We start from the raw sequence: 57,671 nt of genomic DNA, 5'->3' as shown, positions 1-57,671 counted from the left end.
TCAGGGCATTGACGCTTGATCAAACTACCGCACAAACTTAACGACGCCCAGCCATTATCCTCTTCCGAACATTCTTTGGCTGCATTCCTCAACATGTGAATCAATTTGGCATCCATACAAAGTTGCTGCTTGCTATAGGGGGCTGGCTGAGTTTGGTCATTTTCTTTGGCTTGTCGTGTTTGCGAGGCTGCCTTGTCTTCTTCTCCGTTACTCAAAGTTTTTAGAACATCGATATAAAGGAAATCGTCACAGGCATTTCTAAAGGCAATAGGTGTTTTTCGTTGACCAATGCCGTATACATGGACTTGTGATTCTTTAAGACGAGTTGCCAGTTTGGTGAAATCGCTATCGCTGGAAACTAGAGCAAAGGCATTGAATTTATTGGAATACAACAAATCCATCGTATCTATTATCATTGCCGCGTCGGAAGAGTTTTTTCCCTGCGTGTAAGAGAACTGTTGTACAGGCTGAATCGCCAGTTCATTCATGCTGTTCTTCCAGTTTTTTAAGGCTGGGGCTGCCCAGTCTCCATAGGCTCTTTTGACAATGATATAGCCGTATTTTGATAACTCGGTCATGATGGCTTCTAACGCCGATAATTGCGTATTTTCGGCGTCGATCAGAACAGCCAGCTTTTTTTCCATTCGCAACATCTCCTGTGTCCTCCTTATTGGAGCTTTTCCGCCGCCAGTTCTGTCGCCGCCCGATAGTCGGTTTTGCCGGTCGCCAGCGCCGGCAGTGCATCGACGACGAAGATTTTTCGCGGCAGGTTGATCGTGGCGACGCCTTCGGCGGCGCTCGCCAGTTGTTTAACGGTGGCCTCTTTCTGCGTGGTCAGCAAAACCAATTGTTCGCCTTTTCTCGGATCGGGCAGCGAGACGACGGCATGGTGGGCTTCCGGCCAGGCTTGAATAGCCAGCTGTTCGACCGCGGTCAACGACACCATTTCGCCGCTGATTTTGGCGAAGCGTTTACTGCGCCCCTTGATCATGATGTAGCCGTCTTCATCGACCTCGACGATGTCGCCAGTGTCATACCAGCCTTTGCCGTAAATGGATTCAGGCGGAACCAGCTTGCCGGGATTCGCCGGCAACAGATAACCTTTCATGATGTTAGGTCCGGCGACATGCAGTTTGCCGCCGTTGTCGATGCCGGGAACCGGTTCCAGTTTATAGTGCATGTCCGGCATGATGCGACCGACCGTGCCGGCCTTGTAATCCATCGGCGTATTGACCGAGGTGACGGGGGCGGTTTCGGTGGCGCCGTAACCCTCCAGGATGCGGATGCCGAATTTATCCATCCAGACCTGACGGGTGTTTTCCTGCAGCTTTTCTGCGCCGGCGACGACATAGCGCATGTTATAGAAATCGTAGGCATGGGCTTTTTTCGCGTAGGCGGAGAAGAAGGTGTTAGTGCCGAACATGATTGTCGCTCCGGTCTCGTAGGCGATTTCCGGTATCACGCTGTAATGCAGCGGCGATGGATAGAAGAAGGTGGTCATGCCGTTCAATACCGGCAGCATCGTACCCACCGTGAAGCCGAAGGAGTGGAACATCGGCAGAAAATTCAGCACGACGTCCTGGGCGTTGAAATTGATGCGGGCTTTCAATTGTTTGTGATTGCCGAGGATGTTTGCGTGCGAGAGCACCACGCCTTTCGGTTCGCCTTCCGAACCGGAGGTGAACAGCACGACGGCTGCGCTTTCAGGACTGAACTGTTGATGTTTGTACCAGTAGTTCGCAGTTTTGCCTTGCAGTGCCGCCTTCAGTTTGTCGATGACCGACAGGGATTCGGCCAAGTCTTCCAAATACAGCAAGTTGACCTGGGCGGCGAGGGCGTCGGCAGTCTCGGTTAACTTCGCTTTGTCGATGAAGAGGCGCGATGTTAGCACCGTTTTAATCTCGGCGGTTCTGCAAGCGGAAGCCATGCCGGCGACGCCGGTGGAATAGTTCAGCATCGCCGGTATCCGTCCATGCAATTGCAGACCTAGCACAACATTCAGCGTTTTGGTGGAATTGGGTAGAAAAACGCCGACATGTTCGTCTTGCTCGGTGGAGTTTTTCAACAGGTTGCCAATCGCGATGCTGCGGGCAATCAGGGAGTCATAACAAAGCGGCTTGCGTTCCAGATCCTCGGCGACGTTATGTTTGCCGCCATGTATCGTGCGCGCCTCCAGCAGCGCCGAAAAAATGGTTTGATGGTAATGGCTGGTCGCGAACATCATGTCGGTCATGATGTCGGCCAGCACATGACCGCTATGTTTGCGGCGCGACTTGCCGGTCAGCGATTCATCGGAATGTATCTGCGTCGGCGGCAGTATTTGTATCGTGATTTTAGGAAACAGCCGCAGACGGACGATGTTGCGCAGTTTGGAAAAATGGGTGTATTGGGCGCCGTCTATGCGCACCGGCAGGATCGTCGCGCCGGATTTATCGGCCACCATGCCGGTGCCGTCGTAGATTTTCATCAACGAGCCGGTCACGGTGATGCGCCCCTCGGGGAAGATGACGGTTTTGGTGTCCTGCTGCATATGATGGATCAAGGCTTTCAACGACAGCGGGTGGGTCGGGTCCATAGGGAAGACGTGCGACAACGCTAGAAAAGGCCTGAGCCACCAGATTTGGGAAATATGCGTGTTGATCGCGAAGGTGATCTTGTCCGGCAGGAAAACGCCCAGTAATAGGGGGTCCAGAAAAGACGTATGGTTGGAAATAATCAATACCCGCTTGCCAGCTTTGGCGTAATTATCCAGGCCTTTGACCTCGACTTTATAAATCAAGGTCAATAGCCAGTGTAAAGATTTTTTTAATAAATTAAACATGGTGTGTCATCCTCCGGATGTCATCATAGCAGATAGAGCGGAAAGCGATGGATGCACTATAAACAATAATTAAACATTGTTCAATTATTTGTTGCTATTTGTTAAGCATTGTTGTTTTCCAAAGTGTGAAAAAAATGGGGCGGCGTTATAATGAATCTATTTTCTTGGCGTTTGGCAAACACAGCGCTACGCTTGCTGAGACCATGTATGCATTCTCGGGGATTTAATCCGTCCTCAATCGGGGCCGTTAACAGATGAAAATACTTAATATTTATTTCAAGAATATCAATTCATTGGAAGGGGAAAACCGGATAGATTTTGACCGGGCGCCGATTTCCGATGCCGGTGTTTTCGCGATAACGGGGCCTAATGGTTCCGGTAAAACCAGTATTCTTGACGCCATTACGCTGGGCTTGTATGGGGAAACTTATCGTTTCGACAAGCCGGCGGAACACGTGATGACCAAGCAAACCACGGAGTGTTTCGCTCAAATTGAATTTGCCATAGGCGAGCAGAAATATCGTTCCAGTTGGCGGGTTAAACGCGCCGATGATACCCCCCAAGGCGAACTGCTGCCGGCGGAAATGTCGCTGAGTCGGCTGAACGACGAAGAGGAAATTTTGGCGCAAGACCCGTTGCAGGTGCGTAACAGCATCGCCGAGATGACCGGCATGGACTTTCATAAATTCAGTAAATCGATGGTGTTGGCGCAGGGTGATTTCGCCGCTTTTCTGAATGCGTTGGACAGTGAGCGCATGGATATCTTGGAAAAAATTATCGGTGGCGATATTTATCAGCAGTACCGGGAACGGATCGAGCAGAAACATCAACAGGCCAAGACCCGCTTGGCGGAAATCGAACAGGATTTGGCGGCAACCCCGGTCATGGAGGAGGCGGCCGTCGAAGCCGCGCAACATGACTTGGAAGACTTCAGAGAACAAGTCGGCCAGTTTCAAGGCGAGCAGGCGGAACTGGATAAACTGCTGAGTTGGGTTAAAGATGTCGCGACGCTGGAGCAACAGCTAAATTCTCTGGACGACAAACAGCAGACGGTGGTCGGCGCCCGAGATGAAAATCAGCAACTGCTGGCGCGAATAGCGCAAGCGCAGCCGGCCGCGGTATTCAAGGACGATGTTGCGGTCTTGGATAATAAGGCCGAGCAAGTCAGGCAAGGGGAGCAAACGCTGGAGGCTTATCGCAAGGAAGTCTCGATGTTGCAACAGCAGTTGGAAGGCCGGCAGTTGGACCAACAAGCGCTGGACAGCGTCAAGTCGGTAAGCGAACAAAAACAGATCGTCGATGACCTGAAGCTGAAAATTAGCGAAATAAAACAGGAACTGCCTCAGGAAAACGCGTTGTTGCGCTCTACTCGACAACAGTTGGAAGAGAAAAGCTCGAACCTGGCCTTTGTCGAACAGTGGCTGCAAGAGCATGATGCCGACAAGATGCTGCTGGAGAGTTTTCCGGAAACCGGCAAACTGAGAAGTCTGCGGGTGGAATTGGCCGAGCTGAAAGATAAACAGAAGGCGCACGCAAAATGGACTAAAAACACCACCTCGGCGCTAAAAAAGAATAAGGCGGCGATCAAGAATGTCAGCAAAGACATCAAGTTATTGCAGAAAAAACTGAAGACCGATCGGCAAGCCATTAAAGACCGGACCCATGGCAAGAGTTTTGAAGAACTGGAAGAGTTGAAGGTCGAGCAACAGGAGCGAGTCAACGATTTTCAGGAATTATATGAGTTGGCTAAGGTCAACGCCAAGATCGGTAGAAAGGGGCTGTTAGGTTTTTTCAGACGCGGTCGATATGAGATGGCGCTGGAAGAACATGAGTTGGTCGATCGTCAAAACACCTTGCAATTGGAGTTGGCGAAGGAGGAAAACATTCGCAAAACCCTGGAAAAAGCGGTCGCGAACGAGGCCTTGTTGAGAAAAATGGAAATCGATCGGGGGAAGCTGGAAGAAGGGAAACCCTGCCCGTTGTGCGGTTCGTTAAAACATCCCTATGTGACAAGGCCGCCTGTGGTTGGCGACTCCCAAAAAGCGCTGGCCGACCAACGAGGCAAGATTCAGGAGTTGCGTTCCCGTTTGCGGGGTCTGGACTTGGAAATCAAGGAGGTGCAAAAACAGGAGGAGGAGCAGAGCGACAAGGAGAAACGCTTGCAACGAGTGCGCTCGCAATGGCGAACGCTGACTAATCGCTTGAATGTTGCCAGCGATCGCTTGGATATCGACAACCTGTCCTTGATGAAGAAATTTTTCAAGTCGGAACAGCAGCAGCTGAAAGAAATCAATGGCTTGATTAAGCGTTGCTTCAAATTGCATGTCCGTATCGAGAAGGGCGAAAAGGAACTGGAGAAAAACGAGGCGTTATTGGAGCAACTGAAAAAAACCAATGAAGAGCTGGATGCGGAATGGGATAACCGTCCACGAGAATTGGTGGAAATGGAAAAAGCCTATGAAAAGTGCAAGGATGATGAAAAGGCCTTGAGCGCAGTGGTGGAAAAACAGCTGCAGGCGTTGGGCGAGTCGATGCCGGCCAAAGGTCAAGAAGACACGCTATTCGACCGCCTGAACATGCGCAGACAAGAGTATCAGACCCGTCAGATGCGGCGGAAAGTACTGCGCGAAGAGATAGCGTCTCTGAAGGAAAAGGTAGGGTTTTGCCAAGAGGATGTTGACGAGCTCAACCAGAAATTGCAGGAACAGTCCAAGCTGTTGCAGGCCGAAGAAGGGGCGGGACTGCATCTGGCTTTGATCGAAAAGCAGAAAATGATCGTGGAAAAGGAAAAACTACTGGCTGAACAGCAAGAGGAGTTGAGTGCCGTCAGAAAGGCGCTGCAAGAAAGATTGGCCGGCAGCCCATACGCCAGTATCGAGGCGCTGAAGGAAAGCTTGGCTTTGATCGCCAGACAAGAGGATATCGAACAGCAGTTGCAGGCGCAAAACGCCCAGCTCGACAGCTTAGCCAAGGAAATTAGCCAGCTTGAACAGCAGTTGCAAGAGCTGCGCAGTCTCGCGTTAACCGATATGAGCGAGCAAGACCTGCTCGCGGAGCAGAGACAATTGCAGGAGAAGCGGCAAATTGCCGAGCAGGAAGTCAAATCCTTGCAAGATAAGTTGGACAAGCAGCAAAGTATGCAGGAGAAGCTTGTCAGCCTAAAGCAACAATTGGCTAGTCAGCAGGCGTTGATGGACGAATGCGAGGCCGATATGCGCCTGATTAGCGATGAAAATGCCGTGCCTTTTCGGCGTAAGGTTCAACAGGAGATGATCGATCGTCTGCTCGCACAGGCCAATCAAGTGTTGGAGAAGATCAGCGGACGCTATTATGTGCGCAACGAACCGAGTGAGCACGGTTTGGCGTTGAGGATTGAAGATACCAAGCAGAATAACAGTCGTCGTTTGCCGAAGACGCTTTCCGGCGGTGAAAGCTTCGTCGTCAGCCTGGCTTTGGCGCTGGGCTTGGCGGAATGCGCCAGTAACGGCCATGCGCTGGATTCGTTGTTCCTCGATGAGGGCTTCGGTAATCTGGATGCGGAGTCGCTATATCTGGTGATGACGACGCTGGAAGGATTGAAGACCCATGGCAAGATCATCGGCATTATTTCCCATGTCGAGGGCGTGAAAAAACGGGTCAAAACCCAAGTCGAGATGGTCAAGAAGCCGAATGGTTATAGCGGCTTGAAGCTTGCGGCCTAGCTTGTCGCCGACCGCAATGAGAAACAGGGTACGCAGTGCATACCCAACTGAGCGGGCCGATTATTGCATTTGATAGTTAGGAGCTTCTGAGGGTGGAGCGCTGTCGTCTCCCTCTAAACGGAAGACCTCGCCATAGGTGGTGTCGGCATCAAAATCATCCCACACATAGGCCGGATGAATAAATTGTTTGGTCGGTAGCGGGGCCGTGATCAGGTCGGTCAAACCCACCATCATGCGGCCGACGGTGTTCAATATGCCTTTGGCCGTTCCGCCTACAAATCCATAAGCAACATTACTTTGATTCGTGGTGTTGATGATGTTTTTGGGAATTTCCAGCGTAGAAGTGGTCAGATTGGCGAAACCGTTCAGCGCTTTGCGTCCGACTTTATCAGCATAGCTGTCTTGGTCGTCTGCGACGACCGTCGATGACAGCGCCATCAGCGCGGCAAAAATAATAGAGAGATGAGGATGAGTGTTTAGTTTCATGGGGTATCCTGTTGCTGTATTATGCTGGTTGGGTTGACACCGACGCAACCCAACTTTTTCACAGCTCAGTATAGCAGAGCATTCAGATTTTACTTTTTTAGTGCTTGAGCAAAGGCGTTGGCCATAGCCCCTTGGGCGGTGGGTTGGCGTTTCGCTTTTGGGACGGGGCCGCCGGGTTTCCGTTTGTCACTTTTGACCGATGTTGCGGCCGTATCGGCATTTTTTTTCATCGACAAGGAAATGCGCTGTCTGGCGACGTCGATTTCCAGCACCTTGACTTTGACCATATCGCCGGTTTTGACGATTTCGCGAGGGTCTTTGACAAAGGTATCGGCCAGATGGGAAATATGCACCAGGCCGTCCTGGTGGACGCCGATGTCGACGAAAGCGCCGAAGTTGGCGACGTTGGTCACCACGCCGTCTAGGGTCATGCCTTCCTTTAAATCGGTGATTTTTTCCACGCCTTCCTTGAATTGCACGCTTTTAAACTCAGGGCGCGGGTCGCGGCCCGGTTTTTCCAATTCCTGCAGAATATCGGTCACCGTCGGCAAACCAAAGGTTTCATTAGTGTAGTTCGCGGCATCGAGTCCACGCAAGAAACCGCTTTGTCCGATCAGGTCACGGATTGATTTTCCGGTGCTATCGATGATTGCGTTGACGATGGGGTAGGCTTCCGGATGTACCGCCGAAGCATCGAGCGGGTTATCGCCATTCATGATGCGCAGGAATCCGGCCGCCTGCTCGTAGGCTTTTTCACCGAGACGCGGCACTTTCTTCAGTTGTTCACGGTTATGAAATGGTCCGTTTTCGTTGCGGTAGGCGACGATGTTTTCACTGACGCTGGCCGACAGGCCCGACACCTGTTTCAGCAACGCCACCGAAGCGGTGTTGACGTCGACGCCGACCGCGTTGACGCAGTCTTCGACGACGCTGTCCAGACCGCGAGCCAGTTGCACTTGATTGACGTCGTGCTGATATTGGCCGACGCCGATCGACTTGGGCTCGATTTTAACCAATTCGGCCAGCGGGTCCTGTAGGCGGCGTGCGATCGAGACAGCGCCGCGCAATGAAACATCGAGAGTGGGAAATTCCTTGGCAGCCAACTCCGAGGCGGAATAAACCGAGGCGCCGGCTTCCGAGACCATGATCTTGCTGAATTTTAATTCCTTGTGTTGCTTCATCAGGTCGGCGATCAATTGATCGGTTTCCCGCGAACCGGTGCCGTTGCCGATGCTGACCAAATCGACTTGATGTCGGGCGATTAGTTTGGCCAGTGTGTTTATCGATTGATCCCATTGATTTTTCGGGGCATGGGGATAAATAGTGTCGGTCGCCAGCAATTTACCGGTCGGATCGACGATCGCGACCTTGACGCCGGTGCGGATGCCGGGATCTAGTCCCATCGTCGCTTTCGGACCGGCCGGCGCGGCCAGTAATAAGTCTCTCAGATTGCTGGCGAAGACCCGGATCGCTTCTTGTTCGGCCGCTTCGCGCAGACGCAGTTTCAGGTCCATGTCGATGCGGGTGAACAGTTTGATCTTCCAGGCGAAACGGGCGCAATCGGCCAGCCAAGCATCCGCTGGCCGGCTGGTGTCGATGACATCGATATGATGCGCGACCAGTTGGGCGCAGCGTCGATGTTCTTCCTGATCGTCGATGGCAGGTTTCAGCGTCAACGACAATAAGTCCTCGTTGCGTCCGCGGAACAGCGCCAGCGCGCGGTGTGACGGAATTTTATTGATCGCTTCCTGGTAATCGAAATAATCCTGGAATTTGGCCGCTTCGTTTTCCTTATCTTTGACCACGGTGGCGTGCAATATGCCGCTAGTCCAGATGCGTTCGCGCAGTTCCTGCAGCAGTTCGGCGTCCTCGGAAATTCGCTCCATGATGATCTGGCGGGCGCCGTCCAGTGCGGCGGCGGCATCGGCTATACCTTTGTCTGGGTCGATGTAGGCTGCGGCAGTCTGTTCCGGAATCAGTGAGCGGTCTTCCACTAATGCATCTGCCAACGGTTCCAGGCCGGCTTCGCGGGCAATCTGGGCCTTGGTGCGACGCTTGGGTTTGTAGGGCAGGTAGAGATCTTCGAGCAGGGTTTTGCTGTCCGCTTCCAGGATAGCTTGCTCTAGTTCTTCGGTCAGTTTACCTTGTGAACGAATGCTGTTCAGAATGGTTTCGCGGCGTGCGTTCAGTTCGCGCAAGTAACTCAGTCGCTCTTCCAGTAAGCGCAATTGCGAGTCATCCAGTCCGCCGGTAACTTCCTTACGGTAACGGGCGATAAAGGGAACGGTGGCGCCTTCATCGAGCAGAGTGACGGCGGCGTTAACCTGTTTTAAGGATACGGAAAGTTCTTCGGCGATGCGTTGAATTACGTCCATGGTGTTGATATCGGGTTTACTGAAAAAGAGGCATTTTATACCATGCATCAGGACATTTGCCGAGGTTGTTATCGCAGCTTTTGATCAAATGCGTGAAAAGCGAATTCGTTAGAGCAATAACGATCTATTAGGAGGATTCTTTCAGTAGGATGGCCAAGTGCAGGCGGTCGGTTACGTGCAATTTTTTGAAAATAGAAGTCAGATGGGCTTTTACGGTGCGTTCGGAGATATTCAGCGCTCCGGCGATCTGCTTATTGTTTTCACCGGCGCGGATCCGGTTGGCGACGTCCCATTCTCTGTGTGATAACGAGTTTAGTAAGTCACTGGTGACGTTTTGTAAACGCTTGCTGGGAATGGACTGCTTGCGGTTGATCAAGGTCTCGATCAGTTTCGGAACCAGGTGGCGTTGCATCCAGATATCGCCCTGCAAGATGCTGTTGATCGCTTTGGGTAGCAGATTATCTGCTTCAGCTTCATCGCAATAGCCCGACGCGGCGTGCAGTATTGCATTGACCTGTTTTTCTTCGGCCCATTGGGAGCCGGCCAACAGAATGTGAGAGGGATGATTGGCAATCAGCTTTAATAGTTCGTGTTGATGATCGACCCGTTCCGTATCGACGATGATGACATCGGCGCTACAATTGACATTTAATGAATGAATACGGTCGATGCTGTGTTCCGGCGTAAGCGCGTTTATGCATTTTTCAATCAGTTTATTATTGTTAGAATAGATTAAAATCGTTGCCACGGCATAAGGTCCAGTTACTATGTTTTAGCGTTTTCAAATCATGATGCGAATTTTCCCTGTCGCGCTAGGTTCATGTGCTTTAAATTTATTGAGTAAAAAAGATTCTAGCAACTTTTTCGGCTTATATTGAAGTTTAGTACTTTTGTACAGTAGGCGAAAGTGTGATTATTATCTAATATTAATACCGGGTTAATAATAACCTGCTAACATCTTGATCAAATGACGACCGTTTATATTATCGACAATACCGGGGACTTGATATCGGCGGCAGGAAGGCGGCTGGCGAATGCATCCGTTTGCGAAAATGAAGTGCAATGTCTGAACAGGCTTGAGACAGGCGAGCCGGCGATTGTCTTTTGTTACTACCCGGTTTTGGATGAGGTTACGATTGAGTTGATTGAAATGTTGCGGCAGGTGAATGCCGCTGCGGAAATTATCGTGGTCGGAAATCAGCTGCCGGAAGAGCAAATCATAAAATGCCTATTGGCCGGCGCCAAGGGCTATCAGAACATCGATACGCTATCGCAGTATATCGATAAGCTTATTAAGGTTGTCGCCGGCGGTGAAGCCTGGGTTTCCAGAAAGATGGTGGCTAAATTGATCGATTATTGGCGACGCTTGCATCCTGCCGAGGCAGCCCTGTAAGCCCCACGTCCTTGTGTTGCAGCAGACGGCCTCCTTATTTTTTTAAATGGTTATTAACTTACCGCAGGTTGTTTCCTGTCAGGCTTTCAAGATACGGCGTAAATACCTCCCTGTAGCCTTGACGGCAGCATCCCTGCTGTCGACAATCTCGAAAACTTAACAGGAACAGCCGCTGTTTCAGATAATCTGTGGTTTATATAGCCATTTTTTTAAGGCAGTTGCGAAGATTCAGTGCTGTTTTCCCCGTCAACCAGAGCGATTTCATCGGGTAATTTGGTGCCTAGGAATTTATTCAATTCGCCTTTGCTGGTTAAGATGCGGTATTGCGCGAATAGCTCATTGTATTTTGCATTTGTGTAAGCGCTTTTGGCGACAAACATCTCATTGGCGGAGTCCAGCAAATCCAACGGGAAAGGGGACAGCGGGAAAGGGGACAGGCTACTTTTACTTTATCCCGAACTGACGTTGTGTTTACGGCACAGGGGAATGTCGAGGAACGCCCCGCTAAATATACCCCATGCCCAATTTGAACTTTAAATTGGGAATTCAGGGGAGCATAAGTAAACAATAGGGGCTGTTGCTGTTTCACATAGGTAACCATAAAAAAGCGCAAGCCAAGGCCACAGAAGCTTCAAAATTTCGTTTGAGCTTGTCATATCGTGTAGCAATAGCTCTGAAATGTTTCAGTCTTGCAAACACATTTTCAACGAGGTGACGATATTTGTAGAGACACCAATCCATATCATCATTCCCTACGTTTGAATTCTTTTTTCTTGGAATGACAGGAACAGTTCCTTTGTCTTGAATCTGAACACGTAGTGGTTCACTGTCATAGCCTTTGTCAGCAACGATATAGTCAGCTTTAGGCAGTTCAGCGACCAAGGTTGGCGCTTCTTTACAATCATGAACTTCGCCACCCGTCACTGTAAAGTGGATGGGAAGACCACAGGCATCAACAGCCATATGAATTTTGGTTGTATTACCCGCAACAGATTTACCAATCGCCGATTCTTGCCCATAGGCCGCACCGCTACTATGCTGATGAGCTTTCACAATACTTCCATCAATAAATTCCCATTCCAAGTCAGGCTCAACTATCAGTTCGTTAAAAATACCCATCAGTTTTTCTTTACGAGACCATTCATTGAAGCGTTTATAAACAGCATTCCAGTTACCAAAGGCACTGGGTAGATCTCGCCAGGGACAACCTACGCGCAAACGATAAAAAATCCCTTCGGTTGTTTGCCGAAGAAAGGGTTTGTCATATATCCCCATTTTCAACATAATCATCTTCAATTTTCCCCAGTGTTCATCCGTAAACATTTGTCGCGGCATAGTTTGCTTGTTTTTGGCTCAAAATAAACAAGTTATGAGGCGGAATTATTGAAATTCAAGGGTAAGTTACAAAACGGCAACAGCCCCTAATGATGTGCTATACTTCCGAAAATTTTCCATGTAGCAGGATGTTGTTAATTGTCTTTATACTGCCATATTCAATATTGGATTGGTTCCCTCTTTAAAACCGCTTTTCGTTCCCATCTATGCAGTTTAATCTGCATTTTTTTTGCGCAATCGGTTTATGCCGCAGCTCCGGATGGAGTCGATCACAGATATCAAGAGGCTATACGGATTGCTCGCGAGGGCAAGGCCGAACAGGCGTTACCTATCCTAGCGGAGCTTGCCGAGCAGTTTCCCCAAACAAAACACTATCAACACGATTATATTTTGGTGTTGTTTTGGGCGGGCAAGGAAGCCGAGATCGTCGAGCAAGCGAATCGCTGCGATATCAATGATGCGCCTCTCTATGTGTTGGAAAGCGTTGCTCATGCGGCAAGAAACCAACAGCAGTTCGGGCTGGCGGAGCGCACATTTAGACTCATGGCGCGGCGCGATCCGGCCAATTTATCGTATCGGTTGGGCTTAGCCAGGGTATTGATCGATCAGCGCAAGTTGTTGCCTGCACAAGAGTTGTTGCAGAGCTTGGCGAAACAATACTATCAGCATGCCGATTTTTTGTTGGTCAAGGCCTATTTGAAAGAAACGGAAGGTGATTTTCTTGCCGCCGCGTCGCTTTATCAAACAGTTTTACAGAGACGGCCCGGACACAAGGCGGCGATACGGGGGTTGGTTTTCGCGATGAGCCGCGTCAAGGCATTCGAGTTGGCGTATCGCAACGCTGAACAGCACCGGCAGTTTTTTTCCGAAGAAGAATGGGGTCGCCTGCGCTGGGACCTGGCGGCCGCTTGGGTTAGATGGGGCGAAATCTATCCGAGCGAAGAGGAGGCGTTACGCTTTCGTGAAATAGACAAGGCGATCGGATTGATCGAGGACAATCTCGCGTACCTGGATCGAGTGACACTCCGTGATTCAAGTTTTTGGCGTTCGCGGGCGCGCTTCGACATGATGGTTGCGTTGCGAGATCGTAAACGCATGGAGGACGTGGTCGAACTGCATCGAATTCTGCGAGAGGAACAGGTCGAAATTCCCGCCTATGCGACCATCGCGGCAGCCGATGCTTTTTTGTATTTGCAGCAACCCGAGCAAGCGCGTGATTTATATCTGCGAGTGTTGGAGAAAATGCCTGGCAATCATAATGCCGGGCAGTCGCTGGTGTTCGCCTATTTGGAAGCGGAGCAATTGGATGCGGCTGAACGCTTGGCGGAGCAACTGGCGAAGCAGCAACCCGACAAGATTTGGTATAAGCATCCCAAGGGGATGGGCTTGCTTTATCCGGAAGGCAACCATCAAAAAACCGAGGCGGAGCTGGCGACGGTGATGATCGCCAATTTCACCGATCGCCTCGAGGAGGCCTATCAAAAAATCCAAAATTTATATCAAAACGCCTCTTTCAATGCCGATATCCGCGATGTTCGCGCCCATACCCTTTATTATCGGGGTTGGCCGCGCCAGGCTCGTGAGCAATACATAGCCGCGTTAAACATCGCTCCCAAACATTTGGGATTAAGAACCGGGCTGAGCGAAACGCTGCATGAGTTGCGCGAATATCCGCAGGAAGAAGCGAACACGTTATCCCTCTATGCCTTGTATCCGGAAGAAAAAAACGTGCAGCGGCAAAAAAGACTGTGGGACATCCATAATGAACGCGAGCTACAGATATTCAGCGATGGCGGCTTCAGTACCGGTTCGGCCCAAGGGAGCGAAAGCATCGTTCTCGACAGCTTTTTATATTCGCAGCCCTTGGACTATCACTACCGCCTTTTCAGTCATGTACGCTGGATGACCGGTAAATTCGGCGCCGGCGAAGACACCCAAACCGGCCAAAACCTCTCGACCAGGGGCTACTACCGGCGCTATGGCTTGGGCTTGGAATACGCGATACCCGATCTGTTGGCCATCGGGGAACTGCATTACGATAATTTCGCGCGCTCGACCGTGGGTTTCTGGGGGAGCTTGAATTATCAGTTCGACGATCATTGGTCGGCCGCTATCGCCTTCGACACGCGCAGTGACGAGATCGGGCTGCGGGCTCTCTCGGTAGGACGATTGTCGCCACCGCAAGCGGGAAGCACAAGACCGACAACTGATGGCGTGACCGCCTATTCGGTCAAGGCGATGACCAGCTACCGGGTTCATGAATCCCGGCGCTTCGATTTGGCTTACCAATTTTTCGACTACAGCGACGGCAATGTCAGTGGTGTGCTCAGCGCCACCTGGTTCGAACGTTGGATCAGCGGACCGCGCTACAAGTTGGCGACCTATCTGAATCTGGGCAGTACCTTTCACAGCCGCATGGACGGCAATTATTACCATCCGAAGAACGATTTCGGCAGCTCACTGACCCTGGACAACGATCTTTTGACCTACCGTTTTTACGACTTGTCATTCCATCAGCGACTGGCGTTTACCATCGGCCAATACTGGCAAAAGGAAAAAATGACGACTGCCAATCGCTATCATTGGGATCCGGTCGGCAGCATTCAATACGAACATCGCTGGAAGGCCAGAGACCGTTATGAATTGGTTTATGGTGGTATCCGGGGGTATCCGATTTACGATGGAAACCGTGAGGAAACCTGGCGGTTCTATTTGAACCTTAATGTGAGGTTTTAACGATGTTGAAGCGAGTGTTGACGTTGATTTTTCTATATTTTGCGCCGTTTGCGGTGGTCGGCGCCAGCGAAAATCACTTGATCAGTCTGTGTTACCACGATGTCAAGGATGTGTGGGACGACGACCCGGCGACGGTTACGACCGAACGCCTGATCAGTCATTTATCTTGGCTGAAGAGCCATCAGTATCACCCGGTAAGCGTGCAGGATATTCTCGATGCTCGGGCCGGCAAGAAGCCTTTGCCGGACAAGGCGGTATTGCTGACCTTCGACGATGGTTATCGTAATTTCCATGCCAAGATCTTTCCGGTTTTGAAAATGTTTAATTATCCGGCGGTGTTTGCTCTGGTCACTCGTTGGATGGAGACCCCTTCCGACCAGCCGGTTCAGTACGGCGATCGTTTGAAGCCTCGCGACGATTTTCTAAGCTGGGATCAAGTCAGGGAAATGATGGCATCCGGATTGATCGAGATTGCCTCCCATAGCCATGACTTGCATCGCGGAGTCATCGGTAATCCACAGGGCAATAGCCAGCCCGCGGCAGTTACCCGAATGTTTCTGAAGGACAGCGGTGGTTACGAGAACGACGAACAGTTTCGGCAGCGTATCGAACGGGACTTGCAACGCAGCTCCGATGTCATCTTCCGAAGAACAGGTAAGCGCCCTCGGGTGATGGTCTGGCCTTACGGCGCATACAGCCGCGAAACCCATTGGATTGCCGATAAATTGGGCATGACCATCTCGCTGGGATTGCAAAACGTCATCAATCGGGTGGACGAGCAGCGGGTCATTTACCGTTATCTGATTTCCGGTAACGCTAAGCTGGCTAATTTCGTCTATGGCTTGAGCCATATCGAGGAAAGAGAGCCGATACGGGTGGCCCATGTCGACCTCGACTATGTTTACGATAAGGACAAGGTGCAACGCGAAAAAAACTTGGGACTGTTATTGGACAGAGTCAAAGCCATGCGCATCAATACGGTGTATTTGCAGGCCTTCGCGGACCCGGATGGAGACGGCAATGCCGATGCCTTGTACTTCCCCAATCGCCATCTGCCGGTTCGAGCGGACCTCTTCAATCGCGTCGCCTGGCAATTGAAAACCCGCGCTCACGTCAATGTCTATGCCTGGCTGCCGGTTTTGTCCTTTCATACATCGGCGCCGGACGATTGGTGGGTGCAGGAACTGCGCGATGGACGCGCTGTGGCGAGCCGGAATGATTACCGTCGCTTGTCCCCTTTTCATCCGCAGGCGCGGGAGTTCGTCAACGAAATCTATCAGGATTTGGCCAAACATGCCCATTTTGCCGGCCTGCTTTTCCATGACGATGCATTCTTGACCGATACAGAAGATGTTAGTCCGGCAGCCCTAAGGAAAACGGCCGGTTTATCCCCTAAACGGAAGCTGGCGGCCAAGATCAATGCCTTGACCGGTCTGACCGCAGATCTTGCCGAATCGGTGAGATATTATCGGCCTGAGATCAAGACGGCACGTAATCTGTACGCCAGTATCATCATGCAGCCGGAAAGCCAGCAATGGTTCGCGCAATCGTTCGCCAATTTCATGGCTTATTACGATTATGTCGCCTTGATGGCCATGCCTTACATGGAAGATGCCGAACGGCCACAGGAATGGTTGGGCGGCTTGATCGACAACGTGGCCCGGCTGCATCCGGCCGCGTTGAAACGGACCGTGTTCGAGTTGCAAAGCGTCGATTGGCGCAGTCAAGAAAAGATTCCGCAGCGCGAACTGATGCAACAAATGGAATTGTTACAGCGCAAAAATGCCATGAATTTCGGTTATTACCCGGATGACTTTCTTACCAATGAGCCGCCGTTGATGATGTTGAAGGAAACGATGTCGCTGGAAATTTTTCCTTTTGGTGATTAATTAATCTGACGACATATGATTTTATGATGGAGGATAGTGTGCATTGGGATTCTATTGCTTCCTGGTCGGCCGATTTGTGGACGACCATGGCGCTTTTATTACAGCAAGGCCTTGTGGTCATGAAGTATGCCGGAGAATGGCTTTATCTGAATTTTTTTCGCTTCTTGCTCGACTTTGCTTTCTACTATCCGTTGTTCATGGCTTATTTATGGATCATCGGTGCGTTGATTTATTATGTGCGCTGGGAAAGAAAGGAAGGCAAAGGAGCGGAGGACCTGCCAGAATTACCTTCCTATCCGCCCGTTTCGTTGATCGTTCCCTGCCATAACGAGGGCGAGGTTGTTCGCGAAACTCTGAAATTTCTGCTATTACAGAAATATCCCAATTATGAAATCATCGCCGTCAATGACGGCAGCACCGATAATACGCTGGACATTTTGTTGCAGTTGGCCGAGGAGCACGACAAGATACGCGTCGTCAATCTTGAAAGTAACCAAGGCAAGGCCATGGCGTTGAATACGGCGGCGTTGTTGTCCAATCACGAATTCCTGGTTTGCATCGATGGCGACGCCTTGCTGGCTCCGGAAGCAGTGACATGGATCATGCGCCATTTTTTGTCCGGGCCGCGAGTCGCGGCCGTAACCGGCAACCCAAGAATACGCACGCGAACGACATTGCTGGGCAGAATTCAGGTAGGCGAGTTTTCGGCCATCATCGGTCTGATCAAACGGGCTCAGCGTATTTATGGTCGGATTTTCACGATTTCCGGCGTGGTCGGAGCGTTCCGCAAGTCGGCCCTGCACCGAGTCGGTTATTGGAGCAACGATATGATCACGGAGGATATCGATATCAGTTGGCGGTTGCAGTTGGATCATTGGGATATCCGCTATGAACCGCACGCGCTTTGCTGGATACTGATGCCGGAAACGCTTACTGGCTTGTGGCGACAGCGTTTGCGTTGGGCGCAGGGCGGAGTGGAAGTCTTGTTGCGCTATTTCAAACGCTTGGGGCTTTGGCGTTCGCGGCGCATGTGGATGATCTATATCGAATATCTGGTTAGCGTGTTCTGGGCCTATACTATGTTGGTTACCTTTTTGTTTTGGCTGGCCGGTTATGTGATCGAATTGCCGCCGCAATTGGTGGTGCCGACCATGTTACCCAGTTGGGGCGGTGTCTTGTTGGGGTTGACTTGTCTATTACAGTTTGCCGTCAGTCTGTTTATCGATTCCCGCTACGAAAAAGGCATCGGCAAGATTTATTATTGGCTGATTTGGTATCCCTTGATTTATTGGGTGATCAGCGTGCTGACCACCGTTGCCGGCGTCGTTAAGGCCGTGCTGAAAAAGAAGGGGGCAAGAGCTGTTTGGACCAGCCCGGACAGGGGGGTCAGGTGAAGGAGCTCATCATCAATGCGCCGACGGTGCAAAGCCTATGGCAACGTACCACGTCGGTTATTTTTACCTTCATTTTCTGGATGATCTGGTTTTTTTTATGGATCCCCCTCGCGACTTTGATTGCTTGGTATTTGGGGCTCGACTTGGTCTATTTCGAGATGTTTGAAATGGAGGGATTTCGCGCCGTCATTGAAGATTTATTTAGGTTCCTCACGATCGTGACGCTGCTCGGCGGTGCTTTAGCAGTGTGGGCCGCCTATAATTACTTTCGCTTCAAGGGCAGAGAAAAACGGAAAACACCTGCACTAGTCGACCATGATAATTTGGCCGAGTATTTTGAGGTCCATGCCGAGGAATTAAAACGATACCAACAGGAAAAATTATTGACCGTCGAGTTTGACCCCGAGGCACGGATTGTTTCAATCCAGCGCCTGGAAAAAAGGGACTTGGGGTAATGCGCCAGAGAGTTGAAGACTGTAGATAAATCTGTTGAGCTGCCTATTATTAACCCACAATGGGAAAAAGATAGTTATATATTAAGTAACTATTCAGTATCTTTCGGGTTTTAGGCAGTAGGTCATTGATTTCTCGGGACGCGTGAATACTTCCATGTAAGCTCTGACTGCAACGTCCTGTTGCAGACAGCCCGATAAATCAATAACCTACTCCCTCTTAGTAAAACTACGCTGAATAATTACGATATTAATAACTAAAGTAATCGAAGTATCGGCCTTAGAAGCTGCCAAAGGGATAAAGACTGAGCAAGACCTGAATGATATTCGACGGATGAAGACCAAAATCACTGTTGAGGCCGCCCTCAATGCCCCGAGCTAGAGGATCTCTCGGCTACAGCAAGCATGAGCTGTCTTCTTCTAAAAATAGCCGCAACGGCTATAGCAGTAAGACCGTAAAGACACTGGAAGGCTAGGCCCTGTGTCGTACTGCCCGCTAGCGGCATGTGTTCAGGAGGAAGGATTGTCAATTATTTAGGCTATGTCACCCAGGGCTCCCTCATTAAATGAATGAGCGGCAAAACAGAAAATTAACAACAAATACGCCTTAAAGTAAGTTAAACGTTTAGGGGGTGTTAAATAACCCCCCCCCCGTGTGCACGGCCAATTTTGCCCCGGTGGCGGTTGTTGGCGGCTTGATACGCGAAGCCGCACTACGATGCGGGTAGGGTGTGCTGACGATAGGAAGCGCACCGGTTTTTGATGCGCTTCACGCTGTTCAACATCCAACGGCAAGACGGTGCTTTGCGTAAGGAGTGCCGCCCTCGGCGCGAAAAGAGCCATTCGGCCCGAGGGCGGGCCTCCTACGGGCAGTCCGAAAAGCAAGTAGTCCGCATGTCGCTATGCGAAATGCAGGTCAACGAGGTCCTGAACGATTCAATCGTGACTAGAGTAAGTTAAACGTTTGGGACGGGTTAAATAACCCGTCCCGCCGAGAGGGATGACGCGATATTAACCAATGTATTGGTTCAGGTATTTTTTAATGAGGGAGCCCTGTCCATAAACGCGGATCCGAATGAGTTTTCCAGCATTCTTTGCTTGAGGCTGGTCCATCGACTCAAGCGCCCTGAGCCGCCGACCCTTTTTCCTGCGCCACGACTTTTGGCCAACCATAAACCCGTGCCGTTGAAGCTATAGACCGGCAGCAGGTCCCGGCGTTGGGTTGCCGGTTTTATCGCGGGATTCAAGTTGTCCAATACCAGTGGCGTCGATCGAGGCGTAGCGAAGTAGGTTAAAACCATGTGCGCCTGATTCAGTTCGATGGCTTTGACATAGGTGATGCGCATCTTGCTCTCAGGCACGCCTAGTTCTTTTAGGGTAAAGTATTTGGCGATCGAATAATCCTCGCAATCACCGGCGCCCCTAACCAAAAATTCCAGTGGTGTGGCCCAATAATCTTCCTGATCCCATAGGTAAATATCGTCTACAAATTCGACTTGCCGATTAAAGAAATCATTTACATGTTTCAATTTTTCCGCTTCCGGCAAAGATTTTGTCGATTGCAACAATGTTTGCCATTTCGTGATGCGTGTGCCCGCTTCCTGACCGAATCGAATTTCGATTTGTCTCAGCAAGGCCTGACTGATTTCCAGCTCGGCGGAAACACATACGGCAAAGAGCAGGCCGCTTATCCAGACAAAAAATCTGAGGGAGCGACGGCGGAAAGCGTTATCGGCTGGCACCCGCGATACCTATCGAGTGCAGGACTTCGTAATCGATATCGTTATGCACATTTTCCGCCAGAACCTTGATATTCAGCAGTGAGCTCATTTCCTGTATCAATTCAATAAACGCCTTTTTCTCCGCGTCATCGGCGACACTATCGCAGATATCACGGGATAGGCGGATATAGTCAGGTCTTAGTGGTTTGATCGCATCGGGTGATAGCGATTGGGCATCGAATCGCTTAATCATGACTTTTGCGCCCAAATCATGAATAAAAGCGATGAATTGCTGATAGGTGTCGATGTCTTTGGCGATCGCATAGGCCGACAAGTTGAAAACAAGGCGAGAAGCCATGTCCTGGTTTTCCCTGATTAGCTTGTGTAGCCAGGTTCTAAACTCGCTGTTTTTGATGGTTCGGGTGGAAATGCTGATAGTTCTGGCATGTTGGATCTTTTCGTGTTTCATGGAGTCGACAATGTTTGCAATCATGCCTTTATCCAACTCAACGATTTTGGCAAATTTTTCGGCAATAGACACAAAAGTGCCGATAGCGAGAGAGTTGCCGTTGTCATCCTGGGCCTGGATGAAGGCGTCCTCCATCAGCATTTGATTGGATTCAAATCCGTTTATCGGACAGACATAGGAAACGTCATAAGTGCGATTGTCGACGATTGCGAATACCAGTTTTTTCCATTCGGCGATATCGCGTGCTTGGTCGATGTTGGTCTTGAGATAATAGCCGTTGGCGCCAATCAGTTGCGCCTGTTCATAGGCTTCGTTGGCGGCCGCCAGCATCTGATCGATATTTTTTAACGGATCGAAGGGAATAATGCCGATGTGCGCGATATCCGATTTCTGGTTTTTTTCGCCTAATTCGGAAAATGCAGTGCTGATATGTTTCGCCAACTCTTCCGCCGCGGCGATATCGACTTCCTCAAGCAATATGGCGAATTCGGAACCGAAGAATCGGTAGGTTGTCGTCTGGCCGTGCTGAAACTGTTCTGACGTTTTGTTTAACGTTTTAGCGCAATCCTGCAAAAATCGGTCTATGGCGGCGCTGTCATATTCCTTAACCAGCGTGCCCAGACTATCGATCTTGACCAAATAAATAAAGGCTTCGGAATCACCGGCAAACAAGCGCTTCAGATCAGTTTCAAACACGCTTTTCTTATTTAAGCCGGTTAAGGCATCCTGATGCAATTTTTTGCCGATGTCGTTTAGTTTACCGTTTAAGTTTTTGATGGTCGTATCAATTTTGCCGGACAAGGTGTTCATCGAGCGGGTCACGTTTCTGACTTCGGTCGTCCACGGCATTTCGTCGATGGTTTCATACTGGCCAGCCGCAATTTTTAAGGCCAGTCGATCGATCCTCTTTAAGGAGCGCAGCGTAATCCTCAAGAGCAGGAATAATATGAGAATTGAAAACGCAAATGCCGCCATCGAATAATAAAAGCCGGATTTAGCCTGTTGATAGAGTTTCAAATAGGCATAACCTGGATTAATCGTGACGTAAATAATTCCGCTGAGATTCCAACCCGAGCTAATCTCGCTTTTAGCCGTCGCCGTTTCCATCGGCAAGAGTTCTACAAACCATTCGGGAACCTCTTCAGAAACCTTGTCGTTTTTTAACGTCACCAACGGCTCGTCGTCAATATTCTCGAGCCTGATCTCCTGGTAATAGCCCATATCGAATATCGCCTGAATCATCGTTTCTATCACCGGATCTTTCTCGTTGACCATATAGGGGCTCAATGACAGACCCAGAGACGTTGCGGTATCTTGGGCATGAATCTCGGATTCACCTTCCAGATAGTCCCTGATATTGCTGACACTTAATGCGAAATTGACCGCAAAAATGATTAGAAACAGGGCTGAAACAAGGAACAACAGTTGTTTGAATAGAGACATGCTGGTTCAGGTCCTGTGTTGAAGTGACTGACATGAGTCATATGTTGGTCTGGCGGAAACTGTGACGTAATTAATGTTTTTTCTTCCCTATCTGTAATTTTGGTGACCCGGTCACAGGTAAATTGTTAAGCTCTTAGCAATAAGTCCGACTGCATAAATACTCGTTCATGATGCATCAGATTTCGGCGCTCCCTGCCGAAATGACAACAACTATTTACCATCGAACTTTCTGTTAGGTACTTAGTTGTAACCCATTCAAGAGGCGACCAATGTAAATCTAATTTTAGACTAAATAATCATGACCTGTTGCTACCGAATCGAGAAAAGTCGCTAGGTGTTTAGCGTCGTGTGATTATATTCCAAAAAAGAGTTATCCTTTGTTCCGTGCCAGAGAGCCGAGAACTCATTGTAAACCTCATCAACCTTCGCGCTATGCTTAGGAAGCCTAGAAACGCTTATGAAGAACAATTCGTATCCATCGATAATCCATCATGGCGCTGTTGATGGCGTGACGGCTTCCTGTCACCAATTGTTTGTCGATGCCAATAATTCCGTATTGATCGATTGCGGTTTGTTTCAGGGGGCGGAAACCTCGCCGCAAGGCGCGGGCTTCGAACATCTCGCGATCGATTTTCCTATTAACACAGTCCGGGCTTTATTGGTCACCCATTGCCATATCGATCATGTGGGCAGAATACCTTATTTGTTGGCGGCTGGATTCGATGGCCCGATCATTTGTTCGGAACCGACCGCGATTCTGCTGCCGTTGGTGCTCGAAGACGCGGTGAAGATCGGTTTTACCCGCGATGCAGATGCAACGTTACTGGATAAATTCCGCCAGTTGTTGCAGGAAAGAATCGTCGCCGTCCCTTACGGAAAAAAATATCCCCTTTCGCTAGCGGGCAATGGGGATGGTCATCTGGCGGTCAAATTCAAGCCAGCCGGCCATATTCTCGGTTCGGCGTATATCGAATGCGATGTCAAAACTGCCGCGAACAAACAGCGTATCGTCTTTTCCGGCGATCTGGGCGGGCCTTATACGCCGCTGTTGCCGGCACCGCGTTTGCCTTATCGGGCCGATATCGTCGTGTTGGAAAGCACCTATGGCGACAGGAACCACGAAAACCGCAGGCAGCGCAAAGCGATGTTAAAAGAGCGCATCGAACATTGTCTGCGCAACAAAGGCGTTATTTTGATGCCGGCCTTCAGCATCGGCCGGACACAGGAACTGCTATACGAACTGGAAGACATCATCCACCGTTACCAAGACAGCCCGCTTGCCGGAAAACTGCGTTGGGACGATCTGGAAATCATCATCGATTCGCCGTTGGCCCACCGCTTTACCGAGACATACCGAAAACTGAAACCGCATTGGGATTCTGAGGCCCGGCGCAAGCTTCGCCAGGGCAGGCATCCGTTATCGTTCGAACAGATCACGACGATCGACAGCCACGAGGAACATTTGATGACGGTGGATTATCTGCGCAAAACCGCGCGGCCTTGCGTCGTCATCGCCGCCAGCGGCATGTGTTCCGGCGGTCGCATCATGGATTATTTGAAAGCATTGATCGAAGACAGCCGCACCGACATTCTGTTTTCCGGATACCAGGCGGCCGGGACGGCCGGACGGCACATTCAGCAATATGCGGAAAAGCACGGCTATGTCGAATTGGACCGGCGCCATTATACCATTAATGCCGGTGTTTATACCCTGAGCGGTTATTCCGCCAGCAATTCTCAATTTAGCCCAAAGTGGGTAAACTAAGACGTTTTTTTACCAATTCACGGACGATGGCCTACCCTTTTTCAGAGACAGAAACATTCACCCACTCCGCTCTGATCGATCAAATCAGACAAGTTTTCGAAACCTTTCCGGATGGTCGTAGCGGGAATGGTGTGTACCGTAAGTACAGTATGTCGGATGCGGCGCTAAGCGCCTTTTCGGTGTTTTTCCTGCAATCGCCGTCGTTCTTGGAATACCAGCGGACGATGCAGAAAGAGCGGGGTAAGAATAACGCACAAAGCTTGTTTGGCGTGTATCAAATTCCCAGTGACAACCAGATTCGAAATTTGTTGGATGCGGTATCGCCCGATGCGCTATGGCCTTTGTACCGTTGGCTGATGCGAGCACTGGAAGAGCAAGGCAAATTGAACGAGTTTCAAGTGCTGGATGATAGTATCTTGGTGGCCTTGGATGGCGTGGAATATTTTAGCTCGCAGAAGATTCAGTGTGCGTGCTGTTCGACGAAAACGCTGAAGACGGGGATTGTCCAATACAGTCACAGTGCCGTGACGCCGGTTATTGTTTCGCCACACCAGGCGGATGTTATTCCGTTGGCGCCCGAATTTATCGCCCCGCAAGATGGGGGTGACAAGCAAGATTATGAACTGGCGGCCGCGCGGCGCTGGCTGGAGCGAGAAGCGGGGCATCTCCCGAGAAACGTAACGTTTTTAGGCGACGATTTATATTGCAAGCAGCCTTTTTGCGACTACCTCAAGCAATTAGGACGACATTTCATTCTGGTTTGTAAGCCGGAATCCCATAAAACCCTCTACGAGTGGGTCGAGGATTTTCAACGGCTCGGCCAAGTCGAAATACTGGAAAAACGTCGCTGGACAGGCAAGCAACACCTCACTGAGCGTTACCGCTTCGCACACCAAGTACCCTTACGCGACAGCGATGATGCATTATTGGTCAATTGGTGCGAGCTCGAGATCACCGATGAGAAAGGCCAGTGCGTTTACCGCAACGCGTTCGCCACGGATCACGCAATAAATGCACAGAATGTCGCTGACATTGTCAGCGCCGGTCGAGCCCGGTGGAAGGTCGAAAACGAAAATAACAACACCTTGAAAACCAAGGGATATCACTTTACGCATAACTTTGGTCACGGTAAAAAACACCTCGCCGCCTTGTTAGCCAGTCTGATTATCTTGGCTTTTCTAGTACATACAGTCTTGCAATGGTTTGATCAGTGCTATCGATTGCTTCGGCGGGAATTGCCCAGCCGAAAGACGTTTTTTGACGATGTAAGGGCGCTCACTCGTTACGTTTGCTTCGATAACTGGCAGAACTTGATGGAATTTATGCTTGATGGCCTGAATATTCCAATTCCTCCCAATTCGGATTCGGGTTGAATCTCTTAAATTGAGAATTGCTGTTATTCCGCCCATGCCGACCAATCCGCTCTGATCCGGTTTATCGCTGGCATGCGGGGATCAAGCCAAGGGAAATTCGGCTGGTGCATGGCGACGAGCGGGCCAAATTGTCCTTGCAGAAGCAATTACGAGCGCAGTTCGCGGGGATTAAGATACATATGTGTGACGGCAGTAGTTTGGCTTAATGCGCCCTAACAGCAAATGCGATTTGTATAACGTGAGACGAAACTGGTATTTGCGTCGTTACGGGCACAAGCCATTAAAAAATGACAAGAGCGAGCAAATAGGAGGCAAGCGCAGTAAAACCGATCTGTGTTGGAAGAGTGGAAGGCGTAAATCGTGCCTATGCATTGGTATGGTATAATTATAACTTATATATGCATAGTCGCCTTTCATAAATCAAAGAAAAACCGTTGTTAATTGATCTTCAAAAGGAAAGAGCCCGTTTTTTGCTTTGCTCGCATCTTCAATATTTCTCACGACGCCCTCTTTACCATAAGGCGGGGAACAAGTTAAGTATCATAGCGGCAATTAAGGTACATAAACGCCGATTGCGGACAGAAATGGCCCGGCCGCCTGTTTTCTCGTCTAATATTATGCTGACTGGCAAATAATTAATAGCTATGGAGGATCATGAAAGCGGTTATTTTAGCAGGCGGATTGGGCACTAGGCTGTGCGAGGAAACCTATATCAAACCGAAACCGATGGTGGAAATTGGTGGCAAGCCGATATTGTGGCACATTTTGAAGACCTATTCGTGCCACGGCATCAACGAATTTATCATTTGTTGCGGTTACAAGGGATACGTCATTAAAGAATATTTCGCCAATTATTTTTTGCACATGTCCGACGTTACTTTCGATATGGCCAGCAACAAGATGCACGTCCACGAGAACAAAGCGGAACCGTGGAAGGTCACCCTGGTCGATACCGGCGATGACAGCGGTACCGGCGGGCGCTTGAAGCGAGTGAAAAGCTATGTGCAGGACGAAGAATTATTCTGTTTTACTTACGGCGACGGGATAGGAAATATCGACATTAGCGAGAGTATCAAATTCCATCGGCGGCAAAACACATTGGCGACGATTACGGCGACTTACCCGCAGGCGAAGTTCGGCGCCTTAAAAACTTCCGGCAGTCGCGTGGTGTCGTTCCAGGAAAAACCGAAAGGCGACAACGCTATGGTCAACGGCGGTTATTTTGTGTTGTCGCCGAAAGTCATCGATTACATTGACGACGATCAGACTGGTTGGGAGCAGAAGCCATTGGAACGGCTGGCCGGGGAAGGGCAATTGGCCGTTTTCAAACACGAGGATTTCTGGCAGCCCATGGATACGTTGAGGGATAAGAATTATCTGGAAAGCTTATGGGTTTCGGGTTACGCGCCTTGGAAAATATGGGAATAAACGAAACCTTCTGGCGAGGCAAGAAAGTCCTGGTTACCGGGCATACGGGGTTCAAAGGCAGCTGGCTGTCGCTATGGCTGCAGATGTTGGAGGCCGATGTCTACGGCTTGTCTCGCCTGCCGCCGACCGAGCCCAATTTATTCGAGCGTGCCGACGTCGGCAAACGAATGACATCGCTCCACGGCGATATTCGCGATCTTTCGCTAGTCAAAAAAACAGTGTCGGCCATTAACCCGGACATCTTGATTCACATGGCCGCGCAATCCCTAGTGCGTTATGGTTACCATCATCCGGTCGAAACCTATCAAACGAACGTCATGGGAACCTTGCACGTATTGGAGGCTATTCGGGCCTGCCAAGGGGTTCGCGCCGCGGTGATGGTGACGACCGATAAATGTTACGAGAGTATGGAGGCTGGTGAGCCGCATCGTGAAAACGATCCCTTGGGCGGTCACGATCCGTACAGCAGCAGCAAAGGCTGCGCGGAGTTGTTGATCGCCTCCTACCGACATTCCTTTTTTTTCGAGTCCACGAGTGCAGCCATCGCCAGTGTCAGGGCTGGAAATGTTATCGGAGGCGGCGACTGGGCCGAACATCGCCTGGTGCCGGACGTGATTGAAGCATTTCAAAAGAACCGTTCCGTCAAGATACGCAATCCACACGCGGTTCGGCCGTGGCAGCACGTGCTGGAACCGTTATCCGGCTATTTGCTGTTGGCGGAAAGATTGTTCAACGGCGGGCATGCGTATGCCGAATCCTGGAATTTCGGGCCCGAGGCGGGCGATATGCGGCAGGTCCAATGGCTGGTCGAGTTTCTCGCCGGGAAATGGCGGTACGCGAATTGGGCCGTGGAAGAAAAACCGAACTTTCATGAGGCCGGCGCATTAAGGTTAAACAGCACTAAAGCCCGCGACAGGTTGGGCTGGCGACCGCGTTGGTCGTTGCCCACAGCCTTGGATAAAACCGTGGATTGGTATCGGGCGGAGAGCGCGGGCGTCGATATGTCGGTTTTTTGCCAGAAACAGATTCGGGAGTATTTAGCTTAACTTGCCTATCGAGTGAATCTTCATGAAAGCAGAAAAATTTGTTGTTAACGTTCCGGCTGACGGACTGGTCGAATTAAATCTCGCACAATACGCATCGCAACAGGTTGTAATCGCCGTCTCGCCCGCCTGCCAGGCCGAGAGCCACGAAAACGGCCTGTTGAAAGCGCAAGAACGCTCGGGGTTTGCACAAAACGTATTGGCGAGCCGCGACGAGGACGTATGGAATGATCTGTGAGATCGCGCCCGGAGATATTTGCGTTTTACCATTTCCGTTTACCGATTCGGCGGCGCGTAGAAAAAGGCCGGCGCTGGCGCTGAGTGCTCAAGATCAGTACGGAGACGTACGCTTCGCTTTTATTACCGTTGGCTCTGGTCAACAGGATTGGTCGATTAAAATCGAAGAGGGCGATTACGCCGAAGGCTGCCCGCCTCTGCCTAAGGCCGGTTACATCCGGTTGGAAAACCAATATCGGCTTCCCGCCCGAATCGTAGTAAACAAAGCCACCGCGCTGAGTCGAGAAAAACTCCGGGTCGTGTTAAGACATAATGTCATCAGGGAGACCGTTCCTTATTGCGACGAGACTTATCGACCAAAGACATTCGAGCCTGGCAAAACGCCGGTACCGGTATCGGGCAAGGTCGTGGGGCACCGGGAAATTGCCGCAATCACCGAAGCCGCCCTCGATGGTTGGTTGACCACCGGGCGCTTCAACGAAGCTTTTGAAAAACGTTTCGCGGAATTCGTCGGTGCGGCCTACGCTTCGACAACCAATTCTGGGTCTTCAGCCAATTTATTGGCGCTAGCCGCGTTGACTTCCCCGAAGCTGGGGGAGAAAGCGTTAAGGCCTGGCGACGAAGTCATCACCGTGGCTGCCGGTTTTCCGACGACGGTCAATCCAATCCTGCAATTGGGCATGGTGCCGGTGTTCGTCGACATCCAGATTTCAAGCTACAATATCGATCCGGCAAAAGTTGCCGAAGCGATTTCGCCTAAAACCAAAGCGATCATGCTCGCCCACACTCTGGGTAATCCGTTCGAACTCGACGTGATCACCGAACTTGCGCAAAAACACGGCTTGTGGCTCATTGAAGACTGTTGCGATGCGCTGGGCTCGACCTATAACGGGCGGCATGTCGGAACCTTCGGCCATCTTGCGACCTGCAGTTTTTATCCGGCCCACCAGATAACGATGGGAGAGGGCGGGATCGTTTTTACCCGGAACCGTAAACTGAACAAGATCATCGAAAGCGTGAGGGATTGGGGACGGGATTGTTATTGCGAGCCCGGTCACGACGATACTTGCGGGCGGCGCTACGGGTGGCGGCTGGGCGATCTGCCGTTCGGTTACGACCACAAATACACCTATTCACATTTGGGTTACAACCTGAAGATTACTGACATGCAGGCCGCTTGCGCCTTGGCCCAACTCGATCGGCTACCTCAATTCATCGCCGCGCGAAAACGAAATTTCGACCATCTGCAACGGCGATTCAGGGCATTGGAGGATTTTTTCATCCTGCCGGAGGCGAGTGCCGATAGCTCTCCCTCGTGGTTTGGTTACACCCTGACTATTCGTCGACCGTCGGCGATTTCCCGGGTGGATTTGTTAAGCTTTCTGGCTAAAAACAAGATAGGCAACCGTTTGCTGTTTGCCGGCAATTTGCTTCGACAGCCCTACATGACGGGGCGGCAGTACCGGGTCAGCGGCGCACTGGACAACACCGACCGGGTCATGAACGACAGTTTCTGGCTGGGACTGTACCCGGGATTGAGTGAGGACATGTTGGATTTCACTTATGATTGTTTGAAGGACTTCGTCAAGAGAGTGTGAAAAGACGGTTATGAGCGCTTGTGCATTATTCAAGATCAATCAGTCGAGTATCCCGGGATGTGTCGAACTGTTGCCGAACCGCTTTCAGGATCATCGGGGAGCGTTTGTTAAAACATTCCATGAGCCGAGTTTTGCAAAGCTGGGGCTGGAAACTAACTACGCCGAAGAATTTTATTCGGTATCGGCGCTGGGTGTTATTCGGGGGCTGCATTTTCAACATCCCCCGGATGATCAGGTGAAACTGATTTATTGCGCGTACGGCAAGGTACAGGATGCGGTGGTCGATCTGAGACGCGGTTCGCCGACCTACGGGCATTACCAAGTGTTCGAAATTTCGGCGGAGACAGGCAACATGCTTTACATTCCCAGCGGGTTGGCCCACGGCTTTTGTACGCTGAGCGAGCAGGCGACGATGATGTACAAGGTATCCAAGACCTATTCTCCCGCATGCGATTCCGGCATACGATGGGATTCGCTCGATATTCCGTGGGCGACCGAGCGTCCGATTTTGTCCGAGCGCGATCAAACTCATCCGCCGTTTCAAAATTACCGGTCTCCGTTTGTTTATCGTCCGGCATGAAGATATTAGTTACCGGAGCGACCGGTTTTCTAGGCTCCCATTTAGTTCCCTATTTGCTCGCCCAAGAGCATGAAGTTGCCTGTCTATCGAGGCAAGCGTCGAACGCGATCGAAGGCTTGAGCTGCAGCCGTACCTGGACAGTCGATGAAAACGGCGCAGGATTCCGAGAGGCAGTAAGCGAATTCCTCCCCGATGTGGTCGTCCATTTGGCGGCGCATTATGTTTCCGAACATCGCTATGAAGATGTTGGCGCATTGGTCAAATCGAATGTCGAATTCGGCGCCTATTTGCTCGATGCGATGAGCGAGGCGGGGTGCGGCGCCTTGGTGTACGCCGGGACCTCGTGGCAACATTACCGAAACGAGGGATACTGCCCGGTTAATCTGTATGCGGCGACTAAACAGGCTTTCTCGACCCTGGCCGAGTATTATCTGAGTTCGACGGGGTTGCGCTTGTTGGAACTGCATCTTTACGACAGTTACGGCGAAGGCGACCCCAGACTGAAATTGCTTAATCTACTAAAGTTATATGCCGAGTCGAACGACATATTGGATATGTCCGGCGGCGAGCAGCGTATCCATCTGGTCCATATCAACGATCTTTGCAAAGGCTTTAAAATTGCCTGCGCCAGAGTGCCCGAGCTGGCGAAGGGAGAACGCAGGATTTATCGTCTGCCTTCCGCCAGAGCGGTGACGATTAAGGAATTGGTCGATTCGTTCAATGCCCTGAATCCGGATAACCCGGTGCGGGTGCGTTGGGGCGCACGCTCTTACCGTGAGCGGGAAGTTTTCAGGCCGTGGGAGGAAGCCGAATGTTTGCCGGGATGGCGGCCGGCAATCGAGCTGTCGGACGGATTGAGACGGTTAAGGCAAGCGGCGACAAACAATAATGATTGAGGACTCGATGTGAAAAAGCGATATGTGTGCAGCAACGGATTGATTTTCGATATGGGGATGAATAACGGCGACGATACCGCCTATTATCTGAAAAAGGCCGCCCGGGTGGTGGCGGTCGAAGCGAATCCCGGGTTGGCGAGCGAGGCGAGAGCGAGATTCGACGGTGAAATCAGGTCGGGCCGGTTATCTATCCACCAGTTGGCGATATGGAACGAGTACGGCCGGATGCCTTTCCATATCAGCAGAGAGAACTCCCATTGGAGCAGTCTGGAGTCTCAATGGGCGGATCGCAACGGAGGCGGGACAGAGGTTGTTCAAGTCGAATGCGTTCCTCTCGCCCATTTGTTTGCCCTGCACGGCGTTCCCTATTTTTTGAAGATCGATGTCGAGGGCGTGGACGAAAGCGTGATCGATCAGCTCGAGCCGCTGCCTTATATTCCTGCCTATATCAGCATGGAGGATTGTCGTTTCGGTTTTCGATATGTCGAAAAATTGACGGCATTGGGCTACGACGGTTTTAAGTTGTCCAATCAAGCCCTGGTCGCCGAGTTGGCTGATGAGGCGGTAAACCATCGGTTTCCGGCTGGTAGCTCGGGTCCGCTGGGGGAACAAGTGCCGGGTGGGTGGTATGAGCCGGCACCGTTCTTGCATCTCTACGAGCAGAAGGTTCGTAGCCGCGATAACGAGCGCAGGTCACCGACCGGAGTGTGGTGGGATATCCATGCTCGTTGCGGTTCTCCCGATAAATTGATCTGACTAGGAATACCAACAAGACAATGAAGGCAACCGTCAAACCCCGAATCAATCTCGAAGACCGCACACCGCTGCAAAACGTCATCCCGCTAAGCACGCCGTTCGTTCTTTTCATTGATCCGGTCAATACCTGTAATTTTCAATGCACATTCTGTCCGACTGGCGACCGGGAACTGATCAAGTCCACCGGACGGTGGCAGGGACGCCTGGATTTCGATGTCTATAAAAAAGTCATCGACGACCTCGGAGAATTCGACAATCCGTTAAAGGTGCTTCGCCTATATAAGGAAGGTGAGCCTCTCTTGCATAGCCGTTTCGCCGACATGGTCGGTTACGCCAAGGCCAGCGGTCATGTGCAATATATCGATACGACGACCAATGGTTATCTGCTTACCCCCGATAAGGTCGGACCGATTCTGGATGCTGGCATCGACCGGATCAATATTTCGGTCGACGGCATGTCCGACGCACAGTTTTGGGAATTCACCCAGACCCGAGTCGATTTCGAGCGTTTCGTCGACAATATTCGGCGATTGTACGAGCGTAAAGGCGATTGCGAGATTTGCATCAAGATTCCGGGCGATATACTGAGCGACGACGACAGGCAACAATTTTTCGACACCTTCGGCGAAATCGCCGATCGTGTTTTCATCGAAAATTTCGCTCCCTGCTGGCCGACCTTCGACGTCGAGGAACGCACCGGAATCCAGATAACCGAAGGGATATACGGTAACGAGATCGGGGAGGTGGCGGTCTGCCCCTATATTTTTTACTCGATGGCCGTGAACACCGACGGCACGGTCAGCTTGTGTTTTCTCGACTGGGCGCGCAAGCTGGTGGTTGGCGACACGCGCACCGAGACCCTGAAAGCCATTTGGAACGGCGAAGCAATGCAGCGGCATCGGATCGCGCACCTTCGGGGGTGTCGCATGGATAATTCGACTTGCGCCGATTGCGGTCAATTGAGCCATTGTCTGCCCGACAATATAGACGCTTACGCGGCGTCGTTGTTGGAACGCATCGAACCGGCGACCGCCGACGCGATGCGTTGACGAGGAGGGGCAGCCGTGGCAACAGAGCGCATTTTGTTCATTATCCCCCCTTATTTCAACGTAGACGATTACCGTGCCGACAATCGCTCCAGCGTCTTGCCGCCGTTTACGATTCCCTATGGAATTCTATCGTTGCATGCCTACCTGGCGGATCGTTGTTCCGTTTCGCCCGAGATAGACATCCTCGATCTAAATCTGCCTTTGCGGCAGGCGGTGACCGAAGGCGACACCGATCGGATCTTGTCGCGTTTCGACGAGCTCGTTGCCGAGCGGGTGCGCACGTTCCGACCGACGCTGGCGGGCATCTCCGCTCTATTCAACGTTTCCTTCCGATATTTACAGGACATCGCCCGGGTGATTCAGGCACAATTACCGTCGACTTTGATCGTGGCGGGGGGCGGTTTGCCGTCGGCGGCGTTCAGAGAGGTGCTGGAGCTTTGTCCCGATATCGACGCCATATGCAAGGGGGAAGGTGAAATCCCTCTACGCGATTTGGTGGACGCCGGCGACAAGTCCGTCCTGCTGAACGAGCATCCTTCGTGGATTACCCGTGAAGGCGTTGCGGCAGGCAAGATACCGAGCCACACCTTTGTTCAGGACTTGGACGATATTCCGATGTTGGATTACGGAACCGTCGATCTCGACGATTACAATGCGCGTTCGATAGACAAGCGCTACAGCGACGAAAAAAAACGGGAGATGGCGGTCCATACTTCGCGCGGCTGCCCGTTTCTGTGCGTGTTCTGCTCCAACCCGGCCTTGCATGGCCGGCAAGTGCGGGCGATGAGCGTGGAGCGAGTCGCGGCCGAGGTACGGCGGATGAAAGAGCGCTGGGGACTGACGGTATTGCTCATCGAGGACGATCATTTTTTCTTTGACAAGTCACGCGCCAAGGCGGTGCTGCGTGTCTTGGCGCAGCTGCAGGTGCGCATCGAGTTTCCCAACGGCGTGGCGGTGTATGCCATCGACGAAGAAATCGCCGAGCTTTTCAGCCGGGCCGGAGTGTCCACGGTGGCTCTGGCGGTGGAATCCGGCTCCGACTACGTGCTCAACAAAATCATCAAAAAGCCCTTGAAAATCGGTTTGGTCAAGGACAAGGTCGAAATGCTGCGCCGCCACGGCGTGCAAAGCCACGTATTTATCGTCTTGGGGCTGCCCGGCGAAATGCCGGAACACCGCCGGCAGACGCTCGATTTACTGCTGGATGTCGGATTCGATTGGGCTCATATTTTTTGCGCCATCCCCATCTTCGGCAGTCGGTTGCACGAGATCTGCGTCGAGCAGGGTTATATCCGCGAGAGTAATTTTCTCGACCATGTAAACACCAAGTCGGTCATTCGGGCGCCGGGGGTCGATCCGGAGCAGATCGAGGATACCGCTTATCAAATGAACCTGAGCGTCAATTTCGTGCACAACTATAATCTGGCTTCGGGAAACTACGAGACCGCCATCAAGTATTTTCGGAATGTGGCGGCCAAATATCCGGAGCATGCGTTCGCCCACCAGGCGTTGGCCAGGGCTTATGGCGGAGTCGGCGAACAGGATTTGGCAGCCCGGGCGACGCGTCGTTTCGAGCATATCGTCGCCAGCGATCCGTGGTGGCATGAGCAAGCCGTCAGGCATGGCTTATTGGCGGATTACGAGGCCGGTCGCGGAGTTTCGAACGCCTTATGAAGGTGCTCCACATCACGGCCCACTTAGGCGGTGGCGTGGGAAAGGTGTTGTCTCGGCTGGTCGAGTTTTCGGCCAAGCGCCAAGACGGAGTGCAGCATACCGTCGCTATTCTGGAACCTCCCGAAAAACGCCAGTTCGTCGACCATGTTCGGCGCCACGGCGGCCGCGTCGAGGTCGGCGCCGACCCTGAGCAATTGCGCCGTTACGCCGAATCCGCCGATATCGTACAGTTGGAATGGTGGCATCATCCGGCATTGGCCGAACTGCTGGCGTGGGGAGAGCTGCCGGTGATGCGCTTGATTGTTTGGAGCCATGTCTCGGGTTTGCACGCGCCCGAGATTCCGTCTTCTTTTGCAAGGCTGCCGCACCGCTTTCTGTTGAGTTCTCCCTGTTCCTGGCGAAGTCCCGGCCTGGCCGCGCTCGACGAGTTGGATCGGCGACGGGTGGCCGTCGTATTCAGCTCGGGCGGTTTCGACGACATGCCGCCGGCCCCGGTGCGAAGCGGCGGCAGACCGCCGCTAACCGGCTACGTCGGCACGTTGAACTATGCCAAGTTGCATCCCGACCTGTTGGATTACCTTGCTGCAGTCAAAAATCCGGCGTTCCGTTTACTAGTTTTCGGCGATTCCGACGCCGCAGGCCCCCTGCTCGCGGATGCGGGCGCCAGAGGTCTGGCGGGGCGATTGCAGCTCAAGGGCTATGTCGCCGATGTGGCGGCGGAACTGAGGACATTGGACATCTTCGCTTATTTGCTCAATCCGCTGCATTACGGCACGACCGAAAACGCGCTGTTGGAAGCGATGGCCATGGGCGTCGTGCCGGTGGTCATGAACAACCCGGCGGAAAGTTGCCTGGTCAAACATCAAGAAACGGGGTTAATCGTCGACGGCCCGCAAGGCTTTGCCGACGCGATCGAGCGCCTGAGCCGAGATCACGCCGAAAGGCTTAGGATGTCGGTCGATGCCGCGCGCGATGTTCGCAAACGATTCTCGATCGAAAACACCGCCCATCAGTTAACCGCCCATTATCGAAGTGTACTGCGGGAGCCGAAAAGGCCTTTCGATTTCAAAGCGGTGTTCGGAATAACACCGGCCGATTGGTTTCTCGCCTGCCAGGGGGAAGAAAGCTGGCGCTTTTCCGGCCGGCCGGGCGCCCGGAAAATGGACCGCGGGCCGCATTATTTGTACGAAAAAACCAAGAGTTCGGTGTTTCATTATCACCACTTTTTCCCCGCTGACCGGCGCCTTGCATCATGGGCGGAGCGACTGGAGGCTTGGCGATGAACGAACTGCCGGTCCCGGATTTGAAGCAATCGCTGCAGATGCTGGCCGATCTAAAAAGTCGCGGGCGCAACACGAATCTTAGGCCTTGCCCGGTGGATCGGCCGCTGGTTTTATACGGTGCCGGCAACTTGGGGCAGTTGGCGGCGGATTTGTTTGCCCGGCTGGATATCGACGTTGTCTACGCGGTAGATCGCCAACCACCGTCCGACCCGATAAACGGGCGAATTCCGATCGTTGAGCCGGATAGCGCGCCGCTCGCCGATCGGCGTGATTTCATGATCGCGGTCTGTATTGTGACCGCCCCGTACGAGCCTGTGCGAGATTTCTTGGAGTCGATGGGCTGGCGGCACATCTATCCGGTTTACGACCTGTTACAGGCTTACGCCGACCGTTTGCCGATGCGCAACGGCTGGTTCGCCGGCGTATTGACCGACGACGATTGGCGTAATATCGAATGCGTACTTCGTGGCTGGCGGGACGATTGCTCTCGGGCCGCCTATCTTCAGTTTCTGGCTTGGCGGCTGGTGCGCGCGGAATGGCGGTTTAGCGGCGCTCCGGTGTCGATCGGCGATCGTTATTTTATCGAGCCGGTGACATCCTTATTAACCGACCACGAATGTTTTCTCGACGCCGGGGCGTGGCACGGTGTGGTGAGCCAGCGATTCGTCGATGAAACCGGCGGTTCGTTCAGCCGCATCGCGGCGGTGGAGGCCGACCCTCGAAATGCCGAAAGATTGTGCGAGTGGAAATCGAAATTGCCGGAAACGCTGGCCAAGAGAATCGACATTCTGCAAACCGCACTGGCGGAAAAAAACGCTGGTCAGCCGTTCGCTGAAGGATTCGACATGGCGTCGCGTTTGCAGTCGGGTGCGCCGCACATCGTCCGAACCTACACCCTGGACGAATTGGATATCCCGGTAACTTTCGCCAAGTTTCATCTGGAAGGCGGAGAGCTCAACGCGCTGGAAGGTGGCGCGCGTACGCTGCAACGATACCGACCGATCATCGCCGTCACCGTATACCACAATAGCGATGGTCTGTGGCGCATACCGCTTTGGTTTTGGCACTGTTTACCGGAGTATCGGTTATTGTTCAGAATGCACGGATGGTGCGGCACGGGAGCCGTGCTTTACGCGTTACCCAATGAACGGGTAGGTGGCAAGCCACCAACGGTTTATCCGGCTAAAGCATCATGAGTTCCGATTCGACGAAACACGATGGCGGGAAATGCAGCTGCTACAATTGTAATGAATGTTTGAGCGTCAACTACACATACCGCTGAGTTCTCGGTGCCGGGAGATATTCGGCAACAATCATAATTAGTAAGGTTATAGGTCATGTCCAACTCCAATCACGAATCCAGCTACGAACGATGGCAAAAAGCGTTGCATACGGAAATCTCCTTTTGGAGGTCCTGGTTGGAGACGAAAGGCCTGCAATGGCCGGAGGATTATGCGGCGAGAACCGACCCGGATTCCGAGCTGAATCCGAATATCGGCAAATGGCATGGTGGCAGCGAGGCGCCGAGCATTTTGGACGTGGGTGCGGGGCCGATGACAATTCTCGGCAAGAAATGGCAGGGGAAACCGGTCGATCTCCAAGCCTGCGACGCCCTGGGCGATGAATACGATCTGCTGCCTTTTTCGGGCGGTTTGCCTCTGGTACGCACCCGACGTTGTCATTCTGAAGAACTGACGGCCCAATATCCGCGCGACTCTTTCGATATCGTGCACGCTCAAAACACGCTCGATCACAGCTATGCTCCCGATAAGGCCATACTTGAAATGCTGAGCGTCGCAAAAGTCGGTAGGGTCGTCTATTTGTGCCATATCGCCAACGAAGCGGAGAAAGAAAATTACCATGGCCTGCATCAATGGAATTTCGAGATTAAGGAGGATGTGTTGTGGCTTTACAACAAACAGGAAAAAATCTCGGTTAACGAGCTGATAAAAGAGATTGCGGAAGTCGCTTATTTGTCGCCCGATGGCAGCGACCCTTGTATTGCCGTTTTTAGGAAGACCAAATCCTTCGAAAATCGCCGAGACGATAAAATCATTCTGTCGATTCTCGTCCCCTCGTACAGGGGGTATTTGGAGTCGATCGCAATGTTCAGCAAACTTGCCGGCATTCGTCATAGCTCAATCGAAATTCTGGTTGCCGATAATTCCGGCGACGAACATAAGTGGCGGGAGTTGAAAAATATTTCACGCAAGGCTGATAATTTTCACGTCCTGCAAAATGAACGGGGGCTAATAGCACGCGACAATTATTGGTCGATCTTAAAATCGGCGAAAGGTAAGTTCATCTTTGTTTGTGCCGACGACGACTATATCGATATCGGGTTTTTCTTGGACGCCGTCGAACGCTTAAAAACAGCGGCAAATAATATTTGCATCACGCCACCGATCTATCAATACCAGGGTAACGGACGGGTCGAAAAAGCGCCGCGAGTTGCGCAATCGGAAGGCGACAATTGGACACGGAAAATCGTTTGCCACATCGATGCGAAAGTGATTCCGACGATGACCTATTCCATTATCCCGAAAGAACTGGTTATGCTGTTTTTTTCGGAATATATGAACAAGCATCCTTTGCTTGCCACATTCATGGATTGGCACTTCGAATATTTTGTTAGAGCCTGGTGCCGCTGCATCAACAGCGAAAGCGGGCTTTATTTGTACGACTATCAGAAGTGGACGAACATCGGGTCGGCGATCGAAGCCGATGCAAAACAATACGTTTCCTCGGGTTTACCGGAATGGTTTGTGGTTTTTCACAGGTTGTTTTGGACGGTGGATAGTTGCAGTTTTATCGGCAGTTCCTATTTTCCCGAAGACGCTAGCGGCCGGAAAATGGTTGTCGAGGCGTTGATCGCTCGCAACATGAGCGTGTTCGTCGACGAACTCAATGGGGCTAAGCACCGACGTTTTCAGGATGCTCCCATTTCAGCCGCGACGAGAGCCGATATCGATAGGTTGGTGGCAAAAAACTCGTGGTCGTATCGTGAATTACTGGACGTCTTGTTGTCCCTGCTCGGTGAAATCGACGCCGAAAAGGCGCAGGCCTATTGGCGTTTTATCGACGAAATCAAATCGGCGGATATCCAATTGGGTTTTCAATGGCTCGAAGGGGGAAGCCGTTCCGAAAGCCAAGACGTTTCAACAAACGATAAAGTGGAGCGCACGCCTTTAGTCAGCGTCGTGATACCGTGTTATAAGCAGGCACATTATCTGCCCGAGGTGGTGGCGAGCGTTGTTGCCCAAACATTTGCCGATTGGGAGTGCATCATAGTAAACGACGGCAGTCCCGATGATACCGGCGAAGTGGCAAGACAGCTTATCCGGCAATATAGCGGGTCACTTATTCGCTTGCTGGAACAGGGTAATGGCGGCTTGTCGGATGCGCGGAACAAAGGCATCGGCATGGCGAGCGGAAAGTATATTTTGCCGTTGGACGCCGACGACAAACTGGATTCCACGATGTTGGAAAAAACGGTTGCCGTTTTGCAGTCCGATCCAACGGTCGGGATCGTTTATACCTATATCCGACATTTTGGTAGCAGGAGCGATATCTGGAAAACCGGGCCGTTCAGCCTGGAAAAAGAAAAATACGATAATTATCTGCCTTATTGCTCGCTGTATCGTAAGGAGGTGTTCGAGTCTGTCGGAGGCTACGACACGAATTTCAATTCCTATGAAGACTGGAATTTCTGGATATCGGCAATGGAGCGGGGTTGGCATGGCAAGTTGGTTCCGGAACCTCTGTTTCTCTATCGTAAGGGCGATTCGAGCATGTTGGTCGATGCCAATAAACGGCGCGAGCAACTGGTGGCGCAGATCGTTCTGGCTCACCCGGAGGTATACCCGCAAGACCGTAGGCTTTGGGCGAGCCGATTATTGGACGGCAAGGCCGATGATGCTGCCTCGTCGCTCACGAGCGACGAGCAAACCTCACCGTCGCTGGCCGCCGGCGGCGGGCGAAAGAAGATATTGATCGTCTGCAGTCACTTTTGGCCGTCTGTCGGCGGGTTGGAGTCGAGCATGGAACAGCTTAGTCTGGAACTGTTTGACCAGGGATATGTCGTTACCGTTCTGACGCAACAACATGCCGGACGGACCGGCCGTGATTTTCACGGGGTCACGATCGTCAGCGAAGATCAAGTTCAATTTCCCCAGGCGATCGCCAGCGCAGTGGCTTCCGAAGTCTACGATTGCTGTATTCTTGTCCAGGACCCACTGGGGCCGATTATCTGGAGCGTAGAAAAACTGCTTCCGTTGCAAAGTGGCAGCGTTATCATTCAGCCGATCATCAACGAAGACGGGTATTCCAAATGGATCGGCAATCAGTCCTTTCGGGAAAGGCTGTCCCGCATCCTGAAATCGTCCTCGGCTGTGTTGACCATGACGCAATCCGGCGCCGACGTTCGTTTCATGCGCCAGTCGGAAATAGAGTCGTGCTATATACCGAATGCGGTCGCAGCTTGTGAACCGGCCGGCGATTTCCGAGCCAGATATTCTATCTCTGGCGACGCTTTCTTGATTCTGCATGTCGCCAATCTTTACCGGGTAAAAAACCATCTCGGTCTGATCGACGCTTTAGACAATCTGCCCGAGAATTGGAAACTCGTCATGATCGGTCATCCAACCGAGGCCGATTGCGCGGCCGCGGTTTCCGAAAAGCTGGCCCTGCGGCCTGATGTCCTATTTATACCGGGCTTGGATAAGGAATGGATAGCGGCGGCGATGGAGGCTGCGGATGCCGTTGTGTTGGCATCTCATGGCGAAGGCTCTCCGATCACCGTATTGGAAGCGATGTCCCACAAGACGCCTTGGCTAGCGACCCCGATGTGCGGCGCCGTGCACGATCATGCCGGCGGCATCGTCTGCGAGTTGGCCGATTTCAAGCAGGTTTTGGGTCGTTTATCGGATTCTCCTGAGCTTGGTCGCCGTTTGGGCGAAATAGGATACCAGCACTGGTCGGGCTGTTATTCCTGGCAGGCGATTATCCAAGGCTGGGTCGATTTGATCGAAACCGGTCGCTTGCAGCGACGGTTCGATACCCCGCGATCGCTACTCAGCGCAACCGATGAAACGCTTGCCGAGTTTGATTTGGTTTCCCGGCGGCATGCGTTCGAAAATCCGGCCGTTCCGTTTTCCTGCGAAACCCCGTTGGTATCGGTCATCTTGCCGACGCTGAACAGGCTTAAATTACTCCCCAATGCGATCAGGTCGTTACAGCAGCAACGCTATCAAAATTGGGAAGCCATCATTATTAATGACGGTGGGGCGCCGGTCGTTCTCTCCGACGGCCTGGCCGATCCCCGCATTAAGTTAATGGAGTTAAATCGGAACCACGGGCAGTCGCAGGCACGAAACATCGGGCTCAAATTCGCCAAAGGGGAAGTGATTTGTTTTCTGGACGACGACGATGTGTTCAAGCCTGATCATTTGGCAACGGTCGTTAAAGGGTTGGAGTCTACTAATTTTGTTTATACGTTGGCTGAGTCCGTTCTTTACGACGACGATCATTCGGTGGTCAGAAGAGCGGTCATCTATAACGATATCAAGTACAGTAGAGAGAGGCTCTATGTTTCTAACTTCATACCGATAAATACCTGGGGGGTGCGTTCGGATTACTTGAAAGAGGTTGGGTTTTTCGAAGAGTCTTTGCTGTGCCTTGAAGATTGGGAGCTGCTGATTCGGCTCAGTAGTCGATGTCGTTTTCATCATATCCCGAAAGTTACGGTAGAGGTACACGAGAGACAAGGCGCAACGAGCGTTACCAAGGCGCATGTCGAGAATTACTCGGATGTCTTCGAGGAAATTTATCACAAGCACGGTTGCTTGAATTCGACTGCGGTCAAGTACGCTCAAAACCACATGCTGGCGAGCCTAACGAGCGGTCAAAAGGATGGCCGCAGAAAAATTCGCTCGATTGCGGTAATCCTGCATTTATCTGATGCCGAATTGTGGGATGAGCTTTGCGTTTCGCTCTCGGCGATAGCCAGGAAATTCGATCTTTATGTCACGACCCTCGAAGGGAAGAACGACAGTCTGATCGACGAAATTTCAAACAGGTTTCCCGAATCGCACGTCTATCAGGTCCGGAATAAGGGACGGGATATCCTGCCGTTTTTGACCGTATACCGGGAAATTCAGGCGTTGGGGTACGATTTGATTTTAAAGCTGCACTGCAGCCCGGCAATGCAAATGAACATCGATGGTTCGGCCGAGCAATGGCGGGGATTGGCGATGCGGTCCTTGGTGCAATGGCAAAAACGAGTCGACGACATTATCGAATTGTTCGAAGCCGATTCTAAACTTGGGATATTCGCGCCGTTCGGTTATTTGAACCGCACTCTGTCCGGTGACGTCAATTTCCCGATTATTCAACGACTGATACCCGGCATCGATAAAAAGGCTTTCGATAAGAGTGGATTCGTGTTTCCGGCCGGGTCGATGTTTTGGTTCAGACCAGCGGCGCTAGAGTCTCTGTTAGCGTTGAATTTGAACGCCGAAGCTTTCGAAAACGAAGCGGGCGACGGGACCCTGGTGCATGCGGTCGAGCGCCTGTTCGGCGTGTTATGTCGCTCGTCCGGTTACACGATAACCGACCGCTTGCCTAAATTGGATGATATCGAATACCAGAACTGGCTGGAAAAAAAACGGGATTATGAACTCTCCCGGGACGGCATGTCCTTGGCGGAATTTCCCGAGTTCAAGCCGGCGATTCGATGTTTCGTTTTTGTCGAGCAGACCGATTTGACCGCTCTGGCCGATACCTTGGACAGCCTGGGAGGACAAACCTATTCCAACTGGCATCTGACCGTGGTCAGTTCGTTGGCATGCCCTGATCCCTTGTTCGATGAAATGCCGCAGCTGGGGTGGGTCACTCGGGAACCGCCATTAGATGTCGCTGCGTTGTTGTTGCTTCCAGGAGGGCGACAAGCGGAATGGGGTTGCTTTTTGGAGCTGGGCGATTACCTGGAGCCTCACGCATTGTCGTGTTTTGTCGAGTATTCACATCGTTATCCTGGTTGGGAGATCATCTACAGCGACGAAGACAGGGTGAGCCCGGAAGGTTTTTTCCATAGCCCCCGATTTAAGCCGGAATTTAACCTCGACTTGTTTTATGCGACCGATTACATCGGAGGCTTGGTCATGTTCAGGAAGACTTTGCTGGAGCGCTGCGATGCTAGCAAATTTCCGGATGTTTTCCTATCTTGGGAGCTGGTGTTGCGAGGGGGCGATAAGGATTATGGGGCTACGATCGGCCATATTCCAAATATTCTCCTGCATCGCCGGGAGGCGGCCGATCAGGCCAGACTGCTTGCCGGCGAACGCAGAAAAAGCGGGTTGTCCGCTTATTTCCGGGAACAAGGCAGAGTGATCGAGATCGCCGACGGCTTGTTGCCGGGGACTTTATATCTGCAACGCCCGCTCACATCGAGCCCGCTGGTATCGATCATCATCCCGACGAAAAACCGCTTGGACCTGATCCGACCGTGCGTCGAGAGTATTCTGGAAAAAACCGGTTATCCGCATTATGAAATCCTGATTGTGGATAATCAAAGCGACGACCCCGAGACCCTCGTATACCTATCCGATATATCCGTTCGAGAGGCGAGAGTACATCTGTTGTCGTACGACTTGCCCTATAATTTCTCGGCCATCAATAATGTCGCCGCCGAGCGGGCCCAGGGCGATTATCTGCTGTTGTTGAACAACGATACCGTGATTATTCAGGAGGAATGGTTAAGCCGTTTGCTGGCGGAAGGATTGAGAAGCGACGTGGGAATTGTCGGTCCGCGGTTGATCTTCCCCAATAAGCAAGTTCAGCATGCGGGCGTGGTGCTGGGGCTTGGCCAATTTGGCGTCGCCGACCATCCGTTTATCGGGGAAGCAATGGATGCGGCAGGCTACATGGGGCGTCTGCAGCTGACTCAGGATTACTCGGCGGTCACCGCCGCCTGTCTGTTGCTGGAAAAGGATTTATATAAGCAGGTCAGTGGATTGGACGCGGAAAATTTCGGGGTGTTATTCAACGATGTCGATTTGTGTCTGAAAGTCAAAGAGCTTGGTTATCGAATTGTTTGGACTCCGTTTTCGACCGTTGTCCATCACGGTTCGAGCTCCTTGAAAAAAGAAAAACCAAGCAAGAAGCAAAAGGAAGGAAGCCGGGTGGAAGCCGATCATATATTGAAAAAATGGCTGCCGCAACTCGCCAGGGACCCCGCGTTTAACCGGAATCTGAGTCTGAAACACTTCGACTTTCAACTCGAAACCAAAACCGATGTATCGTGGAATGTCGATTTCCATGATAAACCGCGCATCTACGCCTTTCCTGGGAACGAAACAGGGGTTGGCGAATATCGAGTACGTTCACCCTTAAGGGCGCTGACCAATGCGGCGATGATACAAAGCAGTCTGTTGCCGAATCACGATGAGGCTATCATTCCCGATGTCGTCGAGGTCGAACGCGCTCAGCCTGATGTGTTGTTCCTGCAGAATGCCTTTGCCGATTATTTTATCGAGGCATGGGGCAGGTATCGCAGGTTCAATGATGTATTTATGGTCTATGGCCAGGATGATCTATTGTATACCTTGCCTAAAAAGCATCCGAAACAGGGAAAATGGCCCAAAGATATACGGCGCAGGCTGAAAAAAATGATGCGGTTGTCGGATCGGGTCATTGTTGCCAACGAAGTGTTGGCGAAGGAATTTGGCAAATTTACCGACAATATCGTCATAGTTCCCAATTACCTTGAAACCGAACGCTGGTTGACCTTGGATCTGCCGGAGAAATTGCAGCAATCCAAGCCTAGAGTCGGCTGGGCCGGTGGTGTGGAGCACCAGGGCGATTTGGAGCTCATCTTGCCGGTGGTTGAGGCATTGCATCAGGAAGTCGACTGGGTTTTCATGGGGATGTGTCCCGAGGCGCTAAGACCCTATATAAAAGAGTTTTATCCAGGGGTTGCATTTCATCTATATCCGCAAAAATTGGCCGAGTTAAACCTGGATTTGGCCATCGCGCCCTTAGAACACAACAAGTTCAATGAAGCCAAAACTAATTTACGTTTGCTTGAATATGGCGTGCTGGGTTGGCCGGTAGTGTGCACCGATATTCTTCCCTATCAAGATGCACCGGTGACTCGTGTCGCCAATAATTCCGAGCATTGGATAAGGATCATTAGAGACAAGATTCAAGAGCCGGATTTGCTGCGGCAAGAAGGTCAGCAGTTGCGACGATGGGTGGTAGATAACTATATTCTGGAGGATCATCTGCAGCAATGGTACGGCGCATTATTGCCGTGATTACGGTGAAATAAGTGTCGAATAATTGACGATCGTTAGAAGGGGTTAAAAAGCTCTTATAATTCAATGGCTAATGGCGTTTCTTTTTGTGGCATGGGGTTTGCTTAGTTTGACGGGAAGAGATAACTATTCAAGCCAAGAGGAAAAATCATGCCACAAATAATTAATACCAATATCGCATCGATCAATGCTCAGCGTCAGTTGAACAGGTCTCAGGGATCTCAGCAAACTGCCATGGAGCGGCTTTCTTCGGGGTTGCGCATCAACAGCGCCAAAGATGATGCCGCGGGACTCGCGATTGCCGACCGTATGACAGCTCAGGTCAGGGGGTTGAATCAAGCGGTTAGAAATGCCAACGACGGCATTTCTCTGGCACAGACGGCGGAAGGCGCGATGCAGGAGTCGACCAATATTCTGCAAAGAATGCGGGAGTTGGCGGTGCAATCGGCCAACGATACCAACAGCGCCTCGGATCGTTCCAGTTTGCAGAAAGAAGTCAACCAATTGAAGGCGGAGCTGGAGCGCATCGCGACGACGACTACTTTTAACGGTAAAAATCTGCTGGATGGTTCGTTCAATGCTCAAGCCTTTCATATCGGCGCCTATGCCGGAGAAACTATCAGCGTCAGTGTGGGCACTGCGCGCATCGGCAGTATCGGAACTCAGGAGCTGACGAGTTCTGATGCTATCCAAACCGCACAAGGATCCGGAGGGGTGAATGGGGTGACGGGGGGAGCCATGACGGTGACCGGTGCATTCGGTTCTGCGGAGATTACCGTCAATGCCGGTGATTCCGCGGAAAAAATCGCTTCATCGGTCAACGCGGCAGCCGACAGTACCGGGGTGTCGGCGCAAGCGGTCAATTTTGTCGAGCTGGATAGTTTTACCAGTGGCTCTATCAGTCTGGATTTGACCGGGTCGAACAGTACAGCGGTCAGTATTACTGCCGATATACCGGCCGACAAGGATGTCAGCGCCTTGAGCGACGCGATTAATGCGGTATCCGGTGAAACCGGCATTACTGCGAAGGTCAGTGATGACAAAAAGCAAATTATGCTGACCCAAAACACAGGGAAAGACATCAGGCTCAATAACATTACCGGAACATTTGATGTCAATGGAATTGATGAAACCGGCGCGTTCGATGCGACAGTGGGTGCGGCACAGGCGTCTTCGGTGGGGGATATTACCGTAGGCGGTAGCATTACCTATAATTCCTCGAAGAACTTTACTCTCGGCGGTAATGCTAGCGTCGTTGCAGCCGGTACGTCGAGTTTGCAATCAGTGGAAACGGTCGATATCAGCACACAGCGAGGCTCGAACGACGCTTTGAGCATCATCGACGGGGCCTTGGATTTTATCGACAATTCCCGGGCCGGCTTGGGGGCCATTCAAAATCGCTTCGAGGCGACGATTGCCAATCTGGAGAACGTTTCCCAGAACGTATCGGCGGCAAGATCACGGATACAGGATGCCGATTTTGCCAAAGAGTCGGCATCCTTGGCGAAAGCTCAGATACTGCAGCAGGCGGGCATTTCCATGTTGGCGCAAGCCAATGCGACAAATCAGAACGTTTTGAGTTTGCTGCAAGGGTAGTGAGGCGTTTGAGCGGTTTGTTTGATTTAGCGATGAGTTGCATTGTAGATACTGGCAACTCCTTCGCTAGTGACAAGTTATTGAGATTCAATTGACTCCATGCTGGTGCAGCGTTAGGAAGGCTGCCAGCGGATAAATTTTTCAAAAGTCATGTTGTTAAGCTAATGAGCGATGTTTGTGAACTAGTGCAGATGTTGAATGGTGAAAAAGGGTTAAGTTTTTTCCGGCCCTGACGATAACCATTGTGAACACACAATCTAATACGGCCTTTGACCAGTTTAAAGGCGGGTTTAAATCAAGATCCAGAGGGTAGCATCATGGCTCAAGTTATCAATACAAACATCGCATCAATCAACGCTCAAAGACAATTGAACCGTTCCCAAACCGGCATGGCGAGCGCCATGGAACGGCTTTCTTCGGGCTTGCGCATTAATAGCGCGAAAGACGATGCCGCGGGGTTGGCGATCAGTGATCGAATGACCGCGCAAATCAGAGGCCTGAACCAAGGGGTCAGAAACGCCAACGACGGCATTTCCCTGGCCCAGACCGCGGAAGGCGCGATGCAGGAATCAACCAATATCCTGCAAAGAATGCGTGAACTTGCCGTGCAATCGGCCAACGACACCAATAGCGCCTCGGATCGTTCCAGCCTGCAGAAAGAGGTTAACCAATTGAAGGCGGAGTTGGAGCGTATCGCGACGACCACCAGTTTCAACGGTAAAAATCTGCTGGATGGCTCATTCAATTCCCAGGCTTTCCATGTCGGCGCCTATGCCGGGCAGACAATCAACGTCAGTGTAGGCACTGCGCGCATCGGCAGTATCGGAACTCAGGAGCTGACGAGTTCTGATGCGATCCAAACCGCCCAGGGATCTGGAGGGGTAAACGGGGTGGCTTCCGGAACCATGACGGTGACCGGTGCGTTCGGTTCTGCGGACATTACCGTTAATGCTGGCGATTCCGCGGAAAAAATAGCGTCTTCGGTCAACGCGGCTGCCGACAGTACCGGGGTGTCGGCGCAAGCGGTCAATTTTGTCGAGCTGGATAGTTTTTCCAGCGGTTCGATCAGTCTGGATTTGACCGGTTCGAACAGTACAGCGGTCAGTATTACTGCCGATATACCGACCGACGGCGATGTCAGCGCCTTAAGCGACGCGATTAATGCGGTATCCGGTGAAACAGGCATTACTGCGAAGGTCAGTGACGACAAAACTCAGATCATGCTGACTCAAAACACCGGGAAAGATATCAGGCTCAATAATATTACCGGAACATTTAATGTCAATGGAATTGACGAAACCGGCGCGTTCGATGCGACAGTGGGAGCGACACAGGCGTCTTCGGGGGGGGATATCACCGTAGGGGGTAGCATTACCTATAATTCCTCCAAGAACTTTACTCTCGCCGATACTTCTAGCACCGTTGCAGCCGGTACGTCGAGTTTGCAATCAGTGGAAACGGTCGATATCAGTACCCAGCGAGGCTCGAACGACGCCTTGAGCATCATCGACGGAGCCTTGGATTTTATCGACAACTCCCGTGCGGACCTGGGGGCTATTCAAAACCGGTTTTCCGCCACCATATCCAATCTGGAGAATGTGTCTCAGAATGTCTCGGCGGCGAGATCGCGGATACAGGATGCGGATTTCGCACAAGAGTCATCCAAGTTGGCAAAAAGTCAGATCTTACAGCAAGCCGGTGTCTCGATGCTGGCCCAGGCGAATGCGTCTTCTCAAAGTGTGTTGTCATTACTGGGATAACAGTGGAAAAGGAATGACGGCAATAGTTTGCCGTCATTCTGCTATTGTTGATATTTTTGCGAGGGCATAAAAATGGATATTAAAAGTTCAGACCCTTATGCGGGGGAAAGTGTCCGGGGTGCCCCTGTCGTTAAAACGGTCGGAGATAGGGAGGCAGGAGTAGAATCTGTGAAAGGCGAAAGTCAAACTGTGACTCGCAACGAAATTGCCTTAAAACCAATGAATTCATCGCCATTACAGAAAAAGGAAGTCGAGCAAGCGGTATCCGACGTGAATCAATTTTTTCAAACCGAGCGGCGCAGCTTGGCTTTTTCGGTCAACGAAACGACCCAGGATGTCGTGATTGAAGTGAAGGATGCTGAAACCGACCAAATAATCAGACAAATTCCGCCGGAGTTTGTCATTAAATTGGCCGAACAATTGCATGAATTGTCCAATGAGACAAATAGGTTTGACGGTTTGTTGTTGAAAGATAAGGCGTAATTAAGACAAGGGGGAGTAATGGCAGGGGTATCGTCTTTAGGCTTAGGTTCTGGCATCGATATTCGCAGTATCGTCGATGGTCTAGTGGCTGCCGAACGGCAGCCACAGGAATTTCTTTTGACCAAGCAAGAATCGGATATCCAGGCCAAGTTGTCTTCATACGGCGTCTTCAAAAGTAGCTTGTCTTCTTTTAGAGCGTCGTTGGCGGGATTGCGAGACGCCGGAAAATTCGACGCCTTGCAGGCAAAGTCCAGTGACAGCGATGTCGTTAGTGCCTCGGTCAGCAGCAATGCCGATATCGGGCGCTTCAATCTTGAATCGAAACAATTGGCGCAGGCGCAAAGCCTGGTTTCGGCCGGATTTGCCGATGCCCAGGCGACGGTTGGGACGGGAACGCTAACGATCAAATTCGGCACCACCGATTATGACTCTGTATCCGATACATATAACGGCTTCAGTCAAAACGCCGAGCAGGGAACTTTGACGCTGAGTCTCGACGCAACCAACAATACTTTAACCGGTATGCGTGATGCCATTAACGAGGCGAAAGCGGGTGTAAACGCCAGCATCATCTATGATGGCAGCGCCTATCGTTTGGTGCTCGCTTCCGAGCAAACCGGTGCAGCGAACAGCATGCAAATTTCAGTTGACGACCCCAGTCTAGCCCAGTTTGAATTTAACGCCACGGCGACAAATATGGAGCAGACCCAGGTTGCTCAGGATGCTATCTTGAGTGTCAACGGGTTAGATGTTACCAACGAGACCAATACCTTTAACGATACTCTCAAAGGAGTGACGCTGGACCTGGCCCAGGCTAAGCCTGGACAGGCGATCAATCTCGATATCACCCGGTCGACGGGGGGCGTTGTCGAGGCATTGCAAGGTTTTGTTGAAAGTTACAATGAGTTGGTGGCATCGGTCAATGATTTAAGCGCTTATGATCCTGCTAGCCAGTCGGGTAGTGCATTGTTGGGGGATGCGACACTCAGAGGAGGGATGAGTCAAATTCGTTCTGTGATGGGCAGTTTGGTTAGCGGATTGGAAGGAACCTCAATCAGGACATTGGTTGATCTGGGGGTGACAACGCAGGCCGATGGCTCCTTGAAGCTTGATAGCGGCAAATTAACCGACGCATTGGCGTCCGATCCGGACGGCGTTGCTGCGGTGTTTACGCAGATTGGCAGGCCTAGCAATGACAGTGTTTCCTTTTTTTCCAACTCCGATGACACGCCCACCGGAAAGTACTCGGTCAATGTGACGCAAGCGGCGACGCAAGCGTTATTGTCCGGCGTTAATAATAGTGTGAGTTCATTAATCGTCAATGCGGGCGTCAATGATACCTTCAAGATTAAGGTCGATGGCGTTTTATCGAGCGACATTACCCTAACCGCTGGATCCTATGCCAGTGGAGATGAACTAGCCAAGGAGATTCAAGCCCAAATCAATGGCAATGAGAATATAAGAAGTAAGGATGCTAAGGTCTCGGTGAGTTATGACAGCGCCAATAATCGGATGTTAATTGCCTCCCAATCTTTCGGTTCTAAATCCACGGTTGAGATTACCCAGTCGAATGCAAGTGATCTGGGGTTAGCGGCTGCGGTCGGCACTACCGGTAGTGATGTGGCGGGCACTATCGGTGGCATTGATGCCGATGGGGAGGGGCAGTATTTGACCGCTACCAATGGATTGAAATTGTTCGTCGAGGGGGGTGTCAGTGGGAATCTGGGGGCAGTTGATTTCTCCCGAGGCTTGATGGAGAAACTGGATGCGGTATTGGGCGGCCTGCTCGATAGTGACGGAGCCTTAACCGCTAAAACCAAAGGCTTGCAAAAAAGTTTGGAATCAATTGATGATGAGAGGCTGAAATTGGAAGATAAAATTGCTCAGTATGAGGAAAGGCTGTTGAGTCGTTTCAATGCCATGGATGCGTTACTGGGGCAGATACAAAGTACCGGGTCTTTTTTAAGTCAGCAATTGGCTACACTGCCATATAATAATTTAGCTAAGAATAAATAAAAGGGGAAAATGATGAATGCATTGTCCAATAGAGCGATGAGCCAATATAAGCAGGTCGGCACTCATGTCGGTGCCGATTCGGCTGATCCTCATCAACTAATCGTGATGCTGTTTGACGGCGCATTGGAGCGAATTGCCATCGCCAAGGGGGCGATAGAGCGTAATGACATTGAGGAAAAAGGGCAGAAAATCGGGCGGGTTATCGCCATTGTCGATGGTTTGCGTGCTTCACTCGATAAGGAACAGGGAGGTGAAATAGCAGAAAACCTGGACAATCTTTATGACTATATGCAGAGACGTTTATTTGAAGCAAATTTGAACAACGATTTGGCGATATTATCTGAAGTGGCTGATTTAATTAAGGAAGTCAGGTCTGCTTGGGTGGCTATTCCTGTGGATGTTCGGCAGGCGGCCAATGGCTGAGGTTGAGCTGCTTGCTCGGAAGCAACTCGCTTTAGGGCGTATGCTTGAGTTGACCGATTTGATGCTGGGAGGAGCCAAGGAACAGCGCTGGGAATCGATTTCAGAGCTACAAAATCTTAGGGATCGGTTGATTCATGATTTTTTTGCCGAAGAAACAGTGGTAGATGAGGTGCGCATCGCGGAATCGATCGAATACATCATCGAAAGTGACAAGCAGCTGGCGACGCTTGTTCGGGAGGAGCGCAACCTATTGCAGCAACAAATTCAGAAAATGAACAAAGGCAAAAGTGCAGTAAAAGCGTACGCAACCGAATGAATTAAGTTTTCTCTAAGATCAACTCCAACACCAACTTGCTGCCAAAATAACCCAGCAGCAGCAAAACAAAGCCAATCAAAGTCCATTGAATGGCTGTTTTCCCTCTCCATCCATAGCGGATGCGACCGAACAATAACGCCGAAAAAATCACCCAGGCCAGTATCGATAGGATTGTTTTGTGCGCCAGATGCTGGGCGAACAGGTCGTCGATGAAGATAAAGCCGCTAATTAGTGAAACAGTCAAAAATATGACGCCAGTGGTGATCATTTGAAATAACAACGATTCCATGGTTTGCAGCGGCGGCAGCGTTAAGATGATTTTTCGGGGCGGATGTTTTCTCAGTTGTTGTTCCTGTATGGCCAGGAAGATGGCCTGCAGAGCGGCGATGTTCAACAAGCTGAAGGCGATGATCGAGCTGAAGATATGGGTGTTCATCTGCCAGCTATAATGCAACTGATTATTATCTTGGCCGGGAAGCAGCATGGTCAGCGCCAACGTCAAGGACGCAAGTGGAAAAATCGCCACCCCCAGTTTTTCGATCGGTTTGTTCAGGCTGGCCAGTAGTAATAATAGGGCGATGATGGATGCAATCGTCGAGCCGATGCTGAAAAAGCTGAAATCAAGGCTGTTTTGCTGTAACGAAATGATAGCGGTATAGACAAAGTGCAGCAGTACGGCTAGCCAGCCGGGGTAAATGGAGCGCGGCTGCGATTTTTCTTCGATGATGTCTTTTGACAATAGCAAAGTACTGACCGAATAACAGCAAATAGACAGGATACCGATGATTGCAGGATTCATATTGTGGCCTGGGGAGTTCTGTGCGCAGAAATAATAATCAAAAGAACTAGATATGGTAATATAACCAACTGAATAGTCATAGGGCAAAAGCTCTGTCTTGATTAAATTGAAAATAAAGATAGCGATATGTTTGATAATTTAACCGACCGCTTAAGCGGTACTCTTAAGAAGTTAAAGGGTCAGGGCCGCCTGACAGAGAGCAATATCAAGGAAGCCCTGCGTGAGGTGCGGATGGCGCTGTTGGAGGCCGATGTTGCTTTACCGGTGGTGACCGATTTTATTGAACGAGTCAAGGAGGGCGCATTAGGACAAGAGGTGCAAAACAGCTTGTCTCCGGGGCAAGCGCTGATCAAGGTGGTTCAGGCCGAGCTGGTCAAGGTGATGGGGGAAGCCAATGAAGAGCTGAACCTGAAGACCAACCCGCCCGCAGTCGTGCTGATGGCCGGCTTGCAGGGGGCCGGTAAAACGACAACCGTCGCTAAGCTGGGCCGCTATCTGAAGCACCAGAAAAAGAAAAAAGTCGGCGTGGTCAGCGCCGATATTTATCGTCCCGCGGCGATCAAGCAATTGCAGACCCTGGCGGACGACCTGGAATTGGTGTTTTTTGACAGCGATGCGTCGGAAAAGCCGGTCGATATCGCCAACCGAGCCATCGATGGGGCCAGACGTCAGTTTTTGGATGTATTGATTGTCGATACCGCCGGTCGTCTGCATATCGATGACGAAATGATGGGCGAGATCAAGGAGTTGCATGGCGCGATTAATCCGATCGAGACGCTGTTCGTCGTCGACAGCATGACCGGCCAGGATGCCGCCAATACGGCAAAGGCTTTCCATGACGCCTTGCCGTTGACCGGTGTGATTTTGACCAAGGCGGACGGTGATGCGCGTGGTGGTGCGGCATTATCGATTCGTCACATTACCGGTAAACCGATCAAGTTTATCGGTATGGGGGAGAAAACCGATGCCTTAGAGCCTTTCTATCCCGATCGAATCGCCTCCCGGATACTCGGCATGGGCGATATGCTGTCGCTGATCGAGGAAATCGAGCAGAAGGCGGATAAGAAAAAAGCCGACAAGCTGGCGAAAAAAATCAAAAAGGGCAAGAGCTTCGATCTGGATGACTTAAAGGATCAGTTGTTGCAGATGCAGAATATGGGCGGCGTCGGCGCGATGATGGATAAGCTGCCGGGCATGAATGAGGTGCCCAAGGACATGAAGGACAAAGTCGACGATAAGGCGTTGGCGCGGCAGATCGCGGTGATCAATTCGATGACTAAGCAAGAACGACGGTTTCCGGATTTGATTAAAGGTAATCGTAAGAAAAGAATCGCGGCCGGCTGCGGACAGGAATTGCAGGATGTCAATCGTATTCTCAAGCAACACAAGATGATGCAGAAGATGATGAAGCGCTTCACTAAAGGCAATATGGCGAATATGATGCGCGGCATGAAAAGCAATATGCGGGGAATGCGCATGTAACTTGCGCTAGCTATTTTTTTTCAGCAATTCCCAGGTTGAGCGTTTTAGCGGTGTTTAGGGGGTGGGGACTGTCGAGGAGCGCCGTTCGTTCACCCAGCACCTAAATTATCCTGGTATAGTCCAGTAACCATGGATTTAGGCAGCAATTCCCAGTTTGAGCATTTTTGCTGTGTTTAGGGCATGCGGTGTGTCTGTCGAGGAGCGCCGTTCACCCAGCACCTAAATTATCCAGGAATGTAAATTATAGTCCATTAGCCATGGAATTTAGGTGCTGGGTAAACCTGCCTTGGGGACTTCAACGGTATCCTTGCCCCGCCAGACGCGACCCAAGCGCTTTTAGGTGTCCAAATGGGGAATTGTTGCTATTTTTTAAATTATTCTTCACATATTAGAAAAATCGCGTAAAATAGGCGGATTAAATTTCTGATTCAATATTTTTTAAGGTGTTTGTTAAATGGTAACCATTCGTTTATCCAGAGGTGGCGCAAAAAACCGTCCTTTTTATCATGTTGTTGTGACTGACAGCAGAAACAGCCGTGATGGTCGTTATATCGAGCGTTTAGGTTTCTTCAATCCTTTGGCTCGCGGCAACGAAGAGAAATTGCGTTTGGACAACGAACGTATTGCGTACTGGAGATCTCATGGCGCTCAACCTTCAGAGCGTGTTGCCAAGTTGATTAAAAACGCTGCCAAGGCTGCTGAATAAGTATCATTGTTGGACGACGACTTAATCAACGTTGGAGAGATATCCGGCGTTTTCGGAGTAAAGGGTTGGGTCAAGGTTTTTTCCTATACTCAGCCTAGAGAAAATATCCTTAATTATTCGCCTTGGTATTTGCAAAAGGGGCGCGAGATCAAGGAAATAAAGCTGGTCGGTGGACAGCGTCAGGGCAAATTAGTGGTTGCCGCACTAGAAGGAATAACCGATCGAGACATGGCGGCTCCTCTTTCTGGCAGCAAGATCCTGATTGATAAAAAGCAATTGCCCGCTGCGCAAGAAGGTGAATACTATTGGGCCGATTTGGTGGGTTTGCGGGTTGAAACCGATCAGGGTGTCGCGTTAGGGACGGTCGATCATCTGCTGGAAACCGGCGCCAATGATGTGTTAGTCGTTAAGGGCGATGGAAAAGAGCGGTTGATTCCTTTTCTGCAGCAACAGACGGTATTATCGATCGATCTTGAGCAAGGCGTGATGGTCGTGGACTGGGATCCCGATTTTTAGTGGCGGCAATGCGTTTTGATGTCGTGACCCTGTTTCCACAGATGGTGGAAGATGCCGCTAGAAATGGTGTCACGGGTAAGGCCATAGAGCGGGATATCGTTCGGTTGACGACCTGGAATCCCAGGGACTATACCCATGACAATCATAAGACCGTCGATGATCGCCCTTATGGCGGTGGACCCGGCATGGTGATGAAATATCAGCCGCTGCTGGATGCGGTCAATGACGCCAAAAAACAAGGCCTCTCAGGCGACTCGAAGGTGGTTTATTTGAGTCCGCAAGGTAAACCGATCACTCAGGCACTGATCGGCGAAACTACCGATGTTTCGCAGTTGATTTTGGTGGCGGGACGTTATGAGGGCGTCGATGAACGTTTTATCGCTAACGTCTGTGACGACGAATGGTCGTTAGGCGATTACGTGATCAGCGGCGGCGAGTTGGCGGCGCTGATTGTGATAGATGCGGCCACTCGCATGATTCCGGGGGTGCTCGGAGATGAAAATTCGGCGCAGCAGGACTCACATATGCATGGCTTGCTGGATTGTCCGCATTATACCCGGCCGGAGAGGGGAGAATTGGGCGATGTTCCGGAGGTGTTGTTGAGCGGTAATCATGCCGCCATTGAACGCTGGCGAATGAAACAGGCGCTGGGGCGAACCTGGTTGAGACGGCCGGATTTGCTAAAAAATATAGAATTAACGGCAGAGCAGACTGTTTTGCTGGAAGAATTTAAAACTGAAGTTGATGTTAATTAGGGTGTGGTAATGAGTAATATTATTAAAGAATTGGAAGCAGAACAGCTGAAAAAAGACGTACCGGAATTTGCTCCAGGTGACACAGTTGTTGTTCAGGTTAGAGTAAAAGAGGGTACTCGCGAGAGGTTGCAGGCTTTTGAAGGCGTCGTTATCGCCAAACGTAACCGCGGCTTGAATTCGGCCTTTACCGTCAGAAAAATTTCTCATGGCGTTGGCGTTGAGCGTGTTTTCCAGACACACAGTCCTTTAGTGGGCAGTATCGAAGTCAAGCGTCGTGGTGATGTACGTCGCGCGAAACTTTACTACTTGCGTGAACTGACTGGTAAAGCGGCTCGTATCAAAGAAAAACTTTCTTGATAACAGAGCATGGCGGAATCCGCTTCTAAAAAAAGGCAGCTTAGACGGCTGCCTTTTTTTTGCTTGCCGGAAAGTGATAAATGACGTTAACGATACAATGGCAATCGAGCATAGTCGACGAATTGACTGTTTTAGACGTCGCGACTGAATTTGCGACTCTGCGCTTGCATTTGTCCGGAGATGTCATCCAAAAAAGCGCATGGCTGCTTACGCCAGGAGACTCACTGAACCAGCCTTTGGCGCAATCGATTAAACGCTACCTGGAAAACCCGGATGATCTTCGGCTGACCGTCAATTTGCAAAAACAGGGAACCTCGTTCAGCAATCGAGTCTGGCTTGAGCTCGTCAAGATTCCATTTGCGGAAACGTTAACCTATACGCAATTGGCTAAGCGCTTAGGCTCGGGCGCCCGCGCGGTCGCCAATGCTTGCAAAAACAATCCCTTTCCCGGCATTATTCCTTGTCACCGCGTGGTTTCCGCTAACGGCATCGGCGGCTTCATGGGGCAGCGTCAAGGTGAGTTTGTCGAATTGAAACGCCGGATACTGTGTTACGAGTCATCGATGAGGGAGCGCCATGCAAGCCAATAAGGCCGATTTGATCGATTTGTTTTTGGATGCTCTATGGGTGGAATGCGGTCTCAGCAACAACACTCTAGCGGCCTATGGCAGCGATTTGAAACAGTTCGCCAAATGGCTGAAGGACAAGATGCTGGAAGAAGTTGATGAGTCCGATGTGTCCGAGTTTCTAGCCGACCGCTATGACCAAGGGATAGGCGCTCGCTCTTCGGCCAGAATCTTGTCCAGTTTAAGGCGTTTCTACGCATATTTACTGAGAGAAGGCAGGGTGAGTGTGGACCCGACCGCCCTGATCGAAGCGCCGTATGTCGGCAGAATTCTGCCGGTTACCTTGTCCGAAGCCGACGTCGAGTTATTGTTGGCGGCGCCGGAAATTACTGCGCCGTTAGGCTTCAGAGACAGGACCATGTTGGAAATGCTCTATGCGACAGGCTTGCGAGTCTCGGAGTTGGTCGGTTTGAAGTTTACTCAGCTCAATATGCAGCGCGGCTGCATACGCATCACCGGCAAAGGCAACAAGGAGCGCCTGGTGCCGATAGGCGAAGAAGCGATAGATTGGCTCGAGCGATATCTGTCAGATAGCCGGCAAACCTTGTTGTCGGGCAGGCAATGTGATCATTTGTTTGTGACAAAACGGGCGAACGGCATGACACGGCAGGCGTTCTGGCATATC

At 51.2% G+C, this 57,671-nt stretch carries 43 protein-coding genes (2 of these 43 cut by a window edge); 34 read left to right on the top strand and 9 right to left on the bottom strand.

The window, feature by feature from the left end:
* On the bottom strand, positions 1-644 hold the 5' portion of the coding sequence (locus tag Q9L42_RS00845; protein ID WP_349431740.1) for an NYN domain-containing protein. Its footprint begins 139 nt before the window's first position; 644 of the gene's 783 nt are visible here — the first part of the coding sequence; it begins with the start codon at positions 642-644; its stop codon lies off the left edge, out of view.
* Positions 645-667: 23 nt separating this feature from the next.
* Complete coding sequence (locus tag Q9L42_RS00840) at positions 668-2,821, bottom strand: AMP-binding protein (protein WP_305906513.1); 2,154 nt, start codon at positions 2,819-2,821, stop codon at positions 668-670.
* Positions 2,822-3,075: 254 nt separating this feature from the next.
* Here Q9L42_RS00840 and Q9L42_RS00835 point away from each other — a divergent pair, with 254 nt between their 5' ends.
* Positions 3,076-6,522, top strand: a complete 3,447-nt coding sequence (locus Q9L42_RS00835) for an AAA family ATPase (protein ID WP_349431739.1) — start codon at positions 3,076-3,078, stop codon at positions 6,520-6,522.
* 60 nt (positions 6,523-6,582) lie between these two features.
* Here the strand turns inward: Q9L42_RS00835 and Q9L42_RS00830 are convergent, their stop codons facing one another.
* The 3 genes from Q9L42_RS00830 to Q9L42_RS00820 all read right to left on the bottom strand — a co-directional run bounded on the left by Q9L42_RS00830 (position 6,583) and on the right by Q9L42_RS00820 (position 10,131).
* Positions 6,583-7,008, bottom strand: coding sequence for an exosortase system-associated protein, TIGR04073 family (locus tag Q9L42_RS00830; RefSeq protein WP_305906517.1), 426 nt, complete (start codon positions 7,006-7,008; stop codon positions 6,583-6,585).
* A gap of 89 nt (positions 7,009-7,097) precedes the next feature.
* Positions 7,098-9,383, bottom strand: coding sequence for a Tex family protein (locus Q9L42_RS00825; protein ID WP_349431738.1), 2,286 nt, complete (start codon positions 9,381-9,383; stop codon positions 7,098-7,100).
* Positions 9,384-9,510: 127 nt separating this feature from the next.
* Positions 9,511-10,131 (bottom strand): helix-turn-helix transcriptional regulator, encoded by a 621-nt coding sequence (locus Q9L42_RS00820; protein ID WP_305906519.1) that lies wholly within the window; start codon positions 10,129-10,131, stop codon positions 9,511-9,513.
* A gap of 219 nt (positions 10,132-10,350) precedes the next feature.
* On the opposite strand from Q9L42_RS00820, the gene Q9L42_RS00815 reads away from it, so the two are divergent.
* Entirely contained in the window at positions 10,351-10,776 is a 426-nt protein-coding gene (locus Q9L42_RS00815) for a hypothetical protein (protein WP_305906520.1), read from the top strand.
* Between the two features lie 585 nt (positions 10,777-11,361).
* Here the strand turns inward: Q9L42_RS00815 and Q9L42_RS00810 are convergent.
* Entirely contained in the window at positions 11,362-12,111 is a 750-nt protein-coding gene (locus Q9L42_RS00810; RefSeq protein WP_305906342.1) for an IS5 family transposase, read from the bottom strand.
* A 138-nt stretch (positions 12,112-12,249) separates the two neighbouring features.
* Here Q9L42_RS00810 and pgaA point away from each other — a divergent pair, with 138 nt between their 5' ends.
* From pgaA to pgaD, 4 genes are read left to right on the top strand one after another with little or no spacing between them, the layout of a single operon-like run.
* Entirely contained in the window at positions 12,250-14,847 is a 2,598-nt protein-coding gene (gene pgaA, locus Q9L42_RS00805) for a poly-beta-1,6 N-acetyl-D-glucosamine export porin PgaA (RefSeq protein WP_349431737.1), read from the top strand.
* 2 nt (positions 14,848-14,849) lie between these two features.
* Positions 14,850-16,736 (top strand): poly-beta-1,6-N-acetyl-D-glucosamine N-deacetylase PgaB, encoded by a 1,887-nt coding sequence (gene pgaB, locus Q9L42_RS00800; protein ID WP_349431736.1) that lies wholly within the window; start codon positions 14,850-14,852, stop codon positions 16,734-16,736.
* A 23-nt stretch (positions 16,737-16,759) separates the two neighbouring features.
* Complete coding sequence (gene pgaC, locus Q9L42_RS00795; protein ID WP_349431735.1) at positions 16,760-18,130, top strand: poly-beta-1,6-N-acetyl-D-glucosamine synthase; 1,371 nt, start codon at positions 16,760-16,762, stop codon at positions 18,128-18,130.
* Positions 18,127-18,585 carry a poly-beta-1,6-N-acetyl-D-glucosamine biosynthesis protein PgaD gene (pgaD, locus tag Q9L42_RS00790; protein WP_349431734.1) on the top strand — a complete coding sequence of 153 codons (459 nt, stop codon included), beginning with the start codon at positions 18,127-18,129 and terminating at the stop codon, positions 18,583-18,585. Before pgaC ends, pgaD begins: the two co-directional genes overlap by 4 nt.
* 1,025 nt (positions 18,586-19,610) lie before the next feature.
* On the opposite strand, the gene Q9L42_RS00785 is transcribed toward pgaD, so the two are convergent.
* Together Q9L42_RS00785 and Q9L42_RS00780 are read right to left on the bottom strand one after the other, a co-directional pair.
* Positions 19,611-20,324, bottom strand: a complete 714-nt coding sequence (locus Q9L42_RS00785) for a transglutaminase-like cysteine peptidase (RefSeq protein ID WP_305906527.1) — start codon at positions 20,322-20,324, stop codon at positions 19,611-19,613.
* Positions 20,311-22,215 carry a bifunctional diguanylate cyclase/phosphodiesterase gene (locus Q9L42_RS00780; RefSeq protein WP_305906528.1) on the bottom strand — a complete coding sequence of 635 codons (1,905 nt, stop codon included), beginning with the start codon at positions 22,213-22,215 and terminating at the stop codon, positions 20,311-20,313. The genes Q9L42_RS00785 and Q9L42_RS00780 overlap by 14 nt, the downstream gene beginning before the upstream one ends.
* A gap of 457 nt (positions 22,216-22,672) precedes the next feature.
* On the opposite strand from Q9L42_RS00780, the gene Q9L42_RS00775 reads away from it, so the two are divergent.
* The 21 genes from Q9L42_RS00775 (at position 22,673) to Q9L42_RS00680 (ending at position 51,805) form a co-directional block, all read left to right on the top strand.
* A complete protein-coding gene (locus Q9L42_RS00775; protein WP_305906529.1) occupies positions 22,673-23,980 on the top strand; it encodes an MBL fold metallo-hydrolase in 1,308 nt (435 codons plus the stop codon).
* 71 nt (positions 23,981-24,051) lie between these two features.
* On the top strand, positions 24,052-25,353 hold the full coding sequence (locus tag Q9L42_RS00770; protein WP_432648887.1) for an ISNCY family transposase: 1,302 nt from the start codon (positions 24,052-24,054) through the stop codon (positions 25,351-25,353).
* 17 nt (positions 25,354-25,370) lie between these two features.
* Positions 25,371-25,559 carry an MBL fold metallo-hydrolase RNA specificity domain-containing protein gene (locus tag Q9L42_RS21405; RefSeq protein WP_432648864.1) on the top strand — a complete coding sequence of 63 codons (189 nt, stop codon included), beginning with the start codon at positions 25,371-25,373 and terminating at the stop codon, positions 25,557-25,559.
* A 448-nt stretch (positions 25,560-26,007) separates the two neighbouring features.
* Positions 26,008-26,781, top strand: a complete 774-nt coding sequence (rfbF, locus tag Q9L42_RS00765; RefSeq protein WP_305906531.1) for a glucose-1-phosphate cytidylyltransferase — start codon at positions 26,008-26,010, stop codon at positions 26,779-26,781.
* Positions 26,742-27,827 (top strand): CDP-glucose 4,6-dehydratase, encoded by a 1,086-nt coding sequence (gene rfbG / locus Q9L42_RS00760; protein WP_349431733.1) that lies wholly within the window; start codon positions 26,742-26,744, stop codon positions 27,825-27,827. Before rfbF ends, rfbG begins: the two co-directional genes overlap by 40 nt.
* 22 nt (positions 27,828-27,849) lie before the next feature.
* Entirely contained in the window at positions 27,850-28,062 is a 213-nt protein-coding gene (locus Q9L42_RS00755) for a hypothetical protein (protein WP_305906535.1), read from the top strand.
* On the top strand, positions 28,052-29,659 hold the full coding sequence (gene rfbH / locus Q9L42_RS00750) for a lipopolysaccharide biosynthesis protein RfbH (protein WP_349431732.1): 1,608 nt from the start codon (positions 28,052-28,054) through the stop codon (positions 29,657-29,659). Before Q9L42_RS00755 ends, rfbH begins: the two co-directional genes overlap by 11 nt.
* 10 nt (positions 29,660-29,669) lie before the next feature.
* Positions 29,670-30,239 (top strand): dTDP-4-dehydrorhamnose 3,5-epimerase, encoded by a 570-nt coding sequence (gene rfbC / locus Q9L42_RS00745; RefSeq protein WP_305906538.1) that lies wholly within the window; start codon positions 29,670-29,672, stop codon positions 30,237-30,239.
* Positions 30,236-31,135: an NAD-dependent epimerase/dehydratase family protein gene (locus tag Q9L42_RS00740; RefSeq protein WP_305906539.1), complete on the top strand. Its 900-nt coding sequence runs from the start codon at positions 30,236-30,238 to the stop codon at positions 31,133-31,135. The genes rfbC and Q9L42_RS00740 overlap by 4 nt, the downstream gene beginning before the upstream one ends.
* A gap of 9 nt (positions 31,136-31,144) precedes the next feature.
* Complete coding sequence (locus Q9L42_RS00735; RefSeq protein ID WP_305906540.1) at positions 31,145-31,891, top strand: FkbM family methyltransferase; 747 nt, start codon at positions 31,145-31,147, stop codon at positions 31,889-31,891.
* Between the two features lie 20 nt (positions 31,892-31,911).
* Complete coding sequence (locus Q9L42_RS00730) at positions 31,912-32,940, top strand: radical SAM/SPASM domain-containing protein (RefSeq protein ID WP_305906541.1); 1,029 nt, start codon at positions 31,912-31,914, stop codon at positions 32,938-32,940.
* A 15-nt stretch (positions 32,941-32,955) separates the two neighbouring features.
* Entirely contained in the window at positions 32,956-34,614 is a 1,659-nt protein-coding gene (locus tag Q9L42_RS00725; protein ID WP_349431731.1) for a B12-binding domain-containing radical SAM protein, read from the top strand.
* A complete protein-coding gene (locus tag Q9L42_RS00720) occupies positions 34,611-35,897 on the top strand; it encodes a glycosyltransferase family 4 protein (RefSeq protein WP_305906543.1) in 1,287 nt (428 codons plus the stop codon). The genes Q9L42_RS00725 and Q9L42_RS00720 overlap by 4 nt, the downstream gene beginning before the upstream one ends.
* Positions 35,894-37,093: an FkbM family methyltransferase gene (locus tag Q9L42_RS00715; protein WP_305906544.1), complete on the top strand. Its 1,200-nt coding sequence runs from the start codon at positions 35,894-35,896 to the stop codon at positions 37,091-37,093. The genes Q9L42_RS00720 and Q9L42_RS00715 overlap by 4 nt, the downstream gene beginning before the upstream one ends.
* Before the next feature lie 141 nt (positions 37,094-37,234).
* Positions 37,235-45,211 (top strand): glycosyltransferase, encoded by a 7,977-nt coding sequence (locus Q9L42_RS00710; RefSeq protein ID WP_349431730.1) that lies wholly within the window; start codon positions 37,235-37,237, stop codon positions 45,209-45,211.
* 150 nt (positions 45,212-45,361) lie between these two features.
* Complete coding sequence (locus Q9L42_RS00705; RefSeq protein ID WP_349431729.1) at positions 45,362-46,807, top strand: flagellin; 1,446 nt, start codon at positions 45,362-45,364, stop codon at positions 46,805-46,807.
* Positions 46,808-47,124: 317 nt separating this feature from the next.
* Entirely contained in the window at positions 47,125-48,567 is a 1,443-nt protein-coding gene (locus tag Q9L42_RS00700; RefSeq protein ID WP_349431728.1) for a flagellin, read from the top strand.
* A gap of 72 nt (positions 48,568-48,639) precedes the next feature.
* Positions 48,640-49,050, top strand: coding sequence for a flagellar protein FlaG (locus Q9L42_RS00695; RefSeq protein WP_349431727.1), 411 nt, complete (start codon positions 48,640-48,642; stop codon positions 49,048-49,050).
* A gap of 18 nt (positions 49,051-49,068) precedes the next feature.
* Positions 49,069-51,066 carry a flagellar filament capping protein FliD gene (gene fliD, locus Q9L42_RS00690; RefSeq protein ID WP_349431726.1) on the top strand — a complete coding sequence of 666 codons (1,998 nt, stop codon included), beginning with the start codon at positions 49,069-49,071 and terminating at the stop codon, positions 51,064-51,066.
* Positions 51,067-51,078: 12 nt separating this feature from the next.
* On the top strand, positions 51,079-51,489 hold the full coding sequence (gene fliS / locus Q9L42_RS00685; RefSeq protein WP_349431725.1) for a flagellar export chaperone FliS: 411 nt from the start codon (positions 51,079-51,081) through the stop codon (positions 51,487-51,489).
* On the top strand, positions 51,482-51,805 hold the full coding sequence (locus Q9L42_RS00680; RefSeq protein WP_305906557.1) for a flagellar protein FliT: 324 nt from the start codon (positions 51,482-51,484) through the stop codon (positions 51,803-51,805). Before fliS ends, Q9L42_RS00680 begins: the two co-directional genes overlap by 8 nt.
* A gap of 1 nt (position 51,806) precedes the next feature.
* Here Q9L42_RS00680 and Q9L42_RS00675 read toward each other — a convergent pair whose 3' ends face one another.
* Positions 51,807-52,604 carry a cytochrome C assembly family protein gene (locus tag Q9L42_RS00675; RefSeq protein WP_305906558.1) on the bottom strand — a complete coding sequence of 266 codons (798 nt, stop codon included), beginning with the start codon at positions 52,602-52,604 and terminating at the stop codon, positions 51,807-51,809.
* A 126-nt stretch (positions 52,605-52,730) separates the two neighbouring features.
* Between Q9L42_RS00675 and ffh the strand changes: the two genes are divergently transcribed.
* The 7 genes from ffh to xerD form a co-directional block, all read left to right on the top strand.
* Positions 52,731-54,086 carry a signal recognition particle protein gene (gene ffh / locus Q9L42_RS00670; protein ID WP_349431724.1) on the top strand — a complete coding sequence of 452 codons (1,356 nt, stop codon included), beginning with the start codon at positions 52,731-52,733 and terminating at the stop codon, positions 54,084-54,086.
* Between the two features lie 454 nt (positions 54,087-54,540).
* Positions 54,541-54,792 (top strand): 30S ribosomal protein S16, encoded by a 252-nt coding sequence (gene rpsP, locus Q9L42_RS00665; RefSeq protein ID WP_305906559.1) that lies wholly within the window; start codon positions 54,541-54,543, stop codon positions 54,790-54,792.
* 9 nt (positions 54,793-54,801) lie between these two features.
* Complete coding sequence (gene rimM, locus Q9L42_RS00660) at positions 54,802-55,308, top strand: ribosome maturation factor RimM (protein WP_349431723.1); 507 nt, start codon at positions 54,802-54,804, stop codon at positions 55,306-55,308.
* 8 nt (positions 55,309-55,316) lie between these two features.
* Positions 55,317-56,063: a tRNA (guanosine(37)-N1)-methyltransferase TrmD gene (trmD, locus tag Q9L42_RS00655; RefSeq protein WP_305906561.1), complete on the top strand. Its 747-nt coding sequence runs from the start codon at positions 55,317-55,319 to the stop codon at positions 56,061-56,063.
* A gap of 9 nt (positions 56,064-56,072) precedes the next feature.
* On the top strand, positions 56,073-56,420 hold the full coding sequence (rplS, locus tag Q9L42_RS00650) for a 50S ribosomal protein L19 (RefSeq protein ID WP_305906562.1): 348 nt from the start codon (positions 56,073-56,075) through the stop codon (positions 56,418-56,420).
* Positions 56,421-56,500: 80 nt separating this feature from the next.
* Entirely contained in the window at positions 56,501-57,010 is a 510-nt protein-coding gene (locus Q9L42_RS00645; protein ID WP_305906563.1) for a methylated-DNA--[protein]-cysteine S-methyltransferase, read from the top strand.
* Positions 56,997-57,671, top strand: the 5' portion of a protein-coding gene (xerD, locus tag Q9L42_RS00640; RefSeq protein WP_305906564.1) for a site-specific tyrosine recombinase XerD. 216 nt of this gene lie beyond the right edge of the window; only the first 675 of its 891 coding nucleotides appear in the window; the start codon lies at positions 56,997-56,999; its stop codon lies beyond the right edge, outside the window. The genes Q9L42_RS00645 and xerD overlap by 14 nt, the downstream gene beginning before the upstream one ends.

This window comes from Methylomarinum sp. Ch1-1, from assembly GCF_030717995.2.
Taxonomy (GTDB): Bacteria; Pseudomonadota; Gammaproteobacteria; order Methylococcales; family Methylomonadaceae; genus Methylomarinum; species Methylomarinum roseum.
This window is presented reverse-complemented; position numbering and strand designations above follow the sequence as displayed.

Excerpts from the sequence above, each read along its gene's own strand:
- Q9L42_RS00810 (WP_305906342.1), bottom strand. The coding sequence starts at position 12,111 with ATGCCGCGACAAATGTTTACGGATGAACACTGGGGAAAATTGAAGATG.
- rfbG (WP_349431733.1), top strand. The coding sequence starts at position 26,742 with ATGGGTTTCGGGTTACGCGCCTTGGAAAATATGGGAATAAACGAAACC.
- Q9L42_RS00715 (WP_305906544.1), top strand. The coding sequence starts at position 35,894 with ATGAACGAACTGCCGGTCCCGGATTTGAAGCAATCGCTGCAGATGCTG.
- Q9L42_RS00815 (WP_305906520.1), top strand. The coding sequence starts at position 10,351 with ATGACGACCGTTTATATTATCGACAATACCGGGGACTTGATATCGGCG.
- Q9L42_RS00830 (WP_305906517.1), bottom strand. The coding sequence starts at position 7,008 with ATGAAACTAAACACTCATCCTCATCTCTCTATTATTTTTGCCGCGCTG.
- fliS (WP_349431725.1), top strand. The coding sequence starts at position 51,079 with ATGAATGCATTGTCCAATAGAGCGATGAGCCAATATAAGCAGGTCGGC.
- rpsP (WP_305906559.1), top strand. The coding sequence starts at position 54,541 with ATGGTAACCATTCGTTTATCCAGAGGTGGCGCAAAAAACCGTCCTTTT.
- rplS (WP_305906562.1), top strand. The coding sequence starts at position 56,073 with ATGAGTAATATTATTAAAGAATTGGAAGCAGAACAGCTGAAAAAAGAC.
- Q9L42_RS00775 (WP_305906529.1), top strand. The coding sequence starts at position 22,673 with ATGAAGAACAATTCGTATCCATCGATAATCCATCATGGCGCTGTTGAT.
- Q9L42_RS00835 (WP_349431739.1), top strand. The coding sequence starts at position 3,076 with ATGAAAATACTTAATATTTATTTCAAGAATATCAATTCATTGGAAGGG.
- Q9L42_RS00740 (WP_305906539.1), top strand. The coding sequence starts at position 30,236 with ATGAAGATATTAGTTACCGGAGCGACCGGTTTTCTAGGCTCCCATTTA.
- Q9L42_RS00780 (WP_305906528.1), bottom strand. The coding sequence starts at position 22,215 with ATGTCTCTATTCAAACAACTGTTGTTCCTTGTTTCAGCCCTGTTTCTA.
- trmD (WP_305906561.1), top strand. The coding sequence starts at position 55,317 with ATGCGTTTTGATGTCGTGACCCTGTTTCCACAGATGGTGGAAGATGCC.
- pgaB (WP_349431736.1), top strand. The coding sequence starts at position 14,850 with ATGTTGAAGCGAGTGTTGACGTTGATTTTTCTATATTTTGCGCCGTTT.
- rfbF (WP_305906531.1), top strand. The coding sequence starts at position 26,008 with ATGAAAGCGGTTATTTTAGCAGGCGGATTGGGCACTAGGCTGTGCGAG.
- Q9L42_RS00695 (WP_349431727.1), top strand. The coding sequence starts at position 48,640 with ATGGATATTAAAAGTTCAGACCCTTATGCGGGGGAAAGTGTCCGGGGT.
- Q9L42_RS00700 (WP_349431728.1), top strand. The coding sequence starts at position 47,125 with ATGGCTCAAGTTATCAATACAAACATCGCATCAATCAACGCTCAAAGA.
- rfbC (WP_305906538.1), top strand. The coding sequence starts at position 29,670 with ATGAGCGCTTGTGCATTATTCAAGATCAATCAGTCGAGTATCCCGGGA.
- Q9L42_RS00840 (WP_305906513.1), bottom strand. The coding sequence starts at position 2,821 with ATGTTTAATTTATTAAAAAAATCTTTACACTGGCTATTGACCTTGATT.
- Q9L42_RS00825 (WP_349431738.1), bottom strand. The coding sequence starts at position 9,383 with ATGGACGTAATTCAACGCATCGCCGAAGAACTTTCCGTATCCTTAAAA.
- Q9L42_RS00705 (WP_349431729.1), top strand. The coding sequence starts at position 45,362 with ATGCCACAAATAATTAATACCAATATCGCATCGATCAATGCTCAGCGT.
- Q9L42_RS00710 (WP_349431730.1), top strand. The coding sequence starts at position 37,235 with ATGTCCAACTCCAATCACGAATCCAGCTACGAACGATGGCAAAAAGCG.
- fliD (WP_349431726.1), top strand. The coding sequence starts at position 49,069 with ATGGCAGGGGTATCGTCTTTAGGCTTAGGTTCTGGCATCGATATTCGC.
- Q9L42_RS00645 (WP_305906563.1), top strand. The coding sequence starts at position 56,501 with ATGACGTTAACGATACAATGGCAATCGAGCATAGTCGACGAATTGACT.
- Q9L42_RS00680 (WP_305906557.1), top strand. The coding sequence starts at position 51,482 with ATGGCTGAGGTTGAGCTGCTTGCTCGGAAGCAACTCGCTTTAGGGCGT.
- rfbH (WP_349431732.1), top strand. The coding sequence starts at position 28,052 with ATGATCTGTGAGATCGCGCCCGGAGATATTTGCGTTTTACCATTTCCG.
- Q9L42_RS00755 (WP_305906535.1), top strand. The coding sequence starts at position 27,850 with ATGAAAGCAGAAAAATTTGTTGTTAACGTTCCGGCTGACGGACTGGTC.
- pgaC (WP_349431735.1), top strand. The coding sequence starts at position 16,760 with ATGATGGAGGATAGTGTGCATTGGGATTCTATTGCTTCCTGGTCGGCC.
- ffh (WP_349431724.1), top strand. The coding sequence starts at position 52,731 with ATGTTTGATAATTTAACCGACCGCTTAAGCGGTACTCTTAAGAAGTTA.
- Q9L42_RS00720 (WP_305906543.1), top strand. The coding sequence starts at position 34,611 with ATGAAGGTGCTCCACATCACGGCCCACTTAGGCGGTGGCGTGGGAAAG.
- Q9L42_RS00730 (WP_305906541.1), top strand. The coding sequence starts at position 31,912 with ATGAAGGCAACCGTCAAACCCCGAATCAATCTCGAAGACCGCACACCG.
- Q9L42_RS00675 (WP_305906558.1), bottom strand. The coding sequence starts at position 52,604 with ATGAATCCTGCAATCATCGGTATCCTGTCTATTTGCTGTTATTCGGTC.